Source organism: Pseudomonas sp. JV449 (genome assembly GCF_032424295.1).
Taxonomy (GTDB): Bacteria; Pseudomonadota; Gammaproteobacteria; order Pseudomonadales; family Pseudomonadaceae; genus Aquipseudomonas; species Aquipseudomonas marginalis.
Genome location: NZ_VYKD01000005.1, coordinates 55579 through 113069, shown reverse-complemented (window position 1 = coordinate 113069; position 57491 = coordinate 55579). Strand labels below are relative to the sequence as shown.

The following is a 57491-nucleotide window of genomic DNA, read 5'->3' as shown; positions in this document are numbered from 1 at the left end:
AGGCCGAACTGCCGCGCCTGCAAGGCATGCTGCCGGCTTCGGTGCAGGTCAGCGTGTTGACCGACCGCACCAAGACCATCCGCGCGTCCCTGCATGAAGTGGAAGTCACCCTGCTGATCGCCATCCTGCTGGTGGTGGCGGTGATGGCGCTGTTCCTGCGCCAGTTGTCGGCGACGCTGATTGTGTCCAGCGTGCTCGGCGTGTCGCTGGTCGCCAGTTTTGCCCTGATGTACCTGATGGGCTTCAGCCTGAACAACCTCACCCTGGTGGCGATCGTGATCGCCGTGGGCTTTGTGGTCGACGATGCCATCGTGGTGGTGGAAAACATTCACCGCCACCTCGAAGCGGGGCTCGACAAGCGCGAAGCGGCGATCAAGGGCGCCGGCGAGATTGGCTTTACCGTGGTGTCCATCAGCTTCTCGCTGGTGGCGGCGTTTATTCCGCTGCTGTTCATGGGCGGTGTGGTCGGACGGCTGTTCAAGGAATTCGCGCTGACGGCCACTTCGACCATCCTGATTTCGGTGGTGGTCTCCTTGACCCTGGCACCGACATTGGCCGCGCTGTTCATGCGCGCCCCGACCCATCCGGCCCACGACAAACCCGGCTTCAGCGAACGCCTGCTGGCCGGCTATGCGCGCAACCTGCGCCGCGCGCTGGCCCATCAGCGCAGCATGGCCGCGCTATTCGTGGTGACCCTGGCCCTGGCCGTGGCCGGCTACGTGTTTATCCCCAAGGGCTTCTTTCCGGTACAGGACACCGGTTTTGTGCTCGGCACCAGCGAAGCGGCGGCCGATGTGTCATACCCGGACATGGTCGCCAAGCACAAGGCCCTGGCTGAGATCGTCAAGGATGACCCGGCGGTGCAGGCGTTTTCCCACTCGGTGGGCGTGACCGGCAGCAACCAGACCATCGCCAACGGGCGCTTCTGGATCGCCTTGAAAGACCGCGGTGATCGCGACGTGTCCGCCAGCCAGTTCATCGACCGCATCCGGCCCAAGCTCGCGAAAGTGCCGGGCATCGTGCTGTACCTGCGCGCGGGGCAGGACATCAACCTCAGCTCCGGCCCCAGCCGCGCCCAGTACCAGTACGTACTCAAGAGCAACGACGGCCCGACACTCAACACCTGGACCCAGCGCCTGACCGAAAAACTGCGCGCCAACCCGGCGTTTCGCGACCTGTCCAACGACCTGCAACTGGGCGGCAGCATCACCCATATCAGCATCGACCGCCAGGCCGCCGCGCGCTTTGGGCTGACCGCCACCGATGTCGACCAGGCGCTCTACGACGCCTTCGGCCAGCGCCAGATCAACGAGTTCCAGACCGAGATCAACCAATACCAGGTGGTGCTGGAGCTGGACAGTCAACAGCGCGGCAAGGCCGAAAGCCTGAACTACTTCTACCTGCGCTCGCCACTGACCAATGAGATGGTGCCGTTGTCGGCAGTGGCCAAGGTCGACGCGCCGACCGTGGGGCCCTTGTCCATCAGCCATGACGGCATGTTCCCCGCCGCCAACCTGTCGTTCAACCTGGCACCCGGTGTGGCGCTGGGTGACGCGGTGATCATGCTCAACCAGGCCAAGAATGAAATCGGCATGCCGACCACCATCATCGGCAACTTCCAGGGCGCGGCACAGGCGTTCCAGAGTTCGCTGGCCAGCCAGCCCTGGCTGATCCTCGCGGCGCTGGTGGCTGTCTACATCATTCTGGGTGTGTTGTATGAGAGCTTCGTGCACCCGCTGACGATTATCTCCACCTTACCCTCGGCGGGGCTGGGCGCGCTGATCATGCTGTCGCTGATGGGCCAGGACTTTTCGATCATGGCGCTGATCGGCCTGGTGCTGCTGATCGGCATCGTGAAGAAGAACGGCATCCTGATGATCGACTTCGCCCTGGACGCCCAGCGGGTACGCGGGCTGCCGCCGGAAGAGGCAATCTATGAAGCCTGCATCACGCGGTTCCGGCCGATCATCATGACCACCCTCGCCGCCCTGCTGGGCGCGGTACCGTTGATGCTCGGCGCTGGCCCTGGCGCGGAAATGCGCCAGCCCCTGGGCATCGCGGTGGTCGGCGGCTTGCTGGTGAGCCAGGCGCTGACGCTGTTCACCACACCGGTCATATACTTGTACCTTGAGAAATTTTTCCACCGGCCCAAACCAGCGGCTGAGCTGGCAACCACACATTGAGGCCAAGGCACCGCCCTGGAGCAAAAGGCTCATGCGCGTACTGATTGTTGAAGATGAAGAAAAAACCGCCGATTACCTGCACCGAGGCCTGACGGAGCAAGGCTACGCCGTCGATGTGGCGCGCGAGGGCGTCGAGGGCCTGCACCTGGCGCTGGAGAACGATTACGCGGTGATCGTGCTCGACGTGATGCTGCCCGGCCTCGATGGCTTTGGCGTGCTGAGGGCGTTGCGTGCGCGCAAACAGACACCGGTGATCATGCTGACCGCCCGCGAGCGCGTGGAAGACCGTATCCGCGGCCTGCGCGAAGGCGCCGACGATTATCTTGGCAAACCGTTTTCCTTCCTCGAACTGGTGGCGCGCCTGCAAGCCCTGACCCGCCGCAGCGGCGGCCACGAGCCGGTGCAAGTGACCGTTGCCGACCTGTGGATCGACCTGATCAGCCGCAAGGCCAGCCGCAATGGTGTGCGCCTGGACCTGACCGCCAAGGAGTTCTCGCTGCTCAGCGTATTGGCGCGGCGCCAGGGCGAGATCCTCTCCAAGACCTCGATTGCAGAAATGGTCTGGGACATCAATTTCGACAGTGACGCCAACGTCGTGGAAGTGGCGATCAAGCGCCTGCGCGCCAAGCTTGACGGGCCGTTCGAACACAAGCTGCTGCACACCATTCGCGGCATGGGTTATGTGCTGGAGAATCGCAGTGTCGGCTAATTCCATTGCGCTGCGCCTCAGCAGCATGTTCACCCTGGTGGCGGCGCTGATATTCCTGTTGATCGGCGGCGCGCTGTATCAGCAGGTGGATCGCAGCCTGGGCTTGCTGCCAGGGGCGGAGCTGGATGCGCGCTACAGCGTGTTGGAATCCTCTGTGAACCGCTTCGGCACGCCGGACCATTGGGTGAAGATTCAAGCCAAGCTCAAATTATTGGGTGAGGAAGACAAGCGTATCCGCTTCTGGGTCGTCAGCAGCGATCCGAACTACGAGTACGGCAACCCCGATGCGCGGATCCGCACCTTCGCCGAAGGCCCGACGGGCAAGCGCGACCTGCACCTGCCGGGGCGCGAATACCCGTTCAAAGTGCTGGTGAGCCAGTTCCCGGCCAAGGACCAACGCCCGCCGCTGCGTTTCATGATCGCCATCGACACTGAGAACTTCCGCGCGACCCAGCACCATCTGCTGGTGGCACTGGTCAGCCTGGCGCTGGTCGGCGTGGCGCTGGCGGCGCTGCTGGGGTTCTGGGTGTCGCGCATTGGCCTCAAGCCGCTGGGCAAACTCTCGGATGAAGCACAGAAGCTGGCGCCGCCGAAGCTCTCCGGGCGCCTGCAACTGTCACCGCTGCCGCCGGAGCTGAGCCAGTTCGTCAACTCGTTCAACTCCACACTGGACCGCGTGGAGCAGGCCTACTCGCGCCTGGAGTCGTTCAACGCCGACGTCGCCCACGAACTGCGCTCACCGCTCACCAACCTGATCGGCCAGACCCAGGTCGCCCTGACGCGCGGGCGTTCGGCCGAGCATTATTTCGAGGTGCTGCAATCCAACCTCGAGGAATTGGAACGCCTGCGCTCGATCATCAACGACATGTTGTTCCTCGCCAGCGCCGACCAGGGCAGCAAGGCCACCAAGCTGATTGAAAGCTCATTGGCCGACGAGGTAGCCACCACCCTCGACTACCTGGACTTCATCCTCGAAGACGCCCAGGTCCGGGTGCAGGTCCACGGCGACGCCCAGGTACAGATCGAAAAAGCCCACCTGCGCCGCGCGCTGATCAACCTGCTGAGCAATGCGGTGCAGCACACCGCGCCCGGGCAGGTGATCGACGTGAACATCGACGTGCTGGAGCATCAGGTAGCAATCGGCGTGACCAACCCTGGCGATGTGATTGCCAGCGAACACCTGCCCCGGCTGTTCGAACGTTTCTATCGGGTGGATGCGTCGCGCAGCAACAGCGGGGCGAATCACGGTTTGGGGTTGGCGATCGTCAAGGCGATTGCGCTGATGCATGGCGGTGATGTGTTCGTGCGCAGCGATGTCAGCGGCAATACCTTTGGCATCACTCTGCCGGTCTAGACATCTCCCCCATGGCCCCAGCATCACTGTTGCTGTTTTGGCAACAGTCATTATCTTGTTACACTCTGTATCGCAGCGCTCGCCTGCGTTAATTTGACGCATCGATGAGCGCGACGGCAAAGGCAGCTGACCCGCTTACCCGAATTTCCCTCGACTTATTTCCAGGGCTCTACACTGGGAATCTGTCTTAAAGCCGCTGACTTCAGCGGCTTTTTTTTGCGCTAAAAAAAGGCCAGGCACACCCCCACGACACTGGCCGTTTTCGATTGACCAAAGGAGCTCCACCGGTGAAGAACTCGCTGACGTTCACCCCGTTATTCCTCGCGATTGCAGCAACGATCGTTCCCCTTGCCCACGCGGCAGACACTACCGCCGCCGACGGATTCGTCGAAGGCTCGCACCTCAACATCAACACCCGCAACTACTACATGAACCGCGACCGTCGCGACATCCACATCGATGACAGCAAGGAATGGGGCCAGGGTTTTATAGGCACCTTCGAATCCGGCTACACACAGGGCACCGTCGGCTTCGGCCTGGACGCCCACGCCATGCTCGGCCTCAAGCTCGACGGCGGTGGCGGCACCGACGGTTCCAGCATCCTTCCCTACGGCAGCACTGACGGCAGCGGCAAAGCGCCCGGTTCGTTTTCCACCGCAGGGGGCACCTTGAAGATGCGCGCCTTCGATACCGAGTTGAAGGCCGGCGACCTGTTCCTCAACAACCCGGTGATCGCCGGCGGCATGACGCGCATGCTGCCGCAGACTTTCCGTGGCGTGAGCCTGAGCAACCACAGTTTCGACGGCTGGATGCTCGAAGGCGGCCAGGCCAGCTTCACCAAGCTCTACAACCAGAGCGGCCACCGACGCATCGGCACCAGCTATGGCGCATTGCCGAGCAACGCTGACAGCCAGCACATGAATTGGGCGGGCGTGTCGTTCAGCGGCATCCCGGAAGTGACCAGCAACCTGTACGCTTCCGAACTCAAGGACGTGTGGCACCAGTACTACTACGACCTGGACTACACCTACGCGCTGAACGACCTGGTCAGCCTCAACCCGGGCCTGCACTACTACCACACCCAGGACACCGGCCAGTCGCTGCTCGGGGATATCGACAACAACACCTACAGCCTGCACTTCACCGTCGGCGTGGGCCACCACAGCGTCACCGCCGCCTACCAGCGGGTCAACGGCAACACGCCGTTCGACTACATCAGCCAGGGCGACAGCGTGTACCTGGACAACTCCCAGCAATACTCGGACTTCAACGGTCCCAATGAGCGCTCATGGAAGCTCAAGTACGCCTACGACTTCGCCGGCCTCGGCATGCCTGGCCTTACCTCGGCGATGTCCTACATCAGCGGTAAGACCGATCTGACCAAAGTCGACCCACAAAGCCGTGGCTACAGTGCCTGGTACAGCGCTGACGGCAAGGACGCCAAGCACTGGGAACGGGATATCGATTTGAAGTATGTGGTGCAGGGTGGCAAGGCCAAGGATTTGGCCGTGCGCCTGCAATGGGCGACCAATCGCGGCAGTCATGGCTACTCGGCGGTAGACCGGGATGTGGATGAATACCGGGTGATCGTCGACTACCCGATCAACGTGTTCTAACGCGTAGATCTTTCTTTTTAACCGAGTATTTAATTTTCATCGGGTAGAACTAAACTGCCAGCATCCACATCGCTGAAGTCTGCCCGATGAGCCAACGCCATGTCCGTATCCTGCCCGCACGCCCAGAACTGTTAATGGTTTTGGGCAGCGGTATCACTGTTGTCTTGATCGTGGTCATCGTCGCAGCGTTGCTGATCCGCGAACACGCCAGCACCCTGCAGGCCGCGACGCGCTCAACCACCAATATTGCGCAGTTGATCAATGCCGACGTGCTGCGCAACGTCGAACTCTACGACCTGGCCCTCAAGGGGTTGATTGCTGCCAGGCAACGCGATGACCTGTCCCAGGTTACGGCGAATATCCAGCACCTGGTGCAGTTTGAGTTGTCTACCGCTGCGCCGTTCAAAGGCGAAGTCCTGTTGCTGGACGCAGACGGCGCAGTGATCGCGGACTCTTCTACCCTGCAGCCCACCCCGCGCAACTTTGCCAGCCGCGATTACTTCCAGGTGCATGCCAAAGACGCCCAGGCCGGTTTGTTCATCAGCCGACCGTTCAAGATCCACTGCGATTGCGACCAGGTCTGGCGCATGGCGTTCAGTCGGCGCGTATCAGGCCCCAATGGTGAATTTGCCGGCGTTGCCGTCGCAACCATGCGCCTGGCGTACTTCGATCAGCTTTTCAGTACGCTCACCATCGGCAACGGCAGCAGCGTCAACCTGCTGAGCAACCGAGGCATTTTGCTCGCCCAGCAACCGCTGCTGGAGCGCGACATGATCGACAAGGACCTGAGCGAACGTCCTAACTTCAAGCGCATGCTGCGCGAAGGCAGTGGCAGCTTCCAGGCCATCTCTGCCATCAGCGGCAAGGAGCGCCTGTACACCTTCACCAATGTCGGAGACCTGCCGCTGATCGTGGTAGTAGCCCTGTCCAGTGAAGATGTATTCGCCCCCTGGAAGCGCGCCGCACTGCTGACCAGTGGCGCCACGGGCATCCTGTGTATCGGCTTGTTATGGCTGACCTGGATGCTGCGCCGGGAACTGCGCCGCCGTTATCGCGCAGAGCGCGTACTGTCAGAACTGGCAGCCACCGACGCCCTGACCGGCCTGGCCAACCGCCGCATCCTCGACGAACGCCTGCGCCTTGAATGGGACCGCGCGCAACGTTCGCTCGAACCACTGACCGTGCTGATGATCGACGTGGACCACTTCAAGGCCTTCAACGACCGCCACGGCCATCATGGTGGCGATGCAGCACTGCGTACGGTGGCCCAGGTGATCAACAGCAATATCCGCCGTCCTGCCGACCTCGCGGCGCGTTACGGCGGCGAGGAGTTCGCGGTTGTACTGCCCAATACGGACGCCAAGGGCGCGTGGGTCATCGCCGAGCATATCCGCAGCAGCATCGAACATTTACCACGGGTAGCGGGGGATGAGCAGCCGATCACGGCGAGCATCGGCATGAGCACCCGGGACAAGCGCAGCCGGATGTCCCTGGAGGCTTTGCTGCTCAGTGCGGACAGGGCGTTGTATGAGGCCAAGCACACGGGGCGCAATCGGATTGTGGATGCCAGTGAGGGGTGATGATCGCCCCCACGCTGCGCATGGGAACGAGGGAGGCGCGTCACAGACACATAAAAAAAGGCCACCCGAAGGCAGCCTTTAAAAACTAAAGAAAGAGAGTTGTTACTTACACCGCCGCAACGGGACGCATGTAAGAGATCGGTGCGGTGCTGGCATCTTCGAAGGTCACGACTTCCCAAGCGTCTGTCTGCTCAATCAACTTGCGCAGCAGCTGGTTGTTAAGGGCGTGGCCCGACTTGAAGCCTTTGAACTCGCCTATCAGGCTATTGCCCAGCAGGTAGAGGTCACCGATTGCATCGAGGATCTTGTGCTTCACGAATTCGTCTTCATAGCGAAGGCCGTCTTCGTTCAGTACACCATCCGCGTCGACCACAATGGCATTTTCAACGCTGCCGCCGAGTGCGAGGTTGTGCTTGCGCAGGTACTCGATGTCACTCATGAAACCAAAGGTACGGGCGCGGCTGACTTCTTTTACGAACGAAGTGCTGGAAAAATCCACGCTTGCACTCTGGGTGCGGTCACGGAATACCGGGTGATCGAAATCGATCTCAAAGCTCACTTTAAAGCCTTCGAACGGGACGAAGGTGGCGCGCTTGTCGCCGTCTTCTACTGTCACTTCCCGCAGAATGCGTATGAACTTCTTGGCTGCGTCCTGTTCTTCCAGGCCGGCAGATTGAATCAAGAATACGAAGGGTCCAGCGCTGCCATCCATGATCGGGACTTCGGACGCGGAGAGCTCGACGTAGGCGTTATCGATGCCCAAACCGGCCATGGCCGAGAGCAAGTGCTCCACCGTGTCCACTTTGACGTCACCGTTGACCAACGTGGTCGACATCGTGGTTTCGCCAACATTTTCCGCGCGAGCAGGAATCTGCACCACAGGGTCCAGGTCGGCACGCACAAACACGATGCCGGTGTCGACAGGTGCAGGCTTGAGGGTCAGGTATACCTTCTCCCCGGAGTGCAGACCTACACCTGTGGCACGAATAATATTCTTCAGGGTGCGTTGTTTAATCATGGCTTGGACCGCTTCAGCGCAAATTGCGAACTGGTATCAACAAAGGCTGGCGATAATAGCAGACCAGACCTTTGCTGAACACCAATCACCTTCATAGCCCTGATACATTCCATTAATCGGCCTGACGACGCAGGAATGCCGGGATGTCCAGGTAGTCCAGATCATCTTGCGGATTCGGGCTACGGGACGCCGCAGCACCGGCCTGAGCCTGGTTGCGCATCACGGTCGGACGATCCAGGTCACGGTAGTTCACCGACGGCAGTTCCTGGCGCGAAGGCGCTGGAGCGGCAGCCGCTTGGCTCGCGTGGCTGGCCTGGCTGTTATGCAGGGTGTTGTCGATGACCTTCACAGGCTTCTCGATTTTCGCGCCCAGGCCGGTGGCAACCACGGTCACGTGCAGCTCGTCGCGCATGTCCGGGTCGATAACGGTACCGACCTTGACCATGGCGTGCTCGGAAGCGAAGGCTTCGATGATGCTACCCACGTCGGAGTACTCACCCAGGGACAGGTCAGGACCGGCGGTGATATTCACCAGGATGCCGCGTGCGCCTTGCAGGTTCACGTCTTCCAGCAACGGGTTGCGGATGGCCGCTTCAGTGGCTTCGCGTGCACGGTTCGGACCGCTGGCGCAGCCAGTGCCCATCATCGCCATGCCCATTTCGCTCATGACAGTACGGACGTCGGCAAAGTCGACGTTGATCATGCCCGGGCGCTTGATGATGTCGGAGATACCGCGAACGGCCCCGGCCAGTACATCGTCAGCCTTGGCGAATGCGGACAGCAGGCTCGCGTCCTTGCCCAGGATGGTCAGCAGCTTCTCGTTGGGAATGGTGATCAACGAGTCGACGCTTTCAGACAGCAGACGGATACCTTCGTCGGCGATCTGCATGCGCTTGCGGCCTTCGAACGGGAACGGACGGGTCACGACCGCAACCGTCAGAATCCCCATTTCCTTGGCCACTTCGGCAATGATCGGCGCTGCACCGGTACCGGTACCGCCACCCATGCCCGTGGTGATGAACACCATGTTGGTGCCCTGCAGCACTTCGGCAATACGCTCGCGGTCTTCCAGGGCGGCTTGACGGCCGACTTCCGGATTGGCGCCGGCGCCGAGGCCCTTGGTCACGGCTGTGCCCAATTGCAGGATGGTCCGCGCGCCGATGCTTTTCAGCGCCTGGGCGTCAGTGTTGGCGCAGATGAATTCAACGCCTTCAATGTTGCTCTTGACCATATGGTTGACAGCGTTGCCGCCGCCACCGCCGACACCGATCACTTTGATGACCGGGCTGGCGGGGATGTTGTCTACGAGTTCGAACATGTTCCCTCTCCTTTCGTTTTCTCTAGTTTTTTCGCCTACTACTTGAAACGGTGTTGCGGTAAATCTTTAGAAATTGCCTTTAACCCAAGCCTGCAACCGCTCGAACAACGGCGCCTTGGCCTCGTCGTCGCTGCGGTAGCTGTCACGGTTGCTTGGGCCCGACAGGGAAATGCCGTCGGTCTGCTTTTGCAGCCCGTACAACAGCAAGCCCACACCGGTGGAATAAATCGGGTTGCGCACCACGTCGCCCAGGCCTTTGACGCCATGGGGAACACCCAGGCGGACCGGCATGTGGAAGATTTCCTCGGCCAGTTCGACCGCGCCTTCCATCTTCGAGGTGCCACCGGTCAGCACGATGCCGGCCGGGATCAAATCTTCGTAGCCGCTGCGGCGCAGTTCAGCCTGGATCAGGGTGAACAGCTCGTCGTAGCGCGGCTCGACCACTTCGGCCAGGGCCTGGCGCGACAGCTCACGCGGTGGACGGTCGCCCACGCTTGGCACCTTGATGGTTTCACCGGCACCGGCCAGCTTGGCCAGGGCGCAGGCGTAGCGGATCTTGATTTCTTCGGCGTACTGGGTCGGTGTACGCAGCGCCATGGCGATGTCGTTGGTCACCTGGTCGCCGGCAATCGGGATCACGGCGGTGTGACGGATCGCACCCTCGGTGAAGATCGCGATGTCGGTGGTGCCGCCGCCGATGTCCACCAGGCATACGCCCAGTTCTTTTTCGTCGTCGGTCAGTACCGAATACGCGGAGGCAAGCTGCTCGAGAATGATGTCGTCGATTTCCAGGCCGCAGCGGCGCACGCATTTTTCAATGTTCTGCGCGGCGTTGACGGCACAGGTCACCACGTGGACCTTGGCTTCCAGACGCACGCCCGACATGCCCAGGGGCTCGCGGACGCCTTCCTGGTTATCGATCACGTAGTCCTGCGGCAGGGTGTGCAGCACGCGCTGGTCAGCCGGGATCGCCACGGCCTGGGCGGCGTCGAGGACGCGCTCAAGGTCGGCGGCGCTGACTTCGCGGTCGCGAATCGCCACGATGCCGTGGGAGTTCAGGCTGCGGATATGGTTGCCCGCCACGCCGACGAACGCCGAGTGAATCCGGCAACCGGCCATCAGCTGCGCTTCTTCGATGGCGCGCTGGATCGATTGCACGGTGGACTCGATGTTGACCACCACGCCCTTCTTCAGGCCACGGGACGGATGCGTGCCAATACCGACGATTTCGATCGTGCCGTCTTCCCCGACCTCGCCCACCAGCGCCACCACCTTGGAGGTGCCGATATCGAGACCGACGATCATTTTGCCGCTTTGCACGTTTGCCATGGGTCCTGCCTCTTCTTAATTCTTCGCGACAGCGGGTTGCGCTGCCGTGGGCGCAGCCGGTTCACGCCAGCCGACGGCAAGGCCGTTGGCGTAACGCAGGTCGACGCTCGCAATGTTCGTAATCTGTTCTTTCAAGGTCTTGTCATAGATGGCGATGAAGCGGCGCATCTTTTCCACCAAGCGGTCGCGTCCCAGCAACAACTGGATGCCCGGGCCGGAACTGCCTGCCCCGGTCGTCAAAAACCAGCTACCCCGTTCACGCAATTCCAGGCGTGCAATGGAGAAGCCCATTGGCCGCAGCATCTGGCTCAAGGCCTGGTACTGCTGCATCACTTGCTGCTGCGCCCGCTGCGGCCCGAACAGCTGCGGCAGGTGCTCGTAATTGGCCAGCTCACGCGGGGTGAACGCCTGGCCCTGGTTGTTCAACAGCGCCTCATCGCCCCAACGGGCCACGGGCAGTTGTTCTTCCAGGCGGATCGTTACCTGGTCCGGCCATACGCGGCGGACTTCGGCGTGGGCGATCCACGGCATCTGTTCCAGCTCCCGGCGCATACCCGCCAGGTCAATGGTGAAGAAGCTCGCCGCCAGGAACGGGCCGATACGCTGCTGCACCGCTTGCTGGCTGATGTAGCTCAAATCGCCCTGTACGCTGATCTTGGTGATCGGCCGGTCGGCATAGGGCAATAGACGCTGCGCGCCCTCGTAAGTGCCGAAGCCCAGCACCACCAGCATCACCGGCCAGAACAGCGCCTTGAGGAAACCAAAGTTGGCTTTCGGCAGGCGCGCCGACATCGGCTCTTTAGCCACCATTCGACTGGCACCCCGTGGCACCGGCTTGCGGCTCGGTGCTTGTGGGGGCTGATGACGAAGCGATGCGCCTTTCATGTCCTTAGCCTCTTGGCTCGATGCTGGCGGCCAGAATCGCCAGCACCAATTGCTGGAAATCCAGGCCGGCTGCGCGAGCGGCCATCGGTACCAGGCTGTGGTCGGTCATGCCCGGCGCGGTGTTGACTTCCAGGAACCAGAAATTCCCTTGGTCATCCTGCATCACGTCTGCCCGTGCCCAACCGGCAATACCCAACGCCTCACAGGCTTTCGCCGTGAGGTCCATCAATTCCTGTTCTTTGGTTGCGTCAAGGCCGCACGGGATCCGGTACTGGGTATCGGAGGCCAGGTACTTGGCGTCGTAGTCGTAAAAGGTGTGGGGCGTGCCCAATGCGATGGGCGGCAATACCTGGCCACGCAGGGTGGCGATGGTGTACTCGGGACCCTGGATCCACTGTTCCACCAACACTTGCGAATCGTAGGTACTTGCCGCTTTCCATGCGTCGATCAATTCGGCGGCCGAGTTCACTTTAGCCATGCCGATACTGGAGCCTTCATGGGCAGGTTTGACGATCAAAGGCAGGCCCAGTTCCTTGGCTGCAGAAATACAATCGTCTTCGCTGCACAGAACGCTGTGACGCGGGGTGGGAATACCCAGGCTGTGCCACACCTGCTTGGTGCGCAACTTGTCCATGGCCAGTGCCGAAGCGAGGATGCCGCTGCCGGTGTAAGGGATACCGGCACACTCCAACAGGCCCTGCATGCTGCCGTCTTCACCGCCACGGCCGTGCAGGATGATGAAGGCACGGTCGATCTTCTCGGCCTGCAGGCGGGCGAGGAAGTCATCGCCCACGTCGATCCCGAACGCATTCACGCCGGCACTTTGCAGCGCTTCGAGCACGGCGTTGCCGGACTTGAGCGACACTTCGCGCTCGGCGCTCTTGCCGCCGAACAGCACGGCCACGCGGCCGAAGTCGGCTGGCGTGATGGTGGAGAACAGGGAGCCGTAGTCAGCGGTCATTTCGACGCCCCCTTCTTGGCGGCCGCAAACAGCGGGCTCGCCAGCAACTTAGGCGCAAGGCCGCCGATATCACCGGCGCCCTGGCACAGCAGGATATCGCCGGCACGCAGCAGCGGCTTGACGATCGGTGCCAGGTCCACACCGCGCTCGATGTAGATAGGGTCCAACTGGCCGCGCTGGCGGATGCTGTTGCACAGCTTGCGGCTGTCGGCGCCCGGGATCGGTTCTTCACCGGCCGGGTAGACCTCCATCAACAGCAGCACGTTGGCATCGGCCAGCACATTGACGAAATCGTCATACAAATCGCGGGTTCGGCTGTAGCGGTGCGGCTGGTAGACCATCACCAGGCGACGCTCCGGCCAGCCACCGCGCACGGCCTTGATCACCGCGGCAACTTCGGTCGGGTGGTGACCATAGTCATCCACCAGCATCACGTCACCGCCTTCCACCGACAGTTGGCCGTAGACCTGGAAGCGTCGGCCGACACCGGCAAAGCGCGACAGGCCCTCGACGATGGCTTCATCGCTGACGCCCTCGTCGGAGGCGATACAGATGGTCGCCAGGGAATTCAATACGTTGTGGTTGCCCGGCATGTTCACCGACACATCCAGCGGCTCGCGGTCGGGACGCAGCACGGTGAAGTAGGTCTGCATGCCTTCCTGGCGCACATTGATCGCGCGCACGTCGGCGTCTTCGCTGAAGCCGTAGGTCACGGTCGGACGCTTGACCTGGGGCAGGATTTCACGCACCACCGGGTCGTCCAGGCAGAGCACGGCCAGACCGTAGAACGGCAGGTTGTGCAGGAACTCGACGAAGGTTTTCTTCAACTTGTTGAAGTCACCGTCGTAGGTGGCCATGTGATCTTCGTCGATGTTGGTGACCACAGCGACCAGCGGTTGCAGGTGCAGGAAACTGGCGTCGCTTTCATCGGCTTCGGCGATCAGGTAGCGGCTGGTACCAAGCTGGGCATTGGTACCGGCTGCATTCAGGCGGCCACCGATGACGAAGGTCGGGTCCAGGCCACCGGCGGCGAACACCGAGGCGATCAGGCTGGTGGTGGTGGTCTTGCCATGGGTACCGGCGACGGCGATGCCGTGGCGATAGCGCATCAGCTCGGCGAGCATCTCGGCGCGTGGCACCACGGGAATGCGGCGCTCAAGAGCAGTGGCCACTTCCGGGTTGGAGGTGTTCACGGCGCTGGACACCACCAGCACGTCAGCCTCGGCAGCGTTCTCGGCGCGGTGACCGATAAAGATCTGCGCGCCAAAGGACTTCAGGCGCTCGGTGACCGGCGACTCTTTCAAATCCGAGCCGGACACCTGGTAGCCCAGGTTCAGCAACACTTCGGCGATGCCGCACATGCCCACGCCGCCGATACCGACGAAGTGGATGCGACGGATGCGGCGCATTTCCGGTTGTGGCATGGCTTTCTGATTCTCAACCATAGGCCACCTCCAGGCAGATATCGACCACGGTGCGGGTTGCGTCAGGTTTGGCCAGGCGGCTTGCGGTGCTCGCCATGTTGTTGAGTCGTTCCGGTTGCATCAAAACCTCGGTCAGGCGTGCGGCCAAATCGGCGGCGCCAGTCGTTCTTTGCGGCAGCAGGAAGGCAGCGCCCTCCCCGGCCAAATATTCGGCGTTGCGGGTCTGGTGATCGTCGATGGCGTGGGGCAAGGGCACCAGCAAGGACGGCAGACCGGCAGCAGCCAGTTCACTGACGGTCAACGCACCCGCGCGACAGACCACCAGGTCGGCCCAGCCATAGGCATGGGCCATGTCTTTGATAAAGGGCTGCACATTGGCCGCCACACCGGCGTCGCGATAACGCGTGGCGGTGACTTCATCGTGGTTCTTGCCGGCCTGGTGGAAGATCTCCGGGCGCAATTCCACAGGGAGTTGCGCCACGGCTTCCGGCAGCAATTTATTCAGCGGCTCGGCACCCAGGCTTCCGCCCAGGATCAGCAGGTGCGCCTTGCGCCCTGCGAGTGCTTCGCGGGCGATATCCATAAACAGCTCGGTGCGCACCGGGTTGCCGGTGGTACGGCGCTTATCCGACACACTGAAGGTGTTGGGGAACGCCTCGCACACCCGTGCAGCCAACGGCACCAGCAGACGGTTGGCGGTACCGGCCACGGCGTTCTGCTCGTGCACGATCACCGGCACGCCGGCAAGCCTGGCGGCGACGCCACCGGGGCCGGTCACATAACCACCGAAGCCGAGCACACACACCGGCTGCAATTCACGGATGACCTTGCGCGCCTGCCACACCGCCTTGAGCAACACGAACGGTGCCTTGAGCAGGGACAACTTGCCCTTGCCGCGCAGGCCCGTGACGTTGATCAGGTGCAACGGCAAGCCCGCATTCGGCACCAACTCGTTTTCGATGCCGCGCGGTGTACCCAGCCAGTGCACGGTGTAGCCACGGTTCTGGAATTCCCGCGCGCACGCCAGGGCCGGGAACACATGTCCCCCGGTGCCGCCGGCCATGATCAGCACGTTAGCGCCCATGGGTCGGCTCCTCGGCGAAGTCGCTTTCGCTGAACTCCATCTCTTCGCTGCCCAGGTGGGTTCGACTCTCCCACTCGATACGCAGCAACAAGCCAAGACAGGCGCAGCAGATCACCAACGAACTGCCGCCGTAACTGAGGAACGGCAAGGTCAGGCCCTTGGTCGGCAGCAGGCCGACGTTCACCCCGATGTTGATCAGGAACTGGCCGATCCACAGGAACGACAAGCCGTAGGCCACATAGGCGGCGAAATACTGTTTGGCCTTCTCGGCCCACAGGCCGATGTACATGCCGCGTACACACACGAACACGAACAGGGCGACGGTGCACAGCGAGCCGACCACGCCGAGTTCTTCGGCGAGTACGGAGAACACGAAGTCGGTGTGCGCTTCCGGCAGGTAGAACTGCTTCTGCACGCTGTTGCCCAGGCCCACGCCCAACCATTCGCCGCGACCGAAGGCGATCAAGGCCTGGGTCAATTGGTAGCCGGAACCGAACTGGTCGGACCAGGGGTCGGTAAAGGTGATCAGACGCGCCATCCGGTACGGTTGCGCCTGTACCAGGATGGTCACCGCAGCCACTGCCAGCACCACCATCAAGCTGAAGCGGAACAAGCCCACGCCGCCGAGGAACAGCATCGCCGCCGCCGCGCCCATCATCACCACGGTGGCGCCGAAGTCAGGCTCCATCAGCAACAGGCCGGCCATGGGCAGCAGCACGATGAATGGTTTGAAGAAGCCCATCCAGCTTTCGCGCACTTCCTTCTGGCGACGCACCAGGTAACCGGCCAGGTAGATCACCACGAACACCTTGGCGATTTCCGACGGCTGCACGTTGAACGCACCGAAGCCAATCCAGCGCATCGAGCCGTTCACCTCGCGGCCAATGCCGGGCAGGATCACCATGATCAGCAAGCCGAACGCGCCGATCAGCATCAGCCAGCCCAGGCGCTGCCAGGTAGCGATGGGAATCATCATGGTGACGATGCACGCGCCCAGGCCGATGATCAGGTAGACCAGGTGACGGATCATCATGTACAGGGTATTGCCCGATTGCACGGCGGCCACTTCGGAAGAAGCCGAGGTGATCATCACCAGGCCCAGGCCCAGCAGCGCGAGGCAACCGGCGAGCATCGGGAAATCAAGGTCGATGCCGCGCCCGGTAATGATCGGCGACGGGTACGGCTTGATGATGTTTCTGAAGTCAATGCTCATGCCAAGCCCTCCACGGTGCGGGCGAACAACTGGCCGCGCTCTTCGTAGTTCTTGAACATGTCGAAACTGGCGCACGCCGGCGACAGCAGCACCGCATCGCCTGGCTGGGCCAGGGCTTTGCATTGGGTAATGGCGTCGTCCAGGGAGGTGGCGCGCACCTGTGGCACGGCATCGCCCAGCGCGGCGGCGATCAAATCGGCGTCGCGGCCCATCAACACCACGGCGCGGCAATGGGCAGCCACCGCTGCCTTGAGGTCCTTGAAATCGGCACCCTTGCCGTCGCCACCGGCGATCAGCACCAGTTTGCCTTCGATATCGGCGCCCAGGCCTTCGATGGCGGCCAATGCGGCCCCCACGTTGGTGGCCTTGGAGTCGTTGTAATAGCTGACGCCGTCCAGGTCGCGAACCCACTGACAGCGATGCTCAAGGCCGCCGAAGGTGCGCAGGCTCGACAGCATGGCGTCGAACGGCAAGCCCACGGCGTGCCCCAACGCCAACGCGGCCAAGGCGTTGGATTGGTTATGGGCGCCACGGATTTTCAGCTCGCGCACCGGCATCAGGTTCTGGAATTCGAAGGCCAGGTACTTCTCGCCGTTCTCTTCACGAATGCCGAAGGCCTTGAAGTCGGGTTTGCCCAGGCCGAAGGTCCAGCACGGCATGCCCTCGCCCATCAGCGGACGGCTCAGCGCATCCTGGCGATTGACCACAAATTGCTTGGCGCCGCGGAAGATCCGGTGCTTGGCCAGGTGGTACGCCGGCAGGCCGCTGTAACGGTCCATGTGGTCTTCGCTGACGTTCAACACGGTGGCCACTTCAGCACCCAGGTCGTGGGTGGTTTCCAGCTGGAAGCTCGACAGTTCCATCACGTACAGCTCGACGTCGTCGCTGAGCAGGTCCAGCGCCGGCGTGCCGAGGTTACCGCCCACGGCCACGCGCTTGCCGGCCGCCATCGCCATCTCGCCGACCAGGGTGGTCACGGTGCTTTTCGCGTTGGAACCGCTGATGGCCACGATCGGCGCCTTCGCATTGCGTGCAAACAGGTCGATGTCGCCGGACAGCTTCACGCCACGGGCCGCTGCGGCTTGCAGGGCCGGTGTCGCCAGGGCCAGGCCGGGGCTCACGTAGAGCTCATCGGCGCGGCACAGAAACTCAACATCCAGCTCGCCACAACGCACTTCCACGTGCGGGTAGTCACGGCGCAGCGTGACCAGCTCCGGTGGATTTTCCCGCGTATCGGCCACGGCAAACGACGTGCCCCGGTTCGCCAGGAAGCGAACCAGGGACATGCCGCTCTTGCCGAGGCCGACAACGATGCGGAAGTGGTCTGAAGCGATCAGGGACACTCGTTTCTACCTCAGTTTCAGGGTGGCAAGGCCGACCAGGACCAGAATCACGGTGATGATCCAGAAACGGACAATCACACGCGGCTCAGGCCAGCCCTTGAGTTCAAAGTGGTGGTGAATCGGCGCCATGCGGAACACGCGGCGCCCGGTCAACTTGAAGGACGCCACCTGGATGACCACCGACAGGGTTTCCATCACGAACACGCCGCCCATGATGAACAACACGATTTCCTGGCGAACGATCACCGCGATGGTGCCCAGGGCCGCGCCCAGCGCCAGTGCGCCGACGTCGCCCATGAAGACTTGTGCGGGGTAGGTGTTGAACCACAGGAACCCCAGGCCGGCACCGATCAAGGCGCCGCAGAACACGATCAGCTCACCCGCGCCCGGTACGTAGGGGATCAGCAGGTATTCAGCGAATTTCACGTTACCCGACAGGTAGCAGAAGATACCCAGCGCGCCGCCTACCATCACCGTCGGCATGATCGCCAGGCCGTCGAGGCCGTCGGTCAGGTTCACCGCGTTGCTGGAGCCGACGATCACGAAGTAGGTCAGCACCACGAAGCCGATGCCCAACGGGATGCTGGCGTCCTTGAGCATCGGGATGATCAAGGTGGTTTCCACTGCGCTTGGCGCCGTGGTGTAGAGGAAGATCGCGGCGGCAAGGCCGAACACCGACTGCCAGAAATACTTCCAGCGGCTTGGCAGCCCCTTGGAGTTTTTCTCGATCACCTTGCGGTAGTCATCGACCCAGCCGATGGCGCCGAACAGCAAGGTCACCAGCAGCACCACCCATACGTAGCGGTTGTGCAGGTCGGCCCACAGCAAGGTGCTGATACCGATGGACGACAGGATCAGCGCACCGCCCATGGTCGGGGTGCCGGACTTGGACAGGTGCGACTGCGGGCCGTCATTACGAACCGATTGACCAATTTGCAGGTTCTGCAGGGTGCGGATCATCCACGGCCCTAAAAACAGCGACAAAGACAGCGCGGTCAGCACACCCAGGATCCCGCGCAGGGTCAGGTACTGAAAGACCGCGAAGCCTTTGTGGAACTGTTGCAGATACTCAGCCAGCAGCAGCAGCATTAATGTTTCTCCGTACTTGAGCCACACAAGGCCGCGACGACGTTTTCCATCACCGCGCTGCGCGATCCCTTGATCAAAATGGTTGTGTGTTTGTCTTGTTCTGCCACGCCCAGTGCCTGGATCAACTCGGCCTGGGTGGCGAAATGGCGCGCACCGGGGCCGAAGGCAGCCACGGCATGGGCCATGTTCGGGCCGACCGCATAGAGCGCGTCGGCCTTGCCGATGGCGTAGGCGCCGACTTCACGATGGGACTGTTCGGCCCAGTCGCCCAGTTCGGCGATATCGCCCAGCACCAGCACCTTGCGACCGTCAAAGCCTTTGAGCAGATCAATGGCAGCGCACACCGAGGACTGGTTGGCATTGTAGGTGTCATCAATCACGCGCATGCCGTTTGTCGCCAACTGCGCCACGGTACGGCCCTTGACCGGCTGCACCGCGCCCAGGCCCGTGGCGATACCGAACAGCGACACGCCCAAGGCGCCAGCCGCAGCCGCAGCAGCCAGGGCATTGGCGACGTTATGGTTGCCGAGCAAATTCAGTTGCACGTGCTCGCTACCTTGCGGGGTATGCAACGTGAAGGACGGGCAGCCACGGGCATCGACGGTGATGTCGGAGGCATGGAAATCAGCTGCGGCGTTAAGCACGGCAAACGTCAGGACCTTGCGACCGGCGGCGCGTAGACGCCAGGTCTCGAAGGCCTTGTCGTCCAGGTTCAAGACTGCGGTGCCCGATGCATCAAGGCCCTCAAGGATTTCACCCTTGGCCTCGACGATTTTTTCCGGGCCACCGAACTCGCCGACGTGGGCCGTACCGGCGTTATTGATAATGGCGACGTGGGGCTTGGTCAGCGCCACGGTGTAGGCGATTTCGCCGATGCGCGATGCACCCAGTTCGATCACCGCCGCGGTGTGTTCCGGGGCGAGTTCGAGCAGGGTCAGCGGAGCGCCGAAATCATTGTTCAGGTTGCCACGGGTGGCCAGCACGGGGCCGCGCGTACGCAGGATACCGGCGAGCAGTTCCTTGACCGTGGTCTTGCCGCTGGAGCCGGTGATGGCGGCAACGGGCTTATCGAAAGCGGCACGGTTCAGCGCCCCCAATTGGCCGAGGGCCAGGCGGGTGTCGGCGACCAGCAGTTGCGGCAAGGTGGAATCAGCCACTTCGCGCTGCACCAAGGCACCTGCGGCGCCTTTGGCGGCGACTTCGTTCAGGTAGTCGTGACCGTCGAAACGCGGACCGGCCAGGGCGACAAACAGTTGCCCCGGCTGGATCGCACGGCTGTCGATGCTCACACCCCTGAAGCTGCAATCGCTCGACAGTACGCGTGCCGACAAGGCCTGGGTCAGTTCGCTGAACGTCATCGCCTTAAGCATGGGCGACCTCCCAGGCGGTCAAGGCATGATCGGCCTCGACCAGATCGGAGAAGGCATGACGCTCGCCGTTGATTTCCTGGTAATCCTCGTGCCCCTTACCAGCCAGCACAACCACGTCGTCAGCGCTGGCGCTGGCGATCAACTGGGCGATTGCCGCGCCGCGACCGGCGACGAAGGCGGCCTTGGATGCGTCTTTGAAGCCGGTGCGAATGTCATCGAAAATCCGGCTCGGGTCTTCGCTGCGCGGGTTGTCGTCGGTGACGAGCACACCATCGGCCAGGCGTTCGACGATCTCGGCCATCAACGGCCGCTTGCCGCGATCACGATCACCGCCACAGCCGAACAGGCAGAGCAACTTGCCCTTGGCGTGAGGGCGCAAGGCTTCGAGGACTTTTTCAAGCGCATCCGGGGTATGGGCGTAGTCAACCACCACCAGCGGCTGCGTACCGCCACCCAGGCGCTGCATGCGACCGGCCGGGCCCTCGAGCTTCGGCAGCACCTTGAGAATCTCGTCCAGTGCGTAATCCAGGCCGAGCAGCGCGCCGATGGCGGCAAGTACATTACTCAGGTTGAAACGCCCGAGCAGGGTGCTGCGCAAGTGGTGCTCGCCCTGAGGCGTGACCAGCGTGGCGCGCACGCCTTCGTCATTGAATTGGGCTTCGCGGCAATACAGGTACGCGCTGGCGTCTTCCAGGCTGTAGGTGATCAGGCGCGCTTCGCTGTCTTGGGCCGCCAGTTGGCGACCAAAAGCGTCGTCCAGGTTGATCACCCGGCACTTGAGGTCATTCCAGGCAAACAGCTTGGCCTTGGCGGCGGCGTACGCCTCCATGGTGCCGTGATAATCCAGGTGATCGCGGGACAGGTTGGTCATCACTGCCACATCAAAGGCCAGGGCGGTAACGCGGCCCTGGTCCAGACCGTGGGACGACACTTCCATGGCAATCGCCTTGGCACCGGCCTTTTTCAGGTCGGCCAGGGTCGCTTGCACGGCGATGGGGTTCGGCGTGGTGTGCAGGCCGCTTTGCAGCGCGCCATAAAAACCGGTACCCAGGGTGCCGACAATGCCGCAGTGCTGGCCCAGCAGGTCAAGGGCCTGGGCGACCAATTGGGTCACGCTGGTCTTGCCGTTGGTACCCGTCACGCCCACCAGATTGAGGTGGCGGCTCGGATCGCCGTAAAAACGCCCGGCAATATCGGACAGTTGCTTGGCCAGTCCCTTGACCGGGATCAGCGGCACGTCGGTGATCGGCAGCACCGTGGCGCCTTCGACTTCATAGGCCACGGCAGCCGCGCCGCGCTGCAGCGCGTCGGCGATGTGCGCACGGCCATCGTACTTGCCGCCCGGCACCGCCAGGAACAGGTCGCCAGCGCGCACGTTACGGCTGTCCAGGGTCAACTCGCGAATCAGCAGATCGCGGCCGGCGTGGGCAAAAATCTTGTTCAGGCTAAGAGACATCAGCCGCGCCCTCCATTGGCTTTTACTGCAGCGGCCGGTGGTCCGGCATTCGCTTGTTGGGTCGGCGGCAGGTTATCCGGGGTGATGTTCATCAGGCGCAGGGTGCCGGACATTACTTTGCTGAACACCGGTGCCGATACCAGGCCACCGAAGTAACCGGCCTTGCTCGGCTCATCGATCACAACGACGATGGCGTAGCGCGGATCGCTCATCGGGCCGAAGCCGGCGAACAGCGAGCGGTAGGAGTTTTCGGCGTAGCCCTTGGTGCCCACCGACGTCTTACGCGCGGTACCGGACTTGCCCGCCACGTGATACGCCGGCACCTGGGCACGGAATACGCCGCGCGGTGCTTCGATCACTTGTTGCAGCATGCCCTGCATGGTCTTGGCGACGTTTTCCGGGATCACCTGGGTGGCTTTCGGCGCTTCATCGACGTGGATCAGGCTCAACGGCACCATGCGTCCGTTATTGGCCAGCACGGAGAAGGCATGGGCCAGCTGGATGGCGGTCACCGACAGGCCGTAGCCGTAGGAAAGCGTGGCGGTCTCGGCTTTTTTCCAGTCGCGGTAGTTGGGCAGGTTGCCGACGCGCTCACCCGGGAAATCCAGGCCGGTGGGTTGCCCCAGGCCGATCTTCTGCGCCAGGTGGTAGATGGTTTCACCACCGATATCGAAGGCGACCTTACTCATGCCCACGTTACTGGAGTTGATCAGGATACCTGTCAAATCCAGCACCGGGCCTTCAGTACGGGACACGTCACGAATGGTGTATTTGCCCAGTTGCAACGTACCCGGATACACCTCGACCTTGTCGCTGGGTTTCCAGCGTCCGGTTTCCAGGGCGGCACTCATGGAGATGGCTTTCATGGTCGAGCCCGGCTCGAACACGTCGATCATCGCGCGGTTACGCATCATCGCCGGTTGCAGGTTGCGTCGGTTGTTCGGGTTGTAGGTCGGTTGGTTGACCATGGCGAGGATCTCGCCGGTCTTCACGTCCATGATCACCAGGCTGCCGGCCTTGGCACCGTTCTCGATGATCGCGTTACGCAGCTCACGGTTGGCCAAATATTGCAGGCGCAGGTCAATCGACAACGCCAAGGGCTTTCCGGCCTTGGCGTTTTTAGTGACTTGGACATCCTTGATCAATCTGCCGCGCCGATCCTTGATGACCTGTCGTTTTCCCGGTACCCCGGCCAGCCATTCATCGTAGGCGAGTTCCACACCTTCACGACCATGATCATCAATGTCGGTAAAGCCGACCATATGGGCAGTGGTTTCACCGGCCGGGTAGAAACGACGGAACTCCTCGATGCCGTAGACACCGGGGACTTTAAGGTCGAGCACCTGCTGGCCTTGTTCGGGGGTAAGGCCGCGAACGAGGTAGATAAATTCTTTATTTGCCTGGGCCTCGAGGCGCTCAGCCAAGGCTTTGGGATCCTGGCCCAGGGCGGCAGCCAGTTGCGGCCACTTGTCCTTGGCAACCTGCAATTCCTTGGCGTTGGCCCACAGGGTGGTCACCGGCGTACTCACCGCCAACGGCTCGCCGTTACGGTCAGTGATCAGGCCACGGTGCGCAGGGATCTGGATATGACGCAGGCTACGGGCATCGCCCTGGCCGATCAGGAAGTCACGGTCGACCACTTGCAGGTCGATGATCCGCCAGGCAATCGCACCCACCATCAATGCCAGCAAGCCGAGCATCAGGCGGAAGCGCCATGGGTAGAGTGCGCCTTCAAGCTTCATCATGGCGCCACCATGCGCACTTCGGCCGCGCCCGGGATGTGCATTTTCAGCTGTTCGGTGGCCAGCACTTCGATACGGCTATGGGCCGTCCAGGTGCTTTGCTCGAGGATCAACCGCCCCCACTCCGCCTGCGCCTTGTCACGCACGCTCAATTCCCCATAGAGGGTATTGAGCAGTTGGCGGTTGTAATGGGCGCTGTAGGACACCGCAATTGCGGACACCAGCACGCCGACAAACAGCAGCAACATAAAGAAGCTGCCGCCCGGGAGGGGCTTGGCGAAAAGCTTGCTCACCGCAGCTTCTCCGCGACGCGCATGACGGCGCTACGGGAACGTGGGTTGGCCTTGAGTTCGGCTTCGGAAGCGAACTGCGCTTTGCCATGGATTTTGATTTTCGGCACAAAGGCTTCGAAACGTACCGGCAGGTTGCGCGGCAGGTTGTCGGACTCGCCCTTGACCAGGCGGCGCATGAACAGCTTGACGATGCGGTCTTCCAGGGAGTGGAAACTGATCACCACCAGGCGACCGCCTACTTCCAGCGCCTCGAGGGCAGCCTCGAGGCCAGCTTCCAGGTCGCCCAATTCGTTGTTGACGTGGATACGCAGGCCCTGGAACGCGCGGGTCGCCGGGTTCTTGCCCTTTTCCCACGCGGGGTTGGCGACTTTCAGCACTTCGGCCAGGTCGGCGGTGCGCTCGAACGGCTGGATTTCGCGACGTTCCACCACGGCACGGGCCATGCGGCCGGCGAAGCGCTCTTCACCGTATTCCTTGAACACACGGGCGATTTCTTCCACCGGCGCAGTGGCAATGAACTGCGCGGCACTGACACCACGGGTAGGGTCCATGCGCATGTCGAGGGGGCCGTCGTTCATGAAGCTGAAGCCGCGCTCCGGGTCATCGAGCTGCGGCGAAGACACGCCCAGGTCGAGCAAAACCCCGGCCACCTTGCCCGCCATGCCGCGCTCGGCGACTTCGGCACCGAGCTCGGCAAAGCTGCGCTGCACAACGACAAAGCGGCCGTCTTCGGCCGCTAGCGCTTGCCCGGTGGCAATCGCTTGGGGGTCTTTGTCGAACCCGAGGAGCTTGCCGTCGGGCCCGAGCTGGCTGAGGATCAACCGGCTATGCCCACCCCTGCCAAAGGTACCGTCCAGATAGCAGCCATCCGCGCGTACGGCGAGAGCCTCAACGGCTTCGTCAAGCAGTACGGTGATGTGGTTAAAGCCGCTATCAATAGTCACAGGATCAAATCACGCAGTTCATCAGGCATGGCGCCCGGTTGTTGAATAGCAGCCAGGTCAGCTGCAGAAACAGCATCCCAGGCATCTTCGTCCCACAATTGGAACTTGTTCAGTTGGCCGACCAGCATTGCGCGCTTATCCAGCTTGGCGTACTCGCGCAAACGCGGGGGCACCAGGAAACGACCACTGCCATCGAGCTCGAGGTCGACGGCATTACCAATCAGCAAACGCTGCAGACGGCGGTTTTCTTCACGCAATGAAGGCAAGGCACGCAACTTGGTCTCAATCAACTCCCACTCATCGAGGGGGTAAACACATAAACAAGGGTCAACGGCATCGATTGTGATGATCAACTGTCCGGAACTTCGCGAAATCAGCTCGTCACGATACCGGCTCGGCATGGCGAGACGGCCTTTTGCATCGAGACTGATAGCGTTAGCTCCGCGAAACACAGATGCGTTTCTCCAAATTTTAGCGTTTTACGTTCAAAAAACCCACTTTGTGCCACTTTCCGCCACTTGCGCACACTATAGGAATGCGCCCACCACACCGTCAAGGCGCGGATTCAAGGAAAAGCCTTACAGATCGGAGATTTAGGAGCGTAAAAGGAGGAGAAACCAGAGTTCGGCGGTGTTTTTGGCTCGACAAGCACAAATAGCTCAAAGAGCTACAGATCAAAGTTAAAGTGATTTATTAAGAGTAAGATTTTTTTGGTATTACGAAGATGCATCTGCCAATGATTTGGCAGGGAGGGATTCTTGCGTTACTACCGGTTTTCTGCCCGAGATTCGGACAGAAGGAAAAAGGTGGAGAGTCGATCTGTAAGCCGGGTTCTGTCTTGAACAGTCATTCGTCTACGATGGCCATCACTGGACATCTTTAGCAACCTACCCGGTCCCAGCGCGGGCCACGCCTTGGGACCCTATTTGGTCTTGCTCCAAGTGGGGTTTACCTAGCCACGAACTGTTGCCAGTCGTGCGGTGCGCTCTTACCGCACCTTTTCACCCTTACCGGCACCGAAGTACTTAGGCGGTTATTTTCTGTGGCACTTTCCGTAGGCTCACGCCTCCCAGGCATTACCTGGCACTTCGCCCTATGGAGCCCGGACTTTCCTCCCCCCCCTAATTTTCATAGAGGGCAGCGACTGTCCAATCGACTCTCCGCCGCGCAGGTTAACGGCACGACGGCCTCAGGACAAGTATTAAAAGTGCAGCATTGCCATCACGTTCGGACGGAATACCGGTTTACCCCCGGAACTATTCGGCTTTCTGTTTATCCAGCGCGACTTGATACAACACATTCTTGCGTACCCCGGTGATTTCCGCCGCCAACGCCGCAGCGCGCTTGAGGGGCATCTCCTTGAGCAGCAGGTCGAGGATACGCATGGCCTCGCTGCCGACGGCCTCTTCATTTTCCGGCGCGGTCCAGCCCGCCACCAACACCACACACTCGCCGCGCTGCTGATTACTGTCGCCCTCGACGAACGCGCGCAGCGCTTCCAGCGGCAGGCCCTTGAGGGTTTCGAAGGTTTTGGTCAGCTCACGGGCCAGCAGGGCCAGGCGCTCGCCGCCGAACACCAGCTCCATATCCTGCAGGCATTCAAGAATACGATGAGGCGCTTCGTAGAAGATCAGCGTGCGCGGCTCCTCTTTCAATGCCTGTAGACGCGCACGACGCCCCACGGCCTTGGCCGGCAGGAAACCTTCGAAAATAAAACGGTCCGACGGCAGGCCTGCCGCCGACAATGCAGCGATCAGCGCGCACGCTCCTGGAACAGGCACTACATTGATACCTGCGGCACGCGCCTGGCGGACCAGATGGTACCCAGGGTCGGAGATCAGCGGCGTACCCGCGTCCGAGATCAGCGCCACATCGTCGCCCGCCAACAACCGCACGATAAAGCGACTGCCTTCTTCGCGCTCGTTATGCTCGTGACAAGCCGCCAATGGCGTGCTGATACCAAAATGCTGCATCAAACGCTGGGAGTGTCGAGTGTCTTCCGCCGCAATCAATTTAACCTCGCGCAACACTTTCAGCGCCCGGGCACTGATGTCGTCCAGATTGCCAATGGGCGTCGCCACGACAAAAAGCGAGCCTGCCGTGGAATTCAAAGGACCTGGAGCAGTCAAAGCGCACACCTCGATGGTTGGCAAAAGCCATATTGTAGCGCGTAGGCGCCTTGAAAATATGCCATCACGGCCGATGGCTTTTCAGCCGTGCATGGCTGATCGCACCACTTGCACGACCTAAATCGACGGTTTCACGCCAGTAACATCGCGCCTGGGCCAGTGCTTGGGTACAATTCCACGCTAATTTGATCGGTATCAGGAACACTTACATGATCGCTTGCCTGCGGCTGCTCTCCGCCCTCTGCCTCGCTGCCTTACTGGCCGCTTGCGCCAGCTCGCCCTCGTCCAGCCTTGGCGACCTTCCACGGACCCCGGACGCCAGTATCGAGCAACTGCTCGAACAGGCCACCACCGCCAAGACGCCAGAAAAGGCCGCGTTGCTGCGCCTGAGTGCGGCAGACATGGCCTACCGCCAGAACAACCCTGGCCGCTCGTCGCAGATTCTTGCGCAAGTGTCCCTGGATGTCCTCAAGCCAGCCGCGCAAGTCTTTGCCAGCACCCTGGCTGCCGAATTGGCCATGACGCGCAACCAGCCCAAGGCCGCGTTGACCGCCTTGAACCATCCGAGCCTGCAAAGCCTGAAGGAGCTGCCGACCGAACAGCAGATTCGCACTGGCACCGTGCACGCCCGCGCTTATGAAGCCGATGGCCAGACCCTGGCCGCTGCCCGCGAGCGCGTCGCCATGGCGCCACTGCTCAGCGGCGATGCCGCCAAAAGCAATCACGAAGCCATCTGGACCTTGATTGCCGCACTGCCTGCGGAACAACTGCAAGCCAGCGGCAACCCGACCCTGGACGGCTGGATTACCCTGGCCCAAGCGGTCAAGGGCGCCGGTACGCTTGAGCAACAGCAGGCCGCCATAGACACCTGGCGCGCACAGAACCCGGGCCACCCGGCCGCCGTGCAACTGCCAACCCCGCTGACCAAGCTCAAGGAGCTGGCCAGCCAGCCCTTGAACAAGATCGCCCTGCTGCTGCCCCAGGAAGGCCCGCTGGCCTCCGTCGGCAAGGCCCTGCGCGAAGGTTTCATGGCGGCGCACTACCAGGCTGAACAAGCCGGGCAGAAGCCACCGGTCATCGAGTTCTATGACAGCTCGCGCCTGGCCTCCATCGACGACTTCTATGCCAAGGCCCAGGCTGCCGGCGTGCAATTGGTAGTTGGTCCGCTGGAGAAGCCATTGGTCAAGCAGCTCAGCACGCGCCCTCAGCTACCGATCACCACCCTCGCGCTGAACTACAGCGAGACCGACCAGAGCCCGCCGCAACTGTTCCAGTTCGGCCTCGCCGCTGAAGACGAAGCCCGCGAAGTGTCGCGCCGCGCGCGTGCCGACGGCCTGCATCGCGCCGCTGCCATGGTGCCGCGTGGCGAATGGGGCGAGCGTGTCTACAGGGCCTTCCGCCAGGATTGGGAAGCCAACGGTGGCACGGTTGTCGGTGTCGAGTATGTCGACCAGCCGGTCGCCCTTGCCCAGCAAATCGCCGACCTGTTCCAACTGCGTAAAAGCGAAGGCCGCGCCAAGAGCCTGCAAAGCACAGTGGGCACAGACGTAGCGGCACAGCCGTCACGTCGCCAGGACATCGAGTTCATCTTCCTGGCCGTTACCCCGCAATTGGCCCAGCAGATCAAGCCGACCCTGAACTTCCAGTACGCCGGTGATGTGCCGGTGTACGCCACGTCCCACGTATTCAGCGCCAGCGGTGACAAGAACCAATACCTGGACATGACCAACGTGATGTTCTGCGAAACCCCTTGGCTGCTCAACACCACCGACCCGCTGCGTAACCAGGTTGCCGCACAATGGCCGCAAGCCAATGGCAGCCTTGGCCGCCTGTATGCGATGGGCGTCGACGCCTACCGCCTGGCCCCGCGCCTGGGCCAGTTGAAGGCACTGCCGGATACACGCATTGACGGCCTCTCGGGCAACCTGGGCATCAGCACCAACCAGCGCGTCGATCGCCAGATGCCATGGGCGAAGTTCGTTGGTGGCGAGATCCAGCGCCTGCCGGACACCCCGCGCTGATGCCGGAGCGGTCTACTGCACAAAGCGGCAAGGATGCCGAACTTCAAGCATTGAAACACTTGCAACAACAGGGTCTGCGCCTGCTGGCGCAGAACTGGTTGTGTAAACGCGGCGAGCTTGATCTGGTCATGCTTGACGGCGATACAGTAGTATTCGTCGAAGTCCGCTACAGAAAACACGCACAATGGGGTGGCGCGCTCGCCAGTATCGACGGGCGCAAGCGTCAGAAGCTGATACTCGCTGCGCAGTTTTTCCTGCAAAAAGAGCATCGCTGGGCCGACGCCCCCTGCCGTTTCGATGTGGTTGCCATGGAAAGCACACCGTCTGGTCAAGTTGATCTGAACTGGCTGCAAAATGCCTTCGACAGCTGATTCGCCGGACACCTTCATCACACACTTTTGCTCTTTGCTTTGCGGGCTGCACATTCCTGTGCCAAACAGCCGCGCTACTTAAGGTCACACAGATGGACATGCAATCCCGAATTCGCCAGCTTTTCCAGGCCAGCATCGACACCAAGCAACAGGCGATGGACGTACTTGCACCGCACATCGAGCAAGCCAGTCAGGTCATGGTCAATGCCTTGCTCAACGAGGGCAAAATGCTTTCGTGCGGCAACGGCGGTTCGGCCGGCGATGCCCAGCATTTTTCGTCCGAGCTGCTCAACCGCTTCGAGCGTGAGCGCCCGAGTCTGCCGGCTATCGCCTTGACCACCGATTCGTCAACGATCACCTCGATCGCCAACGACTACAGCTACAACGAAATTTTCTCCAAGCAGATCCGCGCACTGGGCCAACCAGGCGATGTGCTGCTGGCGATTTCCACCAGCGGCAACTCGGCGAATATTATTCAAGCGATCCAGGCCGCACATGATCGCGAAATGATTGTCGTAGCATTGACCGGACGCGACGGCGGCGGCATGGCCTCGCTACTGCTGCCCGAAGATGTGGAGATTCGCGTCCCGGCCAATGTCACCGCACGTATTCAGGAAGTCCACCTGCTGGCGATCCACTGCCTGTGCGATCTGATCGACAGCCAACTGTTTGGGAGTGAAGAATGACCGTTAACCGCCTCGGCCTTTTGGCCATTACGTTGTGCCTCGGCATCAGCGGCTGCAGCACGGCAATCACTGCGACACGTGACACCCCTATTCAGGATGACAAGGGCACCCGCACCTTCGGCAGCAAGATTGACGACTCGCTGATCGAAACCAAGGTCGAAGTCAACATTGCCAAAGCCGCCACGGACCTGGGCAACGGTGCTTCACGCATCGTCGTGACCAGCTTCAACGGCGTGGTACTGCTCGCAGGCCAAACGCCACGCGCCGACCTCAAGGCCCAGGCCGAACAGGCAGCCTCGGCCGTACAGCGGGTCAAGAAGGTCCACAACGAATTGCAGGTCATGGACCCGATCACCCTGCTGGCCATCAGCAACGATGCCCTGCTGACGACCAAGATCAAGGCACAGATGCTGACCGACAACGCGATTCCCGGCTCGCGGATCAAAGTGGTCACCGATAACGGCATCGTCTACCTGATGGGCCTGCTGACGCAGGCGGAAGCCACGCGCGCAGCCAACCTGGTGCAGGGCGTATCCGGCGTGCAGAAGATCGTCAAGGTGTTCGAGTACATCGATTGATGTAAGCGGCAGCCATAAAAAAGGGCGCCATGCATTCACTGCATGGCGCCCTTTTTAGTGACCCGCGTTTATTGGTATTGCTGGTACGGGTTGCCCTGGAACTGGTTGTTCTGCTGCGGCGCTTGCTGCTGCGCGCCAGGCTGGCCGTACTGCTGGCCGGGGATCGGGCCGAGGTTCACTTCTACGCGACGGTTCTGCGCACGACCGTTCACGTCGGCGTTGCTGGCTATCGGGTTATCCGGGCCGGCACCGCGTGCGCTGAGGTTGGCACCATTAACGCCTTGGGAGGTCAGGTAGTTGGCCACGCTCTGGGCACGGCGCTGCGACAGGTCCATGTTCAGTTGGCGGCTGCCGGTGCTGTCGGTGTAACCCACGATCTGGATGGTGTTCTGGTTGAACTGCTTGAGGGAGTTGGCCAGGTTGTTCAGCGGCTGGTAAAAGCTGCTGGAGATCGCGTCCGAGTTGGTGGCGAAGGTGATGTTACCCGGCATGATCAGCTTGATCTGGTCGCCCTGGCGCTGAACTTCAACCCCGGTATTGGCCATGCTCTCACGCAGTTTCTTTTCCTGCTGGTCGGCGTAGTAGCCGTAACCCGCGGCGCCGGCACCCGCAACCACTGCGCCGATCAGCGCGCCCTTGCCACGGTTGTTATGGTCGATGGCAGCACCCGCCAATGCACCGGCCAGGGCACCCAGGCCACCGTACTTGGCGGTCTTGCTCATACCGCTGGATTCATTATTCGCCTGTCCCTGGCTGCCACCGCCATAAGGATTAGGTGAAGCGCAGCCGGACAACAGGGCTACGGCGGTAGCGACAACAAGCAGACGACGCGGAGTGAACATGAAGGGAGCTCCTACTTTTGCATTCTGTGGTGCAAAGGACATTGGCAATGGACCCGTGCCGAGTTTGGAACACGACAAACGGTAAAAATTCCGTGGGCGCGCCCAGAGCTGTAACAAAACATTCGGGTCTTGCGTTGCTACAGAAACCGTAGCAGACACATGCTGAACGCGGCCTGAGTTTTTGCTACAGCGGGTTGCCGTTCGAACCATTGCTTCACGCCCGCACAAATGGGTTCTCACGCATCTCGTCACCCAGGCGCGTGTCCGGGCCATGGCCGGTCACCACCGTCGCGCCTTCATCCAGCGTGTAGAGCCGTTGCTTGATCGAACGCACGATCGTCGCCTGGTCCCCACCCCACAAATCCGTACGCCCAACACCGCGCCGAAACAGCGTGTCCCCGGCAATCAGCAGCCTGGCATCGGCAAACCAGAAGCTCATCGAGCCTGGCGTGTGCCCCGGTGTATGGAGCGCCACACCGCACCCACAGGCCAACGCCTCATCATCGGCCAGCCAGCGATCCGGCGACGGCACCGGCGTGTAGGGCACACCAAACATCTGGCACTGCATCTCCAGGTTGTCCCAGAGAAACTGGTCTTCCTTGTGCAGGTGCAGGGTTGCACCGGTCTTTTCCTTCAATTGCCCCGAGGCCAGGAAGTGATCGAGATGGGCATGGGTGTGGATGATGCTCACCACTTTCAGGCCCAGGGCATCGAGGCGCGCCAGGATCAGTTCATGATTGCCACCCGGGTCGACCACGATGGCCTTCTTGGTGATGGGGTCGCCAATGATCGTGCAGTTGCACTGCAACGGGCCGACCGGGAAGGTTTCGCGGATCAGCGTGGGCTTTTCGGCTTCCATGGGTGCTCCTATAAAGCGAATGGCACATTTTTGGCACTGTGTGAAAAGCGATGACGAGTGATGTCACCTGCTTTGTTTGTAAGCATCGAGCGCATGCCCGAGGAATGCGTTCATGTGCTCGCGGTCATGATCGTTGGCTGACAGTTTTTCAGAATGTGTTCCTATTGGATTGGTGGCTGTAATCCGAAGCTCAATGTAAGACGCTCGATATAGTCCCCCAGGGCGCCTTTCAGTCCGATGGACTTGAGATCGATCTCTTCGTTCGCCAAGAGCGCCAGAAACGCCCTCATGTCGGTCTGAATGCTTTCCGGCAGGTCGATGGGGTCATCCGTCAATTGGCCGCTCAGATTCAGTACGTCATTTCGATGTTTTTTGAGGTTCTTGCTGTCGACCTGTTCGCCAGCCTCCTTTCGCGCTGACAAATTGAGCCAAGCGTGCGCCTTGAGTGGGATCAGCCGGTCGGCGCCGATGAAGGTCAGAACGTCATTGCGCTGCCGGCCCTCAAGGAGGAAATGGTAGTAGGGGTCATCGAGCAAGATGGCGGACAGGCTTGATACCGATTCGTCTGTAGGAATAGGGGTCAGCGTCGCGTCCGCCGGGAGCGCGACACCCTCGGGAGCACGCGAGAACAATTCGATCTGGACGGGATAGGCCTCGTCCTCGGGGTGCTGGAACCGATAGAAAACAGGCCGCTGACCGTCAATCCCACCAACCTGCCGGATGGCGTACCGTCCGGCACGTATGAAGGCCCAGAACGCCCCGGCAAACTCGGCATTGAGCGCTTCGATAACCAGCACGATATCGAGATCCTTGGTTGCGCGGAACGATTGGCCCGCCGCATCCATCGTGAGCCAGGAGGCAACACCGCCAATCAGCACATACTGATCACGAAAATCGCTGAAGTGTTGTCCGAATACGTCTAGTCCTCTGATTTCAGCCAAGTCACTGCCTCCTTAAGTTCATCTAAAGCCAACTGGACACGTTCGTCCGGGACGTTTTCCAAGCTCAGAAGCAATGACGCTTCATCTGCGATGTTTTTTCCTTCCTTTAGGCTTCGATAAGACCATATCTCCACCCATGCCCGGATCTCATCAACCGAGTCGGTTACCTTGAATGCCAGTTCCTGGACCATGTCGTCGAACTGCTTTTTGGTCATTCCAAAAACCGGTTGTATGGGACCCGCCAGCATCGTGCATTTGGCCAGAGCGGTCTCGCCCGCGAGAAATACGCCGCCGCCTGTATGAAGCACTCGGTCGATCGCAACCTTCCGTTTAACGGGAGAGCGCATAAAGGGGCGAGCATTTTTGAAGACGCTGGCCGGAGGTGCACCGAACGAATAGCAATTTTTGAACCCCTGACTTTGTGCAGGATGGACGATGCCCAGCTTCAGCAACTGATCGATCACTTTGGCAAGTGTGACGCGGCTGTATTTGAAACCGTTCATGATGCCGTTGGAGTTGAAGATCGTATCGCTGTCCCATCCCTCATACAGGCGAGCCAAGACCATCGCTTGTGCAGCAGGAAGAAGGGCTGAAACGTCTTCCTCGTTTCGGCGCGTCCGAACGGTCTCGCGCAGGTCCATCGCCAACTCTGGGATGAACATCTGATAGCCAGGCTGGATGAAATTGATGTTGTTGGCGATCAGGCTACGCCGCTCCGGCACCGACAGTGACTGGCATACGTACACAACCACCTTGTCCGTGGTTTTTTGTACCTGAGCGATGTGCTTCCCAAGCGTTACAGATCCCGGGTACTTATTTTCCACTGGAAGCAGTAGGAGCATCGGTAGCGTTTGTTTCGCCTTCGGCCCGACCATAAGGGCCAGATAGACGAGTTTGTAGGCATCCTTGATATGAAAGGGAACCTTCAGGCCTGAGGCTGCTTGAAGGTGCGCTTCCAAGCCCACAGTGGATTCGAGGTAACCCTTGATATCATCCAGTAAAACCGGCATTTCACGCCACCTTGTTAACCACTTTTTTACACCGTAAACCATGGCGATTAACAAGTCAAAAAAGTGGTTAACACTGCAGGAGGATTACCCACCCGGTCCTCTGTAGATCAACGTGAGGGCCAGTCACTCGTCATTGCAGTTGCACTGCAACGGGCCGACCGGGAAGGTTTCGCGGATCAGCGCGGCTTTTTCAATATTCATCGATGCTCCTGCGGGCGCTATGGCATATTCCGCACAGTATGGTTGACGCTGTGCCAGACCTGAAGAGCAGCGACTGCTAAGCTTGCCCACGCCATCGAAAAACAACCCAGGCCCCCGCCACCGTGCCGCGTTGGAGCGATCCCCATGGCGAATCAACTGATCATCTGCGAGCACTGCGACTGTGTGTACGAAAAAGTCACGCTCGCCAAACATCAAAAAGCCCACTGCATACGTTGCGCAGGCGTGCTCCAGCGCTACAACGGCCTGACCGTGCAACAGCGTCTCGCCCTGACGCTGACGGCTGCGGTGCTGTGGACGTTCGCCAATTTCTATCCCGTGATGAGTATCAGCCTGCAAGGCCTGAAAAGCAGCGCCACGCTATGGGACTCGGTGGTAGCGCTGAGCCTGGGGCCGATCACGTTTATCGCGTTGGTGGCGGCCATTTCCATCATCATCGCGCCAGTGTTCCAGTTACTGCTGCTGATGTGGGTCTTGAGCTTCGCCCTCGCGGGCAAGCGCTCACCGGCGTTCCGATTGTGCATGCGTTGGCTGGAGGCACTCAGGCCCTGGAGCATGCTGGAGGTGTGTCTGCTCGGGGCAATGGTGGCGGTGTTCAAGCTGGCCGGCATGCTTGATGTGATCCCCGGCACCGGCCTGTTTGCCCTGGCCGTACTCAGCCTGTTGCTGATCCGCATTGCCGGGCGTGATGTGCGCGACCTGTGGGACAGCGTATGAGCACACCGCCGACGGCCAGCGAGCTCGGCCTGTGCCTCTGTCACAGCTGCGGATTGTCCTGCGACATGCGCGACGGGCCGAACGAATGCGAGCGCTGCGGCGCGCCCCTGCACCGGCGCAAGGTCAGTTCCCTGACGCGCACCTGGGCCTACATGCTCACCGCGCTGGCGTTCTATGTGCCGGCCAATCTCCTGCCGGTAATGAACACCACCATGCTCGGCTCGGGGGCGGACAGTACTATCATGAGTGGGGTGTTGGAGTTCTGGCAGCACGGCGCGTGGGACATTGCGCTGATTATTTTCATCGCCAGCATCGCAGTGCCCGGCATCAAGTTTGTGTCCCTGGCCCTGCTGCTGGTCACCGTGCAGCGCAATAGCCTTTGGGCACGCAAGGAACGTTCGAAGCTGTTCCGCTTCGTCGAACTGATTGGCTACTGGTCGATGCTGGATGTCATCGTGGTCGCGCTGGTGGCCGCACTGGTGAAGTTCCAGGCCCTGGGCACCATCGAGCCGCGCCTGGGTATCCTGTTTTTCGGCCTGGTGGTGGTGTTTACCATGCTGGCCGCCATGAGCTTCGACCCGAGGCTGATCTGGGAAACCCCACACAACAAGGAGACCGCGGATGACGTCACATCCCACTGACACCCCGCAAGCCCCAGGATCGCCTGCAATCAAGACACGGCGCTTCAGCGTTTCGCTGGTGTGGATCGTGCCGATCGTCGCGGTGCTGGTGGGGATTTCGCTGGTGGTACACAGCGTCCTCCAACAGGGCCCGACCATCACCCTCAATTTCAAGACCGGCAGCGGTCTGATCGCGAACAAAACCGAGGTCAAGTACCGCAACGTGGTGATCGGCCAGGTGACCGACGTCGCCTTGAGCGACGACCAGAAAAGCGTCAACGCCACGGTTCAACTGGCCAAGCAGGCCGAAAGCTTCACCCGCGCCGATTCGCAGTTCTGGGTGGTACGCCCGCGTATCGGCGCCGGCGGCGTATCCGGCATCGACACCCTGCTCTCCGGCGACTACATAGGTGCCGACATCGGCCAATCGGAGACCCGTGCCAAGCAGTTCAAAGGCCTGGAAAACCCGCCGCCCATCACCTACGGCGAACCGGGCAAGCGTTTCACGCTGCACACGCAGACCCTCGGTTCGCTGGATATCGGCTCACCGGTGTACTACCGCAAAATCGAGGTCGGCCAGGTGGTGGCCTACGAGTTGGATGCCGAAGGCAAGGGTGTCAATGTCGAGGTGTTCGTGCATGCGCCCAATGATGCCTATGTCACCGAAAACACGCGTTTCTGGAATGCCAGCGGGGTTGACCTGAGCGTCGGCGCCAATGGCTTCGCGCTGAAGACCGAATCGCTTTCGTCCATGCTGGTCGGTGGTATCGCCTTTCGGGCGCCGCCGTACAGCCCCAACGACAAACCGGCCGACGAGGCACGTACCTTTGAGCTCTTCGACGACCAGGACAGCGCCCTCGCCCCACCCAATGGCGAGGGGCAATACATGGCCCTGCGCTTCGACCAGGCATTGCGCGGGCTCAAGGTCGGGGCGCCGGTGGAGTTCCTCGGCGTCGAGTTTGGCAAAGTGGTATCGATCAACCTCGACTTCGATGCCAATAAACGCAGCTTCCCACTCAACGTCGGTATCGTGATCTATCCACAGTTGCTCGGACAGGCCCACACCAAACTGCTCAAGGTCATGAACCATGACCCCAACGATGAGGCCGCCGGCGTACGGCTGATCGGCTCGTTCATCGAAAATGGCCTGCGCGCCCAGGCACGCAGCGGCAACCTGTTGACCGGCCAGTTATACATCGCGCTGGACTTCTACCCGAAAGCCGAGAAGGTCAAATTTGACCCCAGCCTGCGCCCGGTCAGCATTCCAACCATTCCCGGCAACCTCGAGCAACTGCAGGAAAAACTCGAGAGCATCGTCAACAAGATCAACCAACTGCCGATCGAACGTATTGCCGGCAACCTCGACAGCAACCTGGTCGAGCTGCGCAAAGGCCTGACCCAATTCAATGCCAAGACCCTGCCCGGCGTGCAGAACACCCTGGCTGACGTGAGCAAGACCCTGCAATCGGCCAGTTCCACCCTGGCCGAGGATTCACCGCAGCGCGAGCAGTTGACCCAGACCCTGGATGAACTGGGGCGCATGTCGCGCTCCCTGCGCGAACTGTCGGACTACCTGGGCCGTCACCCGGAATCGCTGATTCGCGGCCGTCCCGACAACGCCGCGCCCCTGGACCTGCAAGGACCACCGCGCAAATGACCCCTGGAGCAAACGCCATGACGTTTCCGTTGAAGATCACAGTGGTCGGCATGCTGCTGTTGCTGGCGGCGTGCAGCAGTACTCCGATTACCTTTCATACGCTGACACCGGCGCACTGGAATACGGCCACTGGGGCCGACGCGGGCAGCATCCGGATTGAAAGCATCACCGTTCCCCCCCAGGTCGACCGACCGCAGATTGTGATCCGCCAGGGCGACAGTGGCGTGGCGATCCTGGAAACCCAGTGGTGGGCAGCGAGCCTCGCGGATGAGCTGAGGAGTGCGCTGGTGGACCAACTGGCCAACAGCAACCCTCGACAATCGATGTTGTTGCGTCTTGAAGTGCAGCGCTTTGACTCCGTACCCGGCCAGTACGCGCTGCTCGACGTCAAATGGCGCCTGCGCCCGGCCGGGGGCACCGAGCGCCCACCGCTGACCTGCCGGACCACGTTGCAGTCGCCCGCCGGGCCGAGCATCGACAACGTGGTGCTCGCCCATCAAAACAATCTCAAGCGCTTTGCCGCGCAGGTCAGCCAGGCGGTCGACAGGTCAACCGGCCAGTGCCCGCCGGCACCGTAAACCGCCCGGCACTTACGCCAGCAAGCCCATCGCCTTGGCTCGCGCCACGGCCTGGGTGCGTCGCTCGACCCCAAGTTTGCTGTTGATGTGGCTGGCGTGGGTCTTGACGGTGTGCAGGGAGATAAACAGCTGGTTGCTGATTTCCTGGTTGGAGCAGCCTTGGGCGATCAGTTGCAGGACCGCCAGCTCGCGCGTGCTCAGGGTTTCGTGGCCAGTCGTGACCTCGGGCGTCACGACCGCCGGGAGAAGCGCGAGCAGGCTCTGGTGCAACACACCTTGCGGGTCCTTGCCCAATTGCTCACGCATCCAGTCCGGATGCCCGTCCAACAAGCGCTGGAACGGCTGTAACGCGCCCCCGGCGCCCGCCTCAAGCGCCTGGGCCAGCACCGGCCGCGCCCTGGCTTCCTGACCGCACTCAAGCAGCAACTGGGCCTGCTGGGTCAGCGCCATCAGGGCAATCATCTGGCGCCCGCTGTCGTGGGCCTGTTGCGCCAGTGCTTCGAGCCGCTCCAGCGCCGCCTGGGGCTGATGGCGCACGGCATCGAGGGCGGCTTGTTGCAGCCCGACATGTTGCGGCAAGTGCGGGTGGAATTCCGGTGCAGCAGCGGCCTGTTCGCCGTGGTAAGTCTGCCCCAGGCGCATCAGCCAGGCATCCGCCAGGTCGGTGCGACCCTGGGCCAGCCACAGTTCGCATTTGATCAGGGTAATCATCGCCAGGTAGTAGATCGGCGGCACATCCCACATATGCATCAGGCGCTCGGCTTCGGCGAGTTCGGCGAAGGCTTTGGGAAAGTCATGGCGCCGCCCTTCGAAGCTGGCGATCACGCAATGGCCGATCAGCACGCTGATATCGCGACAGGCTCGCGCCTCGGCCAGGCCTGCGCGCAGGAGGGCAATGCCGGTTTCGGGCTGGTTGCGCATCAACAGCAAATAGCCTTCGTAAAGCGACAGCCGCGCACGCACCGCATACAGTCGCTGCGGTGCCAGGCCGTGCAGGCGCTGCAGGCCCTGGCGCACCTCATCGAGCGCGCGCAGGATTTCGCCACGGGCCTGCAGCACCCGTGCACGGTCGTAATGGGCCAGGGCTTCGAACAGCGGATTGCCGACCCGCTGCGCCAGTTCCAGGGATTCGCGGTTCAGGCCACGGGCGCGCCACAGATCGCCATCGGCGATGGCCAGGTTGGACAGGGTCGACAGACACACCAGGCGCTGGCCGTAACGCCGTTGCGGCAGGCTGTCCAACGCCTCGCTGCAATAGCGCTGCGTCAATTCACGGTCACCTCGACCGCGGGCGATAATCCCGCTCAGCGCCAGCCACTGGGCCAGCATCGAGCGCTGTGCGGTAGCCGAGGGTGCCGGCAGGAAGCGGCTGAGGTACGCGGACAGCTCCTGCGCCGCATCCAACTGGCAGGCCAGTGCCAACGCCCAGCTGTACAGCACAATCAGGCGCGGCGTGCTGATCAGCAGGCTGTCGGGCAAGTCCATTTTCCAGCGCAGCAACATGCCGACATTCTGCTCGGCCAGCAGTTGCTCTTCGGACAGGTTCTGCACCAGGTTGGCCGCCACGTCGAGGTGCCCGGCGCGCAACGCCTGCTCCACCGCCTCGTCGATCAAGCCCTGGGCGTTGAACCAGCGGCACGCGCGCAGATGCAGGCTGGCGGCCGGCAAGACATTGCTGCTCGCGCGGCGGGTGCGCAGCAGGTCGGAGAACAAATGGTGATAACGGTACCAGTGCCCCTGCTCGTCCAGGGGCACCAGGAACACTTGGTGGGCTTGCAGGTAGCGCAGGATCTCGGCGCTGTCATGGGCTTCGCGCACGGCATCGCACAGCTCGCTGCAAAAACGCTCCTGGGGCGCGGTGTCGAACAGGAACGCCTGCACTTCGGGAGGCAGGCAGTCGATCACTTCTTCCAGCAGGTAGTCGCGGATCAGCCCTTCCCCACCGTGCAGGCTTTGCGGCAAGGCGCCCTCATTGCCGGCTTCGGAAGCCGCCAGCAGCCAAAATCGCAGGCCGGCCACCCAGCCTTCGCTGCGGCGGATGAGGTTGTCGAGGGCTTCACCACTCAAGGAACTGCTGTGGCGATCCAGCAACGCCTGGGATTCGGCATGGGTCAGGCGCAGGTCTTGCTCGTGCAACTCCAGCAAATGCCGTGACAACCGCAATCGCGCCAGATGCCAGTCCGGGCGCTGGCGGCTGGTGACCAGCACCACCAGGCCATCGGGCAAATGGTTGAGGAAGAATTGCAGGCAACGGTCCAGCACCGGTCCCTGGGCCAGATGGTAGTCATCCAGCACCAGTAATAATGGCGCACGGGTGGACAGGTGCACGGTCAGCTCATCGAGCAGGCCGTCGAGCCACTCTTCAAACGCAAAGGGTTGATGGCGCTGGCGCATTTTCAGCAAGCCCAGGGATTGGGTGCCGAGTGCCGGGAAGTAGTGCTGCAACCCTTCGAGCAGGCGCTCAAGAAAACGCCCTGGGTCGTTGTCCCGTGGGCTCAGGCCCAGCCACAGGCTGTGCCACTGAGCCGGCAGGCCCTGGCAGAACTCCACCGCCAACGAGCTCTTGCCGAACCCGGCCGGTGCGCAGACCAGCAGCAACCGCCCCTCCAGGCCGGCGCCCAGCCGTTCACACAGGCGCGGGCGCAGCACGTAGCCATCAGGCAGCGGGGGCCTGTAGAAGCGACCTTCCAGGGTCGGGATTACCCGGCTGGCAGGCCCTTGGATTCGGGACAGATCAGTCATCGCCGGGCTCTTGTAGAAGGCTGTTGTCGGCATTGCAGATGTCCGCAGACTAGCGGTAAAAGCGGCGGGTTTGTAGATCTTTGCAACATTTGCCTGAAAAAGAACTGAGACAAGAAATATCGCCGCAAACAAAAAGTGGAAGGGGGCTTGCTCCCGATAGAGGCGAATCAGTCAATGCTGCGCTGACTGTCGCATCGCTATCGGGGGCAAGCCCCCTCCCACCTTGAGTTACTCGTGCAACTTAGCGAACACCGTCCTGGCGCAGGGCCGCCGGGGTGAAGTCGCTGGTGGTGGCGGTGAAGCCGAAGTCATAGGCCTGCTTCTCTTCGTTCTTCATGCCCAGGGCCAGGTAGCGGCCGGACTGCAGGTCGTAGAGGGTTTCCAGGGCGTACCACGGCACTTGCTTGTCGTAGTAGTTCTCGGCATGGGCTTCGGCGACACGCCACAGTTGGCCACGGCCGTCGTAGTGGTCGATCACTGCGGCTTGCCAGGTGTCTTCGTCGATGTAGAAGTCACGCTTGGCGTAGATGTGGCGCTGGCCTTCCTTCAAGGTCGCGACCACGTGCCAGACACGGCGCAGCTCGTAGCGTGCCAGGTCCTGGTTGATGTGGCCGGCCTTGATGATGTCGGCGTACTTGAGCTTCGGATCATCGATCTTGTAGCTGTTGGAGGCGATGTAGATTTCCTTCTTGCCTTCCAGTTTCCAGTCGTAGCGGTCCGGCGCACCGTTGTACATGTCGAGGTTGTCGGAGGTACGCAGGCCGTCGGCGGCGGTACCCGGCCCGTCATAGGACACTTGCGGCGCCCGGCGCACGCGGCGCTGGCCGGCGTTGTAGACCCACGCCGAACGCGGCTCCTTCACCTGGTCCAGGGTTTCGTGCACCAGCAGCACACCACCGGCCAGACGTGCCGGGGCGGTCACTTGCTGCTTGAAGTAGAACAGCACGTTACCCGGGTTCTTCGGGTCGAAGTCCTTCATCTTGTCGCGGAACACGAACTGGTCGCGGAAGTACACCAGGCTGTAGGAGCCGTTGGTTTGCGGCGTGGCCTGGGTCACCAGGCGGGTCACGCTGCCACCGCGATAACGGGTGATGTGGTTCCAGATGACTTCCACGCCGCTTTTCGGGATCGGGAACGGTATGGCGGTTTCGAAGTTTTCCAGGCCGTTGCCGCCAGACACGAGGTTGGTGGTGGTGGCGTTCTTCTTGATGGAGGCGAACACATCGGCCGGTACGGTAGCGCCGCGATGGGTCGGGTAGACCGGCATCTTGAAGGTTTCCGGGTAACGCTTGAACATCGCGTACTGCCCCGGTGCCAGCTTGTCTTTGTACTGCTCGACGTTCTGCGCGGTGATGGTGAATTGCGGTTGTTCACTGGCGTACGGGTTGGCGAGGAAACCTTTGGCATCCACAGCGCCGGCGTTGGTCGGCATCGGCGACCATTTCGGGATGGTGCCGGCCGCGTTACCGGCCATTTCCGCGCCCATCGGCGTCAGGGTCGTGCCCAGCTTGGCGGCCTCATCCGCCGACACTGCCGCCATGACATTGCTCGCCAGGATCGACAGCCCAAGCACACCCACGTGCAACAGACTTTTGGTTATTTTCATGTTCTGGTCTTCCTGAAAATACAGTGTGCTTAGAAGTTGGCGCCGAAGCTCAGGGCGACGAAGTCGCGGTCATTCACCGTGCTGAAATCACCACCGAAAAAGTTGGTGTAGTTCAGGCTGGCGGTGTAGGTGTTCTGGTATTCGGCATCCAGGCCCAGACTGACGGCTTTGCGGCCCTCTTCGAAGTTGGCGCCAGGACCCGGGGAGTACCCCTTGACGTCATGGGACCATGCCACGTTTGGCTTGAGGTTTACGCCGGCGAAAACGTCCGGGTATTCCCAGATAGCCCGACCGCGATACCCCCAGGAAGTGGCAGTGGTGAAGCCATCGTTGTTGCAGTTAGTGTTCAGTCCGTTGGCATTTGCCAGGCCGGCGCCTTGAGCCGTAGACGTGTTCAACGCCGCACAGGCATTATTCGGCAGCGTACCAGGGCCGAAGACAGGGTCACGACCGTAGCGCACATCCGACTTGCTCTCCAGACCACCCACATGGGTTACACCTACTTCACCCACCAGGGTCAAACGGCTAGCGCCCATGACTTGGTCGAAGAAGTGGGTAAATGTCGTTTGGAACTGGCTGATTTCCTTACGACGATAACCATGCAAGTCCTGGCCCGGAGCCCCGTTGAGCAACGACGCATTGCCGAGGACCGGCCCACCAATAGGTTTCACACCGGCAAACAGGATGTCGGTGGTGCTCAGTTGGACCGGGGCATTAGGACGGTAGCTAAACTCGCCGCTCCATGCAGTCCCCGTGGGCAGGGTGGTGGAGAAACTCAAGCCATAGAGACGAATATCCTCTGGGTACTCAACGAAATAATTGGAGTTACCCGCGACCACCAGCGGACGCAATTGACCAGGCACACCTGGCGTTGCGCCGGTGTATTTCGATTGCGGGGCGCCCTGGGCACTGAAGATCGGAGCGCGGCTGTGGTAGTTCATGAAGTAAGCGCCGAACTCTGTATCCAGAGGCTCGTAGTTGTAATGGAACGCGACACCGAACTGACCACTGTCGCGCGCATCACGATCCGGGCCGCGACGCACCAATACGCCCTCGTTGTTAACGTCGACGCCATTTGCGGCGAGCCCTGGCAGTACTCCGGCGGGTAGGAAGCGACGGCTGTTCAATACTCGCAAATTGTCACTGCAGCCATCGGAAATAACATCAGGCTGAGAGAAGAAAGTGCCGCAGTTATCGGTAACGGTCTGGTCCCATTCCAACTGATAAAAGGCTTCCGCCGACAAGTTATCGGTCAGGGTCTGCGACACGTAGAACATGTTGACCGGAATCAAACCTTCCTTGATTTCGGCGCCCGGACGACGGAATGCAGACACATCGATCGGGTTAATGGAGTTGATGCCACCACCGATGAAAGTACTTTCACCCCAGCTCACTACCTGCTTACCGAACCGCACGTTGCCGGGCTGATCGGCAATGGAGTAGTTGTGGTAGATAAACGCATCGAGAATCTGCCCGCCAGAAGACTTGGCGCCCTCTTTGCGGTTGTTGTTGCTGATGTCCTTGAACTCGCGGCTCTCATCCTGCAGTTCGAAGTCATACCAGTACTTGCCGCGCACAAACACGCCGGTGTCGCCGTATTTCAACTCCAGGTCATGAATGCCCTTGAAAATCTTCGAGAACGTTTCGCCACGCTTGAAGTTCAAGTGGCCGTCATCGGAGGTCTGGGACAGACCGTTGCCGCCGTTGTTGGCACCGATCAGGTCCTGGTTGGGCTTGGCTGTCGACCAGCTCGCCCCCACAGAAAGCGACGAGTCAAAACTACCTTCGATTTCACCGATATTGAAACTGACGCCGAATGCGGGCCCGGCGAGCGTAGAGGCGAGACTGACGGCCAGGGGCAGTCTTGCCCGGCGCCAGAACTGGTTTACTGAGGTCATCGACGCTACTCCATGTGCATTATTGTTATGGCAGTGAGTTTGTTCTGTGATGCTTGTAACGGCCGGAATACAACGATTCCAATGCCGCCTGGCAACTGAACCTCCATGGCCCGAAGCGATGCATCCTTGAAAAACTCTGGGTGGGACTATAGCCAGCAGGGGGTATCGCTTGATCCCTCTAAAGTGTGATTTGCATCACCAACCCGTCTGCCACAGCCCTTTCGCCATGTCGGCGAAGGCCGACGCGGCAAGGATGGCTGAAAATTGGCAAATCACAAGTGAAGGCGCGAGATAGAGCATCGCCGTGCCACGAGGGCACGGCAAATCAGCTCAGAGGGTGGACAGGAAGGTGCTGTTGTTGGCCTGCCATTCAATGATGTCAATACGGATACGTTTTTTGTCGAGCTTGCCGACACTGGTCTTGGGAATTTCCGTAACAACGGCGATCTGGCTCGGAATCGCCCACTTGCTCAGATGGCCCAGTTCGACAAAAGGCTTGAGGTGTTCCTTGAGCTCGCGGGCCCCAATCTCATGGCCATCACGCACCACCAGCAACGCAAACGGGCGCTCGCCCCACTGCGGGTCGGCGATGCCCACCACCGCTACTTCGCGTACCGCCGGGTGACGGCTGACCAGGTCTTCGAGGGCCAGGGAGGAGATCCACTCGCCGCCGGTCTTGATCACGTCCTTGATGCGGTCGCGGATATCGATCACCCCAAATGCATCGAGGGTGGCCACGTCGCCGGTGTGCATCCAGCCACCCGCCCACAGCTCGGCGCCCTTCTGCGGCTCGTTGTAATACCCCTCGGTCAGCCACGGCGCGCGCAGCACCAACTCACCCTGGGACTCGCCGTCGGCGGGCAGGAAATTGCCCTCGGCGTCCATGATCGCCGCTTCCACCAACGGCCCGGGCACGCCGGCCTTGATGCGGTAGCTGATGCGCTCGTCCTCGGTGCCGGCCATCAGTTCTTCGTTGAGGTGGGCGCAGGACACCAGCGGGCCAGTCTCGGACATGCCGTACGCGGCGGTGAGCTGAATCCCACGGGCCTTTGCCGCCTCATACAGCGTGCGGTTGAGCGCACTGCCGCCGATGACGATTTTCCAGCCGCCAAAATCGACGCCTTGGGCAGCCTTGGCGTTGAGCACCATTTGCAGGATGGTCGGCACGCAGTGGGAAAAGGTGACCTTCTCCTTGCGCCACAGCTCTACCAGGTATTCCGGGTCGTAGCGGCCGGGGTAGACCTGCTTCAGGCCAAGCATGGTCGCCACATACGGCAGGCCCCAGGCATGCACGTGGAACATCGGCGTGATCGGCATGTACACGTCGTTGGTGCCCAGCAGGCGCACGCTGTCGACGCTGCCCATGATGGTCGCCACGCCGATGGTGTGCAGCACCAGTTGGCGATGGGTGAAGTACACGCCCTTGGGGTTGCCGGTGGTGCCGGTGGTGTAGAAGGTGGTGGCGACGGAGTGTTCGTCGAAGTCCTGGAAATCGTACTTCGGGCTGGCGGCGGCCAGCAGGGTTTCATACTCACCGACCAGGTTGGGCAACTCGGCGGTCTTGGCTTCGCCGTCGGTGAGCAGCAGCGTCTTGTCCACGGTGGTGAGCTGCCCGGCAATGGCCTGGTAGAGCCCCACGAACTCGCTGTTGACCAGCACGAAGCGGTCCTCGGCGTGGTTCATGGTGTAGAGAATCTGTTCCGGCGACAGGCGCACATTGATGGTGTGGATCACAGCACCGATCATCGGGATGGCGAACATGCATTCCAGGTAACGATGACTGTCCCAATCCATCACCGCCACAGTGTCACCGGCCTTGACCCCGGCTTCGGTGAGCACGTTGGCCAGGCGCGCGACGCGCTCGATCAAGGTCGGGTAGGTGTAGCGCAGCTTGTCGCGATAGACAATTTCCCGGGTCTTCTCGTAACGGGTACCGGACATCAACAGGCGCTTGATCAACAGCGGGTATTGATACGCACCTTCGGCGGGCGGAATAACACGGGTCTGCAACATACGAATCCCTTTTATGACTGCACGGTCTTGGCTTGAAGACCTGCACTGTAGAGAGGTTATGTTTCAGCTAAATCAGCCAAAGGAATGATTTGCAGAGGCTGGGGAATGCTAGCTTTGAGCCATTATTCAGGGACAATGGAGGTCAAATGTGGGAGGGGGCTTGCTCCCTCCCACACTGGATTGTGTTTACTTGAGAACAGCGTTTATTTCGCGCTGGTAAACGCCAACTTCACCCCAATCGCAATCAACACTGCTCCCATGGTCCGATCAAACCAATGCCCCATCCGTGCAAACCCGGCGCGCACGCGCTGCTGGCTGAACAACATCGCCACCAGGCAGAACCACAACGCCGTCGCCACCGCCAGGTACACGCCGTAGCCGGCCTGGATCGCCAGCGGTGTGTGCGGGTTGATCACCACGGTGAACAGCGACAGGAAGAACAACGTCGCCTTGGGGTTCAGGCCGTTGGTGACGAAGCCTGCGGTAAACGCGCCACGCGGGGTACGCTCGCCCGCTTCGCGGTGCAACTCGCCCTCGACGGCAGGCTTGGCCGGTTTGGCGCGCAGGGCCTTGAAGCCGATGTACAGCAGGTAGGCGGCGGCGGCCCATTTCAGTGCGTTGAACAACACGATGGACTGGGACACGATCAGGCCGATGCCAAGCAACGAATAGCCCACGTGCAGGAAAATCGCCGAGCCCACGCCCAACGCAGTCCAGGTTCCGGCGCGGCGGCCGTGGGTCACGCTCTCACGCACCACCACCGCGAAATCCGGGCCGGGGCTGGCCACCGCCAACAGGTGAATCAGGGCTACGGTCAAAAACTCGGCGGCGTACATACTCACTCCATTAAGTAACGGATTATTTCATCTGGTAGGCTCGGCAGATTACGCCTTCGAACCCTGTCGCAAAAGGTACAGTTGATGACGAACAATCGCCGCGCCGTCTTCCTTGATCACCCGTCCCTGGATCTGGGCGACCTCGATCTCAGCGAGTTGCGAGACAGTTTCAGCGACTTGCAGTTGTTGACAGGCACCACGCCGCAGAATGTGGTCGAGCGCCTGCAAGGCGCGCAGGTGGCGATCAGTAACAAAATCCCGCTCAACAGCGAGACCCTGGGGGCCTGCCCGGAACTCAAGTTGATCCTGGTATCGGCCACCGGCACCAACAACATCGACCTGGAAGCCGCCCGCGCCCATGGCATCACCGTGAGCAACTGCCAGGGCTACGGCACACCGTCGGTGGCGCAGCACACGATCATGCTGTTGCTCAACCTGGCGACGCGGCTGCAGGACTATCAGCGCGATGTGAGCGCCGGCAAATGGCAAGAGGCCCAGCAGTTCTGCCTGCTGGACCACCCGATTGTCGAGCTGGAAGGCAAGACCCTCGGCCTGCTGGGCCATGGCGAATTGGGCAGTGCCGTGGCGCGCCTGGCCGAAGCCTTCGGGATGCGCGTGCTACTCGGCGCGATTCCCGGGCGCCCCGCCCGTGCCGACCGCGTGCCGCTGGATGAATTGCTCGCGCAGGTGGACGCACTCACCTTGCACTGCCCGCTCAATGAACACACCCGGGACTTTATCGGCGCCCGTGAACTGGCGCTGCTCAAGCCCGGCGCGTTTATCGTCAACACCGCGCGCGGTGGCTTGATCAACGAGCAGGCCCTGGCCGATGCCTTGCGCAGCGGCCACCTGGGCGGCGCAGCGACCGACGTGCTGAGTGTTGAGCCACCGGTCAATGGCAACCCGCTGCTGGCCGGCAATATTCCTCGACTGATCGTCACACCCCACAACGCCTGGGGCAGTCGCGAAGCGCGGCAGCGTATCGTCGGCCAACTGGCGGAAAACGCCCGGGGCTTTTTCAGCGGCGCCCCGCTGCGTGTCGTCAGTTGATAAACTGCGCTCCTTTTCAAGGAGCAGACCATGGATCCGCGCAGTGAAGTACTGCTTCGTCAGGCCGAACTTTTTCAAGGCAACCTGCTGCTGGTGGGTTTGCCCGCCGACGACCTGCTGGGTCGCCTGCCCAACGCCCACGGCTGGTGCTGGCATGCCGGCGACCAGGCGGCGCTCGACGCGCGCTTCCCGGAGCGCAGCCAGTTTGGGGTGAATGCGCCCGAGCGCGGGTTCGATGCGGCGGTGATCTTCCTGCCCAAGTCCAAGGACCTCACCGATTACCTGCTCAACGCAGTGGCAGCGCGACTGCCCGGCGCCGAGCTGTTCCTGGTAGGCGAGAAAAAAGGCGGTATCGAAAGCGCCGCCAGGCAAATGGCCCCGTATGGCAAACCGCGCAAGCTCGACAGCGCGCGGCATTGCCAGCTGTGGCAAATCACCGTGGCCAACGCCCCGCAAGCGGTCGAGCTGGAAAGCCTGGCGCAGGTGTTCGATGTGCCGCTGGCCGAAGGCCCGCTCAAGGTGGTGAGCCTGCCGGGTGTATTCAGCCACGGCCGTCTGGATCGCGGCACCGAGCTGTTGCTGGAACACTTGGACAAACTGCCGAGCGGCCATTTGCTCGACTTCGGTTGCGGCGCCGGCGTGTTGGGGGCGGCGGTCAAACGTCGCTACCCGCACAACAGCGTAACGATGCTGGATGTGGATGCTTTCGCCGCCGCCAGCAGTCGCCTGACCCTGGCCGCCAACGGCCTGGAAGCCGATGTGCTGACCGGTGATGGCATTGACGCTGCGCCGATGGGGTTGAATGCAATCTTGAGCAACCCACCGTTTCATGTCGGCGTGCACACCGACTATTTCGCTACCGAGAACCTGCTGCGAAAAGCGGCGAAACACCTGGCAAAAGGTGGCGAACTTCGCCTGGTGGCTAACAGCTTCCTGAAGTACCAGCCGTTGATCGAAGAGCATCTGGGCGTGTGTGCGGTCAAGGCCGAAGGCAATGGTTTTCGCATCTACCGTGCCAAGCGCGGCTGATGGCGGCTTGAAAAAGAACGCTTGCCGAATGGATTTTGCCTAGGCAGAATCCGCTCCGTCCTAGGGGAGTAGTCTCCCACGAGCGCCACGCTCGTCCGGCATACGTCAACATACTTGGTCAACAGGCCATGGCGTATGCGACCCAGGAGTCCGCACAGACGGACCGGGGTTTGACAAGACCTATGACACGCACACCTTACCCGGGGCGGGAAGGCTGTACGTGTCATAGCCGTGTCGACCCGCCCCTGGAAACCTACCTGATGCTGGATTCATTGCTCGTTCCTACCGCAATCGTTGCCTTGGCCGAAATCGGCGACAAGACGCAACTGCTCGCGCTCATCCTTGCTGCACGCTTTCGCAAGCCCTGGCCGATCATCGCCGGCATCGTCGCTGCAACCCTGGCCAACCATGCGGCCGCCGGTGCCGTGGGGGCCTGGTTCGGGAGTTTCTTCTCGGATGCGGTATTGCACTGGATTCTCGCGGCCAGCTTCTGCGCCACCGCGCTGTGGACCCTGGTGCCAGACAAACTCGACGACGACGAAGCCAGCACCACGCGCAAGTTCGGGCCGTTCCTGACCACGCTGATTGCATTCTTCCTGGCGGAAATCGGGGACAAGACCCAGATCGCCACGGTGATGCTCGCGGCGCAGTACCCGGAACTGTGGCTGGTGATTATCGGCACCACCCTGGGCATGTTGATTGCCAACGTGCCGGTGGTTCTGGCGGGGAATTTTGCGGCGGAGAAACTGCCGCTGACATTGATTCGCCGATTGGCGGCTACAGCGTTCTTTGTCCTGGCGATTGTGGCGGTGTACAAGGCCATGCAGAGCAGTGGCTGGATCTAAGCCAAACACGGAAGATGGTTTACCCTGATGCCTGTAGGAGCGAGCTTGCTCGCGAAAAACTCACCGGCGCCGCGTTTATTCAGGCAACACGCGTTATCGTTGACGTTTTTCGCGAGCAAGCTCGCTCCTACACGGCGTCGATCAGGACTTCTTGGCCTGCTGGTAGAGCGGCATCACCTTCGGAATCGCTGCCTGCAACGAGGCGATCCGGCTGTCGGAAGCCGGGTGAGTGCTCATGAACTCCGGCGGTGCGCCTTCCGAAGCCTTGGCCATCTTGTTCCACAGCGTGATCGCCGCGTTCGGGTTGTAGCCGGCACGGGCCGCCAGTTCCAGGCCGATCAGGTCCGCTTCGTTTTCATTGCTGCGGCTGTTGGGCAAGGTCATGCCGTAGTTGGCCACGGTATCGGCCAGCGCCAGGCTGTCCTGGCCCAGGCCGAACAACGCACCGGCGCCCTGCTTGGCCATCTCGATGCCGTAGGCCTTGGACATGGCTTCGCGGCCATGCTCACGCAAGGCGTGGGCGATTTCATGGCCCATCACCGCGGCCAGTTCATCGTCGGTGAGCTTGAGGTTGTCGATCAACGCGCTGTACACGAAGATCTTGCCGCCAGGCCCGCAGTTGGCGTTCATCTCATCGCTCTTGATCAGGTTCACTTCCCACTTCCACTGCGCCGCATCCGGGCGGAAGGTCGGCGCCTGGGCGATCAGGCGATTGGCGATCGCCTGCACGCGCTTGGCATTGGCGCTGGTCTTGTCCAACTGGCCTTTGCTGCTGGCCTCGCCCAGGGTCTGCTGGTAGGACTGGGCATACATCTGGTCGACTTCCTGGCTCGACAGCATGCTGAACATATATTGCTTGCGCTCAACCCCGACCGCGCCGCCGCTGGTGGTGTTGACCGACTGACACCCGGCCAGCAACACGCCTGCCGCCAATACACTTACGGCCAATGATTTCTTCATCAATACACTCTCCCTGAAAAGACGCCCTGAAAACATGGCGCGTATCGTAGGCGCTCATTTGTATCGGCGCCAGATACAACAGACGTGTAACCGATGAATTTCGGACACATCTCACACGCCCGGCAACTTCAGTGAGCAACCGGCCTCAGGCTCAGGCCGGGGTCAGGCACTCCGGCCCGTTGAGCTTGGGATCATTGACCATGTTGGCCAGGACTCGCTCACGCAATGGGACCGGCTCACTGGCCAGCAAGCCTTGCAACACATGCAAGGGCGTCTCGGGATCGAGCCAGGCGGCCTGACCCGCCCCGTCCAGAATCAACGGCCGGCGCTGATTCTGGGCGGCCTGGGTCACCACTGCCGTACTCAGCCACACCTGCTCCTGCACCGGGTACGCCTCCCAGATCGCTGCAAAAAACAGGGTCGAGCCCTCCCCCGGCGTCAACCAGTACGGACGCTTGCGCTGGGTGCCGCGCCATTCGTAAAAGCCGTTGGCGGGCAGCAGGCAACGGCGCTGGCGAAATGCTTCGCGAAACATCGGTTGCTCGGCCAGGGTTTCGGCACGGGCATGGGCCGGGGTGCGGGAAAGGTCAGTCAGCCAGGGCGGCGTCAGGCCCCAGCGCGCCCGTGCCAGGGTGCGCTGGCCGTCATTTAGGCGCTGGATCAGCACCGAATCATTCGGGGAGATGTTCCACTGGGCCTGCTGGTCGGTCGGAAAGCCCGGCAGGGCAGCAAAGGTAGGGTTCCAGCGAAACAGGGCATAACGTCCACACATGGGGCAACACGACTCTTGGGTAAACCGACCGACAGCCTAACAGACCAATACGTCGGGGAAGCTGTCGGGTTCGTCGCCGGGCAGGGGTTGCGCACCGATATAGGCGGTAATCAGCTCGCGGGCTTCAGCCGCCCGGTCGTTGTCCACTTCCAGCCCCAGCAGGCCGAAGATCGGCAACTCCCCCGTGCCGCCGAGCAAATGGCGCCCTACCAGGTGCGCCTCGATGCCCTCGCTGGCGAGCATTTGCTGCAGCAACTCGCCTTCCATCAGGTTTTCCGGTTCGTAGATTCGCTGCATGGGCGTACCTGTTATTCGTTTTCACTGCGGGTTTCGAGCATCCACTCTTCACCATGGACCTGCAGGTTGAAAATGATCGGTCGGCAACACACCTGACAGTCCTCGATGTATGTCTGATCACCGCCGGATAAATCCACCGCGGTCTCTACCGCCTCACCACAATAAGGACAATCGTACAGAGCAGTTTCCAGCATCGCAGTCTCCCAGGTGACTTGTGCGTATAATCGCCGGTCTATTTACAGGGCTATTTTCCGGCCGGGCCAATTGCCCGGACGCTCCCTGGTATTTCCTTTACTTACCCTAGCCGTTTCTAACAAGAGAGCATGATGGGCGAATTCGATACCATCCGACCTTACAACGACAGCGAAGTCCCGGCAGTGCTGGCCCGGCTGTTCAGTGACAAGGCCTTTCTGGACATCCTGACCCACTTCCGCTTCCCGCGCTTTGCCGGCGCCCTGGGCTGGCTGCTCAAGCCGATGATCGCGCGCAAACTGCGCCGCGAGTTCGCCGGTGTCACCACCGTGGCCACGCTTCAGGACAAAGTCGAGTATTACGTCGACCACACCATTGACCGGGCGACCGACGGCGTGACCTACACCGGCGTCGAACAGCTCAAATCCGGCACCGCCTACCTGTTCCTGGCCAACCACCGCGACATCGTGATGGACCCGGCCTTCGTCAACTATGCCGTCTACCACGCCGGCCTGCCGACGCCACGCATCGCCATCGGCGATAACCTGCTGCAAAAGCCGTTTGTCAGTGACCTGATGCGCCTGAACAAGAGCTTCATCGTGCACCGTTCGATCACCGGGCGAAAGGAGAAGATGGCGGCGTTCAACCTGCTGTCGGCCTATATCAACCATTCGATCCGCAACGACTGCCAGTCGATCTGGATCGCCCAGGCCGAAGGCCGCGCCAAGGACGGGGATGACCGCACCGAGTCGGCGATCCTCAAGATGTTCCATGTCAGCCGCAAGGACGAGCCGTTTGCCGAAGTGATCCAGTCACTCAACCTGACGCCGGTGTCCATCAGCTACGAGTACGACCCGTGCGATGCCGCCAAGGCCCGCGAACTGTATATCCGCGCCACCACCGGCACCTACGTCAAGGCGCAAGGCGAGGATGACGTCAGCATTGCGCTGGGCATCACCGGCTACAAAGGCCGCGTACATATCAACTTCGCGCCGCCGATTACCGAGCGTTTCGAAGACACCAAGGTCCTGGCCGTGGAAATGGATCGGCAGATTCTCGGCGGCTACCGGCTGTTCCCTGTGCACTACCTGGCGTACGCCCAGTGGAGCGATGCCGACCCGCAGTTGCAGGTGCCGAAGGCGGCCGACGTGTTCCCGGCCGATGAACTGGCCAAGGCGAAGGCGGAGTGGGAGCGGCGCCTGAACGACTGCCCGGCCGAGCACCGGCCTTTCCTGGTGGTGCAATACGCGACGCCAGTGCGCAATCAGTATCGGGTCAAGGCTGGAATCCCGCTGTAAACACCGATCAAGAAAATGTGGGAGGAGGCAAGCCCCCTCCCACATTGGTTCTGCGTTTTTTTAGATTCGGGTGCTGAGCCAGGAAGTAGCCAGCGCCAGTCCAAGGCAGGCGAACCCGATGCGGTAAGCCACACGGTGCGCCCGCTCGGTGCGCACATCCAGGAACAGCATGGGCTGGTCGATTGCGCGATCTTCACTTTGCGCCGTCAGTTCAGCCATGGCGCGTTGCTCGCGCAGGCGGGTGATGAACAGCAGCGCAGCGCCTGGGCAGGCCACTGATAAAGCCACGGCATTGATCAATAGTGCGGGCAGCGCCATCGCAAACCTCGATGAAACAGTCTGTGGGTATCGGTTCAGATACAAACCTTGACGGTAGTGGCCTCGAGCACCAAAACCGCTCCATCTCCCATGGACGGCTAATGTATCCAGTAATTTACGCCGTCACCTGAACGTCACCTTAACAAGCCACTCTGTTGCCCTTCGAACATTCAGGAGCTTGTCATGCTGCACGCGCACAACCAGGATCGGCTGTATCTGATTGCCCAAAGCGACGAGCAGGAGGCGCTGATCGGCGGCCTGGCGTTCAACGTGCAGGACCGCCACTGGCTGGTGTATTGCGCCCTTGGCGGGCACCAGCATGCGGACTTGCCCGAGGCCGATCTGTTGACGGGGGTGAGCATGCTGGACTTTTGTATCGACACGGCCGCGTGAAACTGAAGGCATAAAAAAACCGGACTCATCGCTGAGCCCGGTTTTTTTGTTTGAGCGATTACTGCGAGCTGAGCAATGAACCGATGCTTGGGTCCTTGAACAGGCGGGTCAAGGCATCGCTCAGGACGTCGCTGACCAGCCTGGTGTTGGTTTCCTGGTTAGGCGACATGCCGAAGCGCTGGTTCAGCGACGCACCGTAACGGCCGCTGTAGCGACGGGTGCCGGCGGTGACGTCGGACTTGAAGGTGGCGCCAATGGACGCCTCGGTCACGTAAAGACCGTCTTTAGGCGACTGATACTTCAACTCGGCCAGGGTGATCGTCAACTGCGGAGCGCCCGGCGCGTTGGGGCTGGGGGTGAAACCCAGCAGGCGCACGGCCGCTTCCGCCTGGGCTTGCAGCTTGGGCAGCACGTCTTGAGCGTTCACCGACACCAGGGCGGTTTCCGGGTACAGGCCACCGCGCGAACCGAGTGTCGGCGACGGACGACCGTCCACCACCCGTACCGACACCGGCTGGCCATGGCCCACCGGGGCCAGCTGCGTGGTGATTTTCGGTTCCGGGGTCAGTTGCTGCGGGCTGTTGGCGCAGCCAACCAGGGTCAAGCTGGTCACAGTGATCAAACCGAACAACAGGCGTTGCAACATGCGCTTCTCTCCAGAAATCAGGTACCGACAGGCCGGCAGTATAGCGGGGCGCCCCTGCAGGGAACTAGCGTCAGTTACAACCTGTGACCCGGGGCTTCGCCTGCGGTTCGATGTCACCGATATGTCATAGCCGTTACATGGGCTCGTCATCCGAAGCAGGCATGCTTGGCCTCAATCTCAGGAGGTTGATCGCCATGCATTTTCTCTGGTCGCTGTTTACGCGCAAGCCCGCCCTTCGCCAGTTCGCCCTGCTCGATGCGCAAGGCCGTTGCCAGGCGTTCAAAGCGTGCTGCCAGCCTCCCGTCGGCGAAGGCTGGGTGGAAATCGAAGAAATTCGCCTGAGCTGGATGCATCATCCGTTGCCGGCCCGCGCCCGTGTAAGCCCACGCCCTGCGCGGTCGCTACGTCACCAGGCGTTGGCCGCCTGACCGAACGCCTAATAAAAGTCATAAAACCCGCCCATTTCCCCGGCGTTCTTCGCTACAATCTCCCCCCGATTATAAGGACGTCTCCTGATCGGGCCTCGCAGCATCGTTAATGCCTCGGTATTAACCCCAAGAATCGCCCACAGAGAGCCGCCCACACAGATCCTGTGAAGCTGGCGCGCTTGCTGTTTCCTTTGCAAACCACCCGCCTTTACCGAATCTGCCAGAGCTGCCATTGCGCTCGGCCACTTGAGTTGTTTGCCCGTTTTGCCGCGTGTCGGCAGAGGTTTGCGGGCCAGGTGCCAGGCCGGGGCAGCCCTTTTTTGAGGTTCACGTCTTCAAAAGAGCGTGAAAAAAACGGGTTTTCACAACTTCACAAGAGTGTGGCGAGCAAATGAATAGTTTGGCGTTTGTACAAGCACCATCAGCGTCTGGAACAGCCCAACCACACAGGCCCGAGTACTCCGCAAACACCGGAGCTTGAGCCTGTCCGCTACGGATTGATTGCACGAATCGCACGCTTTGACCATAAGTCGAATTGCCACAGGCGCCCATGAATGCGTTCATAGGCAGATCAGGCCGGGCAGGAAGCGTGTGCTGAATGTGCAAGGAATTGCGAAACGGACATGGCGATCCTGGCCATGGGTAACCTGGGGCAACACGTGAAACGCCCCGTCACTCCTGGCAGCCATGCCGTCAATTTGGTGCTGCAGATTTTGGAGACGCGTTAAATGGCGCATAACGAAGCAGTCGACGTAGTACTGGTAGGGGCCGGCATCATGAGTGCCACCCTGGCCGTACTGCTCAAAGAGCTCGACCCCGGCCTCAAGCTGGAAGTCGTTGAGCTGATGGACTCGGGTGCCGCGGAAAGTTCCAACCCGTGGAACAACGCCGGTACCGGTCACGCCGGGCTGTGTGAGCTGAACTACACGCCCCAGGCCGCCGATGGCTCCATCGACATCAAGAAAGCCGTGCACATCAACACCCAGTTCGAGGTGTCGAAGCAGTTCTGGGCCTACCTGACCAGGAAGGGCACCTTTGGCTCGTCCAAGTCCTTTATCAGCCCGGTGCCGCACCTGAGCTTCGTGCAGGGCGAAAAAGGCGTGGAGTTCCTCAGGAAGCGCTTTGAAACCCTCAGCCAGCACCATGCGTTCTCGGACATGCACTACACCGAAGACCGCAGCGAAATGGCCGAGTGGATGCCTCTGATGATGCCGGGGCGCCCGCTCGACGAAAAAATCGCGGCCACCCGTGTGATGAACGGCACCGACGTCAACTTCGGCGCCCTGACCAACCAGTTGCTCACTCACCTGACCAGCTCCCCGGACGCTCAGGTCAAGTACAGCAAGCGCGTGACCGGCCTCAAGCGTAACGGCGCAGGCTGGACCGTGAGCATCAAGGACGTCAACAGCGGCAACAGCCGCGAAGTGGACGCCAAGTTCGTGTTCCTCGGCGCCGGTGGCGCGGCCCTGCCGCTGCTGCAGGCCTCGGGTATCGAAGAAAGCAAAGGGTTTGGCGGTTTCCCGGTCAGCGGCCAGTGGCTGCGTTGCGACAACCCGGAAGTGGTCAAGCACCACCAGGCCAAGGTCTACAGCCAGGCCGCCGTGGGCTCGCCGCCGATGTCCGTGCCGCACCTGGACACCCGCGTAGTCGACGGCAAGAAATCCCTGCTGTTCGGGCCCTACGCCGGCTTCACCACCAAGTTCCTCAAGCACGGCTCGTTCCTCGACCTGCCGCTGTCGGTTCGCGCCGGCAACATTGGCCCGATGCTGGCCGTGGCCCGCGACAACATGGACCTGACCAAGTACCTGGTCAGCGAAGTGATGCAGTCCATGGAGCAGCGCCTGGAGTCCCTGCGTCGCTTCTACCCCGAAGCGAAAGCCGAAGACTGGCGCCTGGAAGTGGCCGGCCAACGGGTGCAGATCATCAAGAAAGACCCGAAGAAAGGCGGCGTGCTGCAATTTGGCACCGAGCTGGTCGCGGCTAAAGATGGCTCACTGGCAGCACTGCTGGGTGCGTCCCCAGGCGCTTC

Annotated in this window: 52 protein-coding genes, 1 other RNA gene and 1 riboswitch (2 of these 54 only partly in view); of the genes, 20 read left to right on the top strand and 33 right to left on the bottom strand. The window is 61.3% G+C overall.

Annotation, left to right across the window (positions count from 1 at the left end):
* The 5 genes from F6S08_RS05770 to F6S08_RS05750 all read left to right on the top strand — a co-directional run.
* Window positions 1–2183, top strand: partial view of a multidrug efflux RND transporter permease subunit gene (locus F6S08_RS05770; RefSeq protein WP_315871368.1) — the 3' portion only. It extends 913 nt beyond the left edge of the window; 2183 of the gene's 3096 nt are visible here — the last part of the coding sequence; the start codon falls outside the window, past its left edge; its stop codon occupies window positions 2181–2183.
* Between the two features lie 31 nt (window positions 2184–2214).
* Entirely contained in the window at window positions 2215–2892 is a 678-nt protein-coding gene (locus F6S08_RS05765) for a heavy metal response regulator transcription factor (protein WP_027604753.1), read from the top strand.
* Entirely contained in the window at window positions 2882–4246 is a 1365-nt protein-coding gene (locus F6S08_RS05760; protein WP_074843934.1) for a heavy metal sensor histidine kinase, read from the top strand. Before F6S08_RS05765 ends, F6S08_RS05760 begins: the two co-directional genes overlap by 11 nt.
* 287 nt (window positions 4247–4533) lie before the next feature.
* Window positions 4534–5862: an OprD family porin gene (locus F6S08_RS05755; RefSeq protein WP_315871367.1), complete on the top strand. Its 1329-nt coding sequence runs from the start codon at window positions 4534–4536 to the stop codon at window positions 5860–5862.
* 86 nt (window positions 5863–5948) lie between these two features.
* A complete protein-coding gene (locus F6S08_RS05750; protein WP_315871366.1) occupies window positions 5949–7442 on the top strand; it encodes a sensor domain-containing diguanylate cyclase in 1494 nt (497 codons plus the stop codon).
* A 106-nt stretch (window positions 7443–7548) separates the two neighbouring features.
* Here the strand turns inward: F6S08_RS05750 and lpxC are convergent, their stop codons facing one another.
* The 18 genes from lpxC to rsmI all read right to left on the bottom strand — a co-directional run bounded on the left by lpxC (window position 7549) and on the right by rsmI (window position 27040).
* Window positions 7549–8460 carry a UDP-3-O-acyl-N-acetylglucosamine deacetylase gene (lpxC, locus tag F6S08_RS05745; protein ID WP_003171886.1) on the bottom strand — a complete coding sequence of 304 codons (912 nt, stop codon included), beginning with the start codon at window positions 8458–8460 and terminating at the stop codon, window positions 7549–7551.
* Between the two features lie 112 nt (window positions 8461–8572).
* On the bottom strand, window positions 8573–9778 hold the full coding sequence (ftsZ, locus tag F6S08_RS05740) for a cell division protein FtsZ (RefSeq protein WP_017526184.1): 1206 nt from the start codon (window positions 9776–9778) through the stop codon (window positions 8573–8575).
* A gap of 66 nt (window positions 9779–9844) precedes the next feature.
* Window positions 9845–11107, bottom strand: a complete 1263-nt coding sequence (gene ftsA / locus F6S08_RS05735; RefSeq protein ID WP_027604757.1) for a cell division protein FtsA — start codon at window positions 11105–11107, stop codon at window positions 9845–9847.
* Window positions 11108–11122: 15 nt separating this feature from the next.
* Complete coding sequence (locus tag F6S08_RS05730; RefSeq protein WP_027604758.1) at window positions 11123–11992, bottom strand: cell division protein FtsQ/DivIB; 870 nt, start codon at window positions 11990–11992, stop codon at window positions 11123–11125.
* A 4-nt stretch (window positions 11993–11996) separates the two neighbouring features.
* Window positions 11997–12953, bottom strand: a complete 957-nt coding sequence (locus tag F6S08_RS05725; protein WP_065949001.1) for a D-alanine--D-alanine ligase — start codon at window positions 12951–12953, stop codon at window positions 11997–11999.
* Complete coding sequence (gene murC / locus F6S08_RS05720) at window positions 12950–14398, bottom strand: UDP-N-acetylmuramate--L-alanine ligase (protein ID WP_074843928.1); 1449 nt, start codon at window positions 14396–14398, stop codon at window positions 12950–12952. The genes F6S08_RS05725 and murC overlap by 4 nt, the downstream gene beginning before the upstream one ends.
* Window positions 14391–15461: an undecaprenyldiphospho-muramoylpentapeptide beta-N-acetylglucosaminyltransferase gene (murG, locus tag F6S08_RS05715; protein WP_315871365.1), complete on the bottom strand. Its 1071-nt coding sequence runs from the start codon at window positions 15459–15461 to the stop codon at window positions 14391–14393. Before murG ends, murC begins: the two co-directional genes overlap by 8 nt.
* Window positions 15451–16674 carry a putative lipid II flippase FtsW gene (gene ftsW / locus F6S08_RS05710; protein WP_065924256.1) on the bottom strand — a complete coding sequence of 408 codons (1224 nt, stop codon included), beginning with the start codon at window positions 16672–16674 and terminating at the stop codon, window positions 15451–15453. Before ftsW ends, murG begins: the two co-directional genes overlap by 11 nt.
* The gene (gene murD / locus F6S08_RS05705; protein WP_315871364.1) at window positions 16671–18017 is read right to left on the bottom strand and encodes a UDP-N-acetylmuramoyl-L-alanine--D-glutamate ligase; all 1347 of its coding nucleotides are present in this window, start codon (window positions 18015–18017) and stop codon (window positions 16671–16673) included. Before murD ends, ftsW begins: the two co-directional genes overlap by 4 nt.
* Window positions 18018–18023: 6 nt before the next feature.
* Entirely contained in the window at window positions 18024–19106 is a 1083-nt protein-coding gene (mraY, locus tag F6S08_RS05700) for a phospho-N-acetylmuramoyl-pentapeptide-transferase (protein ID WP_003171875.1), read from the bottom strand.
* Window positions 19106–20476: a UDP-N-acetylmuramoyl-tripeptide--D-alanyl-D-alanine ligase gene (gene murF, locus F6S08_RS05695; protein WP_065924258.1), complete on the bottom strand. Its 1371-nt coding sequence runs from the start codon at window positions 20474–20476 to the stop codon at window positions 19106–19108. The genes mraY and murF overlap by 1 nt, the downstream gene beginning before the upstream one ends.
* Window positions 20469–21932 carry a UDP-N-acetylmuramoyl-L-alanyl-D-glutamate--2,6-diaminopimelate ligase gene (locus F6S08_RS05690; RefSeq protein WP_315871363.1) on the bottom strand — a complete coding sequence of 488 codons (1464 nt, stop codon included), beginning with the start codon at window positions 21930–21932 and terminating at the stop codon, window positions 20469–20471. The genes murF and F6S08_RS05690 overlap by 8 nt, the downstream gene beginning before the upstream one ends.
* Entirely contained in the window at window positions 21932–23674 is a 1743-nt protein-coding gene (locus F6S08_RS05685) for a peptidoglycan D,D-transpeptidase FtsI family protein (RefSeq protein ID WP_162844256.1), read from the bottom strand. The genes F6S08_RS05690 and F6S08_RS05685 overlap by 1 nt, the downstream gene beginning before the upstream one ends.
* Complete coding sequence (ftsL, locus tag F6S08_RS05680) at window positions 23674–23967, bottom strand: cell division protein FtsL (protein ID WP_003216203.1); 294 nt, start codon at window positions 23965–23967, stop codon at window positions 23674–23676. Before ftsL ends, F6S08_RS05685 begins: the two co-directional genes overlap by 1 nt.
* The gene (gene rsmH / locus F6S08_RS05675; RefSeq protein ID WP_010213048.1) at window positions 23964–24911 is read right to left on the bottom strand and encodes a 16S rRNA (cytosine(1402)-N(4))-methyltransferase RsmH; all 948 of its coding nucleotides are present in this window, start codon (window positions 24909–24911) and stop codon (window positions 23964–23966) included. The genes ftsL and rsmH overlap by 4 nt, the downstream gene beginning before the upstream one ends.
* Window positions 24908–25363 (bottom strand): division/cell wall cluster transcriptional repressor MraZ, encoded by a 456-nt coding sequence (gene mraZ, locus F6S08_RS05670; protein ID WP_003171868.1) that lies wholly within the window; start codon window positions 25361–25363, stop codon window positions 24908–24910. The genes rsmH and mraZ overlap by 4 nt, the downstream gene beginning before the upstream one ends.
* A 354-nt stretch (window positions 25364–25717) precedes the next feature.
* An RNA gene (rnpB, locus tag F6S08_RS05665) (RNase P RNA component class A) lies at window positions 25718–26071 on the bottom strand.
* Window positions 26072–26167: 96 nt separating this feature from the next.
* A complete protein-coding gene (rsmI, locus tag F6S08_RS05660; protein ID WP_027604767.1) occupies window positions 26168–27040 on the bottom strand; it encodes a 16S rRNA (cytidine(1402)-2'-O)-methyltransferase in 873 nt (290 codons plus the stop codon).
* Between the two features lie 209 nt (window positions 27041–27249).
* Between rsmI and F6S08_RS05655 the strand changes: the two genes are divergently transcribed.
* From F6S08_RS05655 to F6S08_RS05640, 4 genes are all read left to right on the top strand, one after another.
* The gene (locus F6S08_RS05655; protein ID WP_065949004.1) at window positions 27250–29061 is read left to right on the top strand and encodes a penicillin-binding protein activator; all 1812 of its coding nucleotides are present in this window, start codon (window positions 27250–27252) and stop codon (window positions 29059–29061) included.
* Window positions 29061–29432 (top strand): YraN family protein, encoded by a 372-nt coding sequence (locus F6S08_RS05650; protein ID WP_074843924.1) that lies wholly within the window; start codon window positions 29061–29063, stop codon window positions 29430–29432. Before F6S08_RS05655 ends, F6S08_RS05650 begins: the two co-directional genes overlap by 1 nt.
* Window positions 29433–29524: 92 nt before the next feature.
* Window positions 29525–30118, top strand: coding sequence for a phosphoheptose isomerase (locus F6S08_RS05645; RefSeq protein ID WP_007904374.1), 594 nt, complete (start codon window positions 29525–29527; stop codon window positions 30116–30118).
* Entirely contained in the window at window positions 30115–30696 is a 582-nt protein-coding gene (locus tag F6S08_RS05640; protein WP_027604770.1) for a BON domain-containing protein, read from the top strand. Before F6S08_RS05645 ends, F6S08_RS05640 begins: the two co-directional genes overlap by 4 nt.
* Before the next feature lie 68 nt (window positions 30697–30764).
* Here F6S08_RS05640 and F6S08_RS05635 read toward each other — a convergent pair whose 3' ends face one another.
* The 4 genes from F6S08_RS05635 to F6S08_RS05620 all read right to left on the bottom strand — a co-directional run bounded on the left by F6S08_RS05635 (window position 30765) and on the right by F6S08_RS05620 (window position 34348).
* Window positions 30765–31538, bottom strand: a complete 774-nt coding sequence (locus F6S08_RS05635) for an OmpA family lipoprotein (RefSeq protein WP_027604771.1) — start codon at window positions 31536–31538, stop codon at window positions 30765–30767.
* 214 nt (window positions 31539–31752) lie between these two features.
* Complete coding sequence (locus tag F6S08_RS05630) at window positions 31753–32397, bottom strand: MBL fold metallo-hydrolase (RefSeq protein ID WP_065924263.1); 645 nt, start codon at window positions 32395–32397, stop codon at window positions 31753–31755.
* Between the two features lie 161 nt (window positions 32398–32558).
* Window positions 32559–33338: a hypothetical protein gene (locus F6S08_RS05625; RefSeq protein ID WP_315871362.1), complete on the bottom strand. Its 780-nt coding sequence runs from the start codon at window positions 33336–33338 to the stop codon at window positions 32559–32561.
* Entirely contained in the window at window positions 33317–34348 is a 1032-nt protein-coding gene (locus tag F6S08_RS05620; RefSeq protein ID WP_074843922.1) for a hypothetical protein, read from the bottom strand. Before F6S08_RS05620 ends, F6S08_RS05625 begins: the two co-directional genes overlap by 22 nt.
* 345 nt (window positions 34349–34693) lie before the next feature.
* Here F6S08_RS05620 and F6S08_RS05615 point away from each other — a divergent pair, with 345 nt between their 5' ends.
* Genes F6S08_RS05615 through F6S08_RS05600 form a run of 4 tightly spaced genes read left to right on the top strand, consistent with a single transcriptional unit; the run spans window position 34694 to window position 38139 of the window.
* Window positions 34694–35284 carry a paraquat-inducible protein A gene (locus tag F6S08_RS05615; RefSeq protein ID WP_027604773.1) on the top strand — a complete coding sequence of 197 codons (591 nt, stop codon included), beginning with the start codon at window positions 34694–34696 and terminating at the stop codon, window positions 35282–35284.
* On the top strand, window positions 35281–35925 hold the full coding sequence (locus tag F6S08_RS05610; RefSeq protein WP_065924266.1) for a paraquat-inducible protein A: 645 nt from the start codon (window positions 35281–35283) through the stop codon (window positions 35923–35925). The genes F6S08_RS05615 and F6S08_RS05610 overlap by 4 nt, the downstream gene beginning before the upstream one ends.
* Entirely contained in the window at window positions 35906–37561 is a 1656-nt protein-coding gene (locus tag F6S08_RS05605; RefSeq protein ID WP_065924267.1) for an intermembrane transport protein PqiB, read from the top strand. The genes F6S08_RS05610 and F6S08_RS05605 overlap by 20 nt, the downstream gene beginning before the upstream one ends.
* 17 nt (window positions 37562–37578) lie before the next feature.
* A complete protein-coding gene (locus F6S08_RS05600) occupies window positions 37579–38139 on the top strand; it encodes a membrane integrity-associated transporter subunit PqiC (RefSeq protein ID WP_065924268.1) in 561 nt (186 codons plus the stop codon).
* Between the two features lie 12 nt (window positions 38140–38151).
* On the opposite strand, the gene F6S08_RS05595 is transcribed toward F6S08_RS05600, so the two are convergent.
* From F6S08_RS05595 to F6S08_RS05575, 5 genes are all read right to left on the bottom strand, one after another.
* Window positions 38152–40881: a LuxR C-terminal-related transcriptional regulator gene (locus F6S08_RS05595; protein WP_315871361.1), complete on the bottom strand. Its 2730-nt coding sequence runs from the start codon at window positions 40879–40881 to the stop codon at window positions 38152–38154.
* Window positions 40882–41122: 241 nt separating this feature from the next.
* On the bottom strand, window positions 41123–42487 hold the full coding sequence (locus tag F6S08_RS05590; RefSeq protein WP_065924270.1) for a DUF1329 domain-containing protein: 1365 nt from the start codon (window positions 42485–42487) through the stop codon (window positions 41123–41125).
* Window positions 42488–42516: 29 nt separating this feature from the next.
* Window positions 42517–44385 (bottom strand): DUF1302 domain-containing protein, encoded by a 1869-nt coding sequence (locus F6S08_RS05585; RefSeq protein ID WP_065924271.1) that lies wholly within the window; start codon window positions 44383–44385, stop codon window positions 42517–42519.
* A gap of 330 nt (window positions 44386–44715) precedes the next feature.
* On the bottom strand, window positions 44716–46398 hold the full coding sequence (locus F6S08_RS05580) for a fatty acid--CoA ligase (RefSeq protein WP_065947123.1): 1683 nt from the start codon (window positions 46396–46398) through the stop codon (window positions 44716–44718).
* A 203-nt stretch (window positions 46399–46601) separates the two neighbouring features.
* Window positions 46602–47234, bottom strand: a complete 633-nt coding sequence (locus tag F6S08_RS05575) for a LysE family translocator (protein WP_065924273.1) — start codon at window positions 47232–47234, stop codon at window positions 46602–46604.
* Between the two features lie 84 nt (window positions 47235–47318).
* On the opposite strand from F6S08_RS05575, the gene F6S08_RS05570 reads away from it, so the two are divergent.
* From F6S08_RS05570 to F6S08_RS05560, 3 genes are all read left to right on the top strand, one after another.
* Window positions 47319–48284: a 2-hydroxyacid dehydrogenase gene (locus tag F6S08_RS05570; RefSeq protein WP_315871360.1), complete on the top strand. Its 966-nt coding sequence runs from the start codon at window positions 47319–47321 to the stop codon at window positions 48282–48284.
* 30 nt (window positions 48285–48314) lie between these two features.
* Entirely contained in the window at window positions 48315–49313 is a 999-nt protein-coding gene (locus tag F6S08_RS05565) for a class I SAM-dependent methyltransferase (protein ID WP_065924275.1), read from the top strand.
* A 51-nt stretch (window positions 49314–49364) separates the two neighbouring features.
* Window positions 49365–49484, top strand: a riboswitch (yybP-ykoY riboswitch).
* A gap of 89 nt (window positions 49485–49573) precedes the next feature.
* Window positions 49574–50158, top strand: a complete 585-nt coding sequence (locus F6S08_RS05560) for a TMEM165/GDT1 family protein (protein WP_005784895.1) — start codon at window positions 49574–49576, stop codon at window positions 50156–50158.
* 141 nt (window positions 50159–50299) lie between these two features.
* Here F6S08_RS05560 and F6S08_RS05555 read toward each other — a convergent pair whose 3' ends face one another.
* From F6S08_RS05555 to F6S08_RS05540, 4 genes are all read right to left on the bottom strand, one after another.
* On the bottom strand, window positions 50300–51118 hold the full coding sequence (locus F6S08_RS05555; RefSeq protein ID WP_027604784.1) for a M48 family metallopeptidase: 819 nt from the start codon (window positions 51116–51118) through the stop codon (window positions 50300–50302).
* Window positions 51119–51269: 151 nt separating this feature from the next.
* Window positions 51270–51890, bottom strand: a complete 621-nt coding sequence (locus F6S08_RS05550; RefSeq protein ID WP_074843909.1) for an SOS response-associated peptidase — start codon at window positions 51888–51890, stop codon at window positions 51270–51272.
* Between the two features lie 36 nt (window positions 51891–51926).
* Window positions 51927–52187 carry a putative signal transducing protein gene (locus F6S08_RS05545; RefSeq protein WP_027604786.1) on the bottom strand — a complete coding sequence of 87 codons (261 nt, stop codon included), beginning with the start codon at window positions 52185–52187 and terminating at the stop codon, window positions 51927–51929.
* An 11-nt stretch (window positions 52188–52198) separates the two neighbouring features.
* Window positions 52199–52381 (bottom strand): CPXCG motif-containing cysteine-rich protein, encoded by a 183-nt coding sequence (locus F6S08_RS05540; protein ID WP_027604787.1) that lies wholly within the window; start codon window positions 52379–52381, stop codon window positions 52199–52201.
* Between the two features lie 132 nt (window positions 52382–52513).
* Here F6S08_RS05540 and F6S08_RS05535 point away from each other — a divergent pair, with 132 nt between their 5' ends.
* Window positions 52514–53677 (top strand): 1-acyl-sn-glycerol-3-phosphate acyltransferase, encoded by a 1164-nt coding sequence (locus F6S08_RS05535; protein ID WP_174562722.1) that lies wholly within the window; start codon window positions 52514–52516, stop codon window positions 53675–53677.
* A 60-nt stretch (window positions 53678–53737) separates the two neighbouring features.
* Here the strand turns inward: F6S08_RS05535 and F6S08_RS05530 are convergent, their stop codons facing one another.
* Window positions 53738–53995, bottom strand: a complete 258-nt coding sequence (locus F6S08_RS05530; protein WP_065924279.1) for a hypothetical protein — start codon at window positions 53993–53995, stop codon at window positions 53738–53740.
* A 183-nt stretch (window positions 53996–54178) separates the two neighbouring features.
* On the opposite strand from F6S08_RS05530, the gene F6S08_RS05525 reads away from it, so the two are divergent.
* Window positions 54179–54388: a hypothetical protein gene (locus F6S08_RS05525; protein ID WP_027604790.1), complete on the top strand. Its 210-nt coding sequence runs from the start codon at window positions 54179–54181 to the stop codon at window positions 54386–54388.
* Between the two features lie 58 nt (window positions 54389–54446).
* Here F6S08_RS05525 and F6S08_RS05520 read toward each other — a convergent pair whose 3' ends face one another.
* Window positions 54447–55034 carry a YajG family lipoprotein gene (locus tag F6S08_RS05520; RefSeq protein ID WP_065924280.1) on the bottom strand — a complete coding sequence of 196 codons (588 nt, stop codon included), beginning with the start codon at window positions 55032–55034 and terminating at the stop codon, window positions 54447–54449.
* Window positions 55035–55228: 194 nt separating this feature from the next.
* Between F6S08_RS05520 and F6S08_RS05515 the strand changes: the two genes are divergently transcribed.
* Window positions 55229–55462 (top strand): hypothetical protein, encoded by a 234-nt coding sequence (locus tag F6S08_RS05515; RefSeq protein ID WP_065924281.1) that lies wholly within the window; start codon window positions 55229–55231, stop codon window positions 55460–55462.
* A gap of 728 nt (window positions 55463–56190) precedes the next feature.
* Window positions 56191–57491 carry the 5' portion of a malate dehydrogenase (quinone) gene (gene mqo / locus F6S08_RS05510; RefSeq protein ID WP_137211558.1) on the top strand. Its footprint extends 226 nt past the window's final position, so the window shows 1301 of its 1527 coding nt (coding positions 1–1301); the start codon lies at window positions 56191–56193; the stop codon falls past the right edge of the window.

Bases quoted from the DNA above. Each gene is read 5' to 3' on its own strand.
- F6S08_RS05765 (WP_027604753.1), top strand. From the start codon at position 2,215: ATGCGCGTACTGATTGTTGAAGATGAAGAAAAAACCGCCGATTACCTG.
- F6S08_RS05750 (WP_315871366.1), top strand. From the start codon at position 5,949: ATGAGCCAACGCCATGTCCGTATCCTGCCCGCACGCCCAGAACTGTTA.
- lpxC (WP_003171886.1), bottom strand. From the start codon at position 8,460: ATGATTAAACAACGCACCCTGAAGAATATTATTCGTGCCACAGGTGTA.
- ftsZ (WP_017526184.1), bottom strand. From the start codon at position 9,778: ATGTTCGAACTCGTAGACAACATCCCCGCCAGCCCGGTCATCAAAGTG.
- ftsA (WP_027604757.1), bottom strand. From the start codon at position 11,107: ATGGCAAACGTGCAAAGCGGCAAAATGATCGTCGGTCTCGATATCGGC.
- F6S08_RS05730 (WP_027604758.1), bottom strand. From the start codon at position 11,992: ATGAAAGGCGCATCGCTTCGTCATCAGCCCCCACAAGCACCGAGCCGC.
- F6S08_RS05725 (WP_065949001.1), bottom strand. From the start codon at position 12,953: ATGACCGCTGACTACGGCTCCCTGTTCTCCACCATCACGCCAGCCGAC.
- murC (WP_074843928.1), bottom strand. From the start codon at position 14,398: ATGGTTGAGAATCAGAAAGCCATGCCACAACCGGAAATGCGCCGCATC.
- murG (WP_315871365.1), bottom strand. From the start codon at position 15,461: ATGGGCGCTAACGTGCTGATCATGGCCGGCGGCACCGGGGGACATGTG.
- ftsW (WP_065924256.1), bottom strand. From the start codon at position 16,674: ATGAGCATTGACTTCAGAAACATCATCAAGCCGTACCCGTCGCCGATC.
- mraY (WP_003171875.1), bottom strand. From the start codon at position 19,106: ATGCTGCTGCTGCTGGCTGAGTATCTGCAACAGTTCCACAAAGGCTTC.
- murF (WP_065924258.1), bottom strand. From the start codon at position 20,476: ATGCTTAAGGCGATGACGTTCAGCGAACTGACCCAGGCCTTGTCGGCA.
- F6S08_RS05690 (WP_315871363.1), bottom strand. From the start codon at position 21,932: ATGTCTCTTAGCCTGAACAAGATTTTTGCCCACGCCGGCCGCGATCTG.
- F6S08_RS05685 (WP_162844256.1), bottom strand. From the start codon at position 23,674: ATGAAGCTTGAAGGCGCACTCTACCCATGGCGCTTCCGCCTGATGCTC.
- F6S08_RS05655 (WP_065949004.1), top strand. From the start codon at position 27,250: ATGATCGCTTGCCTGCGGCTGCTCTCCGCCCTCTGCCTCGCTGCCTTA.
- F6S08_RS05650 (WP_074843924.1), top strand. From the start codon at position 29,061: ATGCCGGAGCGGTCTACTGCACAAAGCGGCAAGGATGCCGAACTTCAA.
- F6S08_RS05645 (WP_007904374.1), top strand. From the start codon at position 29,525: ATGGACATGCAATCCCGAATTCGCCAGCTTTTCCAGGCCAGCATCGAC.
- F6S08_RS05640 (WP_027604770.1), top strand. From the start codon at position 30,115: ATGACCGTTAACCGCCTCGGCCTTTTGGCCATTACGTTGTGCCTCGGC.
- F6S08_RS05635 (WP_027604771.1), bottom strand. From the start codon at position 31,538: ATGTTCACTCCGCGTCGTCTGCTTGTTGTCGCTACCGCCGTAGCCCTG.
- F6S08_RS05630 (WP_065924263.1), bottom strand. From the start codon at position 32,397: ATGGAAGCCGAAAAGCCCACGCTGATCCGCGAAACCTTCCCGGTCGGC.
- F6S08_RS05620 (WP_074843922.1), bottom strand. From the start codon at position 34,348: ATGCCGGTTTTACTGGATGATATCAAGGGTTACCTCGAATCCACTGTG.
- F6S08_RS05615 (WP_027604773.1), top strand. From the start codon at position 34,694: ATGGCGAATCAACTGATCATCTGCGAGCACTGCGACTGTGTGTACGAA.
- F6S08_RS05610 (WP_065924266.1), top strand. From the start codon at position 35,281: ATGAGCACACCGCCGACGGCCAGCGAGCTCGGCCTGTGCCTCTGTCAC.
- F6S08_RS05605 (WP_065924267.1), top strand. From the start codon at position 35,906: ATGACGTCACATCCCACTGACACCCCGCAAGCCCCAGGATCGCCTGCA.
- F6S08_RS05600 (WP_065924268.1), top strand. From the start codon at position 37,579: ATGACGTTTCCGTTGAAGATCACAGTGGTCGGCATGCTGCTGTTGCTG.
- F6S08_RS05595 (WP_315871361.1), bottom strand. From the start codon at position 40,881: ATGACTGATCTGTCCCGAATCCAAGGGCCTGCCAGCCGGGTAATCCCG.
- F6S08_RS05590 (WP_065924270.1), bottom strand. From the start codon at position 42,487: ATGAAAATAACCAAAAGTCTGTTGCACGTGGGTGTGCTTGGGCTGTCG.
- F6S08_RS05585 (WP_065924271.1), bottom strand. From the start codon at position 44,385: ATGACCTCAGTAAACCAGTTCTGGCGCCGGGCAAGACTGCCCCTGGCC.
- F6S08_RS05580 (WP_065947123.1), bottom strand. From the start codon at position 46,398: ATGTTGCAGACCCGTGTTATTCCGCCCGCCGAAGGTGCGTATCAATAC.
- F6S08_RS05575 (WP_065924273.1), bottom strand. From the start codon at position 47,234: ATGTACGCCGCCGAGTTTTTGACCGTAGCCCTGATTCACCTGTTGGCG.
- F6S08_RS05570 (WP_315871360.1), top strand. From the start codon at position 47,319: ATGACGAACAATCGCCGCGCCGTCTTCCTTGATCACCCGTCCCTGGAT.
- F6S08_RS05565 (WP_065924275.1), top strand. From the start codon at position 48,315: ATGGATCCGCGCAGTGAAGTACTGCTTCGTCAGGCCGAACTTTTTCAA.
- F6S08_RS05560 (WP_005784895.1), top strand. From the start codon at position 49,574: ATGCTGGATTCATTGCTCGTTCCTACCGCAATCGTTGCCTTGGCCGAA.
- F6S08_RS05555 (WP_027604784.1), bottom strand. From the start codon at position 51,118: ATGAAGAAATCATTGGCCGTAAGTGTATTGGCGGCAGGCGTGTTGCTG.
- F6S08_RS05550 (WP_074843909.1), bottom strand. From the start codon at position 51,890: ATGTGTGGACGTTATGCCCTGTTTCGCTGGAACCCTACCTTTGCTGCC.
- F6S08_RS05545 (WP_027604786.1), bottom strand. From the start codon at position 52,187: ATGCAGCGAATCTACGAACCGGAAAACCTGATGGAAGGCGAGTTGCTG.
- F6S08_RS05540 (WP_027604787.1), bottom strand. From the start codon at position 52,381: ATGCTGGAAACTGCTCTGTACGATTGTCCTTATTGTGGTGAGGCGGTA.
- F6S08_RS05535 (WP_174562722.1), top strand. From the start codon at position 52,514: ATGGGCGAATTCGATACCATCCGACCTTACAACGACAGCGAAGTCCCG.
- F6S08_RS05530 (WP_065924279.1), bottom strand. From the start codon at position 53,995: ATGGCGCTGCCCGCACTATTGATCAATGCCGTGGCTTTATCAGTGGCC.
- F6S08_RS05525 (WP_027604790.1), top strand. From the start codon at position 54,179: ATGCTGCACGCGCACAACCAGGATCGGCTGTATCTGATTGCCCAAAGC.
- F6S08_RS05520 (WP_065924280.1), bottom strand. From the start codon at position 55,034: ATGTTGCAACGCCTGTTGTTCGGTTTGATCACTGTGACCAGCTTGACC.
- F6S08_RS05515 (WP_065924281.1), top strand. From the start codon at position 55,229: ATGCATTTTCTCTGGTCGCTGTTTACGCGCAAGCCCGCCCTTCGCCAG.